This window comes from Streptomyces sp. NPDC048481 (genome assembly GCF_043200075.1).
Lineage (GTDB): Bacteria > Actinomycetota > Actinomycetes > Streptomycetales > Streptomycetaceae > Streptomyces.
Map to the genome: position 1 here is coordinate 282,580 of NZ_JBICXC010000006.1, position 57,162 is coordinate 339,741.

Sequence of the window (57,162 nt, forward strand, 5' to 3'; positions counted from 1 at the left end):
GGGACCTCCGGTCGCTCGGTGTACGAGGAGCCTAGGAAGCGAGCCGGTCCGCTTTGAGTTGCACGCTGTCACGCCTGAGGGCGTCCGGCGTGCCACCGTGTCACGTCTTCGACGCCCCATGCATCACCACCGTTTTCCCAGGTCGTTCCATGTTTCCGGGTCGTTTCCCCGGGCGAGGGTCAGCTGTGCTGCGCGTCGTGCGCGAGGAGCGCGATGTGCACCGAGGCTGCCTGTTCGAAGTCGTCGAGGTCCACGCCGAGCCGGCCCTCTATGGCCTCCAGCCGGCGGTACAGGGCGGGCCGCGACACATGGTGGAGCTGTGCGGTGCGGGACTTGTTGCGGCCGGTGGCCAGATAGGTCCGCAGGACGGCGAGCAGGTCGTCGCCGGCCGCGCACAGCAGCCCGTCCAGCTCGCGCTCGGCGAACGACTGCACATGCGGGTCGTCCCGCAACAGCCGCACCAGGCCCCGCAGATGGACGTCCCTGAGCCGGACGACGGCCGGGAGGTCGAGCGCGGCCGAGGAGTCGGCCACGGCGTCGGCGACGTGCTGGGCCTCGCGCAGCCCGGCCGGCACCTCGTCCCACGCGGTGCGCGGGCCGGCCGCGGCGACGACGGTGCGGGGCTGCCCCGGCCCGGTGCGCAGCCGGGCCGCGAAGCGGACGGCCAGCGCCTCGGCGTCCTGGTCGCGGGCGAGGCTGAGCAGGACGGCGGTGGCTCCGTCGGCGAGTTCGGCGACCAGCCCGGGCAGGCCCAGCAGCCGCAGCGTGCGTTCGATGCGGGCCGGGCCGCGGTCGCGCACGACGAGCGGCACGAAGGTCCGCCGGTTGACGGGCAGGCCGGCCGCCCGGGCCCGGGGCAGCAGATGGCGGGCCGGCACGACGCCGGAGACCAGGTCGGTGAGCAGGCTCTGCGCGGACTGCTCCTCCCACGAGTGGGCGGCGGCCCCGCCGAGCATGCGGTGCAGGACGAGGGCCTCGGCCGCCCGGTCCGCGAGCAGCCGTCCGCCCGCGGTGTCGCCGCGGTGGCCGCAGAGCATGATCTGCCCCCACCGCTCGCCGCGTCCGCCCAGTTCGGCGCGGATCCAGCCGTCGCCCTCGCTGCCTCCGGCCTGGCGGGCGATGCGCTCCCAGTCGCGCAGCACGTCGTCGACCGCCGAGCGCTCCCCCGCCGTGGCCAGCACCCGGTGGGCGAGGTTGGTGACGACGACGGGGCAGGCGGCGTGCTGGGCGATCTCGTCGAGCAGCCGTTGCAGCGGGGCGCCCGCGGTGATCAGTGCCGTCAGCGCGGTCCGCACGGCCTCCGACAGGCTGACGGCGGCGAACTTGCGCCGCACCAGCCGGGACTGGACCTCCTCGGTCAGCTCGGCGAAGGGGGACGGGCGGTGCAGGACCACCATCGGCAGTCCGCACCGCTCGGCGGCGCGCCGCATCACGTCCGGCACGGTGGGGAAGGCCCGGCCGAGGCCCAGCACGACGGCCGCGGCCTCCGCGCGGTGCAGGGAGCGGACGTACTCGGTCTGCGCGGTCTCGTCGCCGGCGAGCAGCACCCCGGTGGTCAGGACCATCTCCCCGCCGCTGAGCATCACGCCGACGTCGGCCGCCTCGGCGACGTGCACCCAGCGCACGGGCCGGTCGAGCTGGGACGCGCCGGCCACCACCTCGGGCTCCCCCGCCAGCACCCTTTCCAGGGCCAGGACCTGACGGACCGACAGTGCGGGCTCCAGCGGCTCCACGGGACCCCAGGGATCCAGGGCGATGGTCATGGCGTGTGTTCCCTCGGCTCAGGCCTTGCGTTACTGCGTGCTCCTCAGCGCGCCTTCGAGGACGGCGGCGCCCTCCTCGGCCTCCGCCACGGTCAGGGACAGCGGCGGGGCGATGCGCAGCGCGCTCGTGTCGTGGCCGCCGCCCTTGCCGATCAGCAGGCCCCCGGCGCGTGCGGCCTCCAGCACGGCGGACGCGCGGTCGGGGTCGGCCAGGCCGGTGCCGGGACGGGTCAGCTCGACGCCGATCATCAGCCCGCGCCCGCGCACCTCCCGCACGCCCGGGTCCTGGGCGGCGACGGCCCTCAGCCGCTCGATGAGCAGGCCGCCGACCCGGCGCGCGTTGCCCTGGAGGTCGTGTTCCAGCAGGTAGGAGAGGTTGGCTAGGGCGGCGGCCATGGTGACCTGGGTGCCGCCGAAGGTGGAGATGCTGTTGGCGTCCAGGCAGTTCATGATCTCGGAGCGGGCGACGACCCCGCCGACGGACATGCCGTTGCCGATGCCCTTGGCGAAGGTGACGATGTCCGGCGGACCGTTGCGGGCGTGCGCCTGCCAGCCCCAGAAGTGGTCGCCGGTGCGGCCCCAGCCGGTCTGCACCTCGTCGGCGATCCACAGGACGCCGTGCGCGTCCAGCACCTCGCGGAAGGCCGCGTACAGGCCGTCGGGCGGCGACGTGAAGCCGCCGACCCCCTGGACGGGCTCGGCGATCAGGGCCGCGGGCGCGCGGGTGTGCCCCAGCAGGTCCTTCAGGTCCGCGACGCAGGCGTCGATGAACGCCGCGTCGTCGAGGTGCGCGAACGGGCCGCGGCCGCGCACCCCGCCGTGCACGTACAGCGTCTGGAGCGGGGAGAGCGAGGTCGGCGACCAGCCGCGGTTGCCGGTGATGCCGACCGCGCTGAAGGAACGCCCGTGGTAGCTGTTGCGCATGGCCAGGACGGTGTTGCTGCGCCGGAAGGCCGTGGCGAGCAGCAGCGCCGTGTCGTTGGCCTCGGTGCCGGAGGTGGTGAAGAAGACGCGGGCGTCGGGGATGCCGCTGACGTGCGCGATCCGCTCGGCCAGCTCGACCATGGGCCGGTTGAGGTAGAGCGTGGAGGAGTGGACGATGCGCCCGGCCTGCTCGCTGACCGCCTTGGTGACCTCGGGCAGCGCGTGCGCGGTCATCGTGGTGAGGATGCCGCCGAAGAAGTCGAGGTACTTGTTCCCCTCGGCGTCCCAGACGTGCCGGCCCTCCCCGTGGGTGATCTCCAAGGGGTCCTCGTAGTAGAGGGCCAGCCAGTCGGGCAGGACGACGCGGTGGCGGTCGTGGAGTTCGCTCACGGCTGCACCAGCCCGTCGTAGGCGTCGGGGCGGCGGTCCCGGTAGAAGGCCCACTGCCGGCGAACCTCCTCGACGAGGTCGAAGTCGAGGTCGCGGACGACGAGTTCCTCGTCCTTGTCGCTCGCGACGTCGCCGACGAACTTGCCGCGCGGGTCGACGAAGTACGAGGTCCCGTAGAAGTCGTTGTCGCCGTACTCCTCGACGCCGACGCGGTTGATCGCGGCGACGAAGTACTCGTTGGCGACGGCGGCCGCCGGCTGCTCCAGCTGCCACAGGTGGGCGGACAGACCACGGTGGGTGGCGGACGGGTTGTAGACCAACTGCGCGCCCTGGAGGCCGAGTTGCCGCCACCCCTCGGGGAAGTGGCGGTCGTAGCAGATGTAGACGCCGACCCGGCCGACAGCGGTGTCGAAGACGGGCCAGCCGGCGTTGCCCGGCCGGAAGTAGTACTTCTCCCAGAAGCCCTTCACCTGCGGGATGTGGTGCTTGCGGTACTTGCCGAGGTAGGAGCCGTCCGCGTCGATCACGGCGGCGGTGTTGTAGTAGAAACCGGACTGTTCCACCTCGAAGACCGGGACGACGACCACCATGCCCGTCTCGCGGGCCAGCTCCTGCATGCGGCGCACGGTCGGCCCGTCGGGGACCGGCTCGGCCCAGCGGTAGTGCTCCGGCTCCTGGACCTGGCAGAAGTAGGGAGCGTTGAAGACCTCCTGGAACCCGATGATCTTCGCGCCCCGGCGGGCCGCCTCGCGGGCGTGCTCCTCGTGTTTCGCCACCATGGACTCGGTGTCGCCGGTCCAGGTGGCCTGGACCAGTGCGGCACGTACGACGTTGGCCATGAGCTGCTCCTTCGACAGGACGTCAGAGCCTCTACGCCCGTAGACGAAGGTCGTAGAGGGACGAACGTAAGCCTCCTGGACGGGCTTGCCAAGACCATCGTCGTCAACCCGCGGAGACGATCGCGTTTCACACTCCTGTGGGTGAGTCGCACGGCGTCCGGCCCAGCGCGGACCACGTGGGCGGCACGGGCGGACCACGGGAGCGCGCGCGGGGCGGTCCGCACGGCCGCTCCCCGGACCCGACGTCTCCCGCGGGCGCGGCGCCCCGCCCGGGCGGTTCAGGCGGTGAATCCGGCGACCCTGAGCGCGTGCACCAGATCCCACCGGCGTTCCTCGGAGACGGCGCGGGCGGCCTCCAGCAGCAGCGGAACGAGGGCCCGCGGATCCGGGGCCGCGCTGCGGGCGGCCTCCTCCGGAGGCCGGACCCGGACGTAGGCGTCGAGCAGGGCGCGGGCCTCGCGCCGCCGCCCCTCCCCGACCAGGGCGAGGACGGCCTGCCCGATCTCGGCGGCCGGACGGGCGACGCCCTGCCGCAGGATCTGCTCGCCGTCGTCGGCGCGCCCCACCGCGGCCAGCGCGTCGGCCGCGGCGACGAGCCGGCCGGGCGGCAGGGAGGCCGCCTCCCAGAGCAGGGTGGTCCAGTCGGCCGCGAGGCCGGTGCGCTGCAACTCCGCCGCGAGCAGCGGGACACGGGCGGCCGGCCAGCCGGCCAGCTCCACCAGCAGGGCGTGCGCCTCGCCGCTGCGCCCCTCGGCGCGCAGCCGCACCAGCCGCTCCACCGCCTCGACGGTCTCCCGCCGCGCGGCCGCGTCCAGCGGCTCGCGCCGCGGCTCGGCGTCACGCTCCACGCGCTCGGCGCGCCCGGCGGCGGCTCCGGCGAAGCGGGCGCCGCGCAGCGTGCGGCGGGCGGGCGCGGGCGCCGTCGGTTCCGCGGCGGGCGGCACGGCCACAGGGGCCGCGTCGTCGTCCGCCAGACCGGCGAACCGGGCACTGCCCCGACGCCGCTTGCGCGGTTCGGGCACGGGGTCCGGCGCGGCGGCGTCACGGACGACGGGGGGCGAGCCGCCGTCGCCGGCACGCTGAGGGCCGTCGTCGAACCCCGCGTGGGCGTCATGGCCGGACGGGGCGTCGTGGGCGTCCGGGGTGGCGTGACCGGAGGGGGTCTCACGGGCGGCCGGCCGGTCGGGGTGGGGTGGTGGCGTCGGGGCGGCGGGGACGGCGGGGACGGTGGGGAGACGGTCCAGGGCCGCCATGCGGTGGCGCAGCTCGGCGCAGCGGGCGGTGGCGCGTTCGTGGTCGTCGCGGGCCCAGGCGAGGTCGAGGCGGACGGCGTCGGCCTGTTCGTGGGTGGCCGCTGATTCGAGACGGCGGCCGAGGCCGGCGAGCCGGTCGGCGGCGTAGCGCTGCTCGCGGAGCATGACGTCGAGCCGGTCCCCGAGGGCGTCGCGGCCGCCGGGACGGGCGTCGTGGGCGGCGAGCGCGCCGGCGTGCAAGGACCGCAGACGTCGTGTCTCCTGCTCGGCGACCTGGGAACCGTATGCGGCCGCGACATCCTGGAGGAGAGCCTCCACCACGTCCCAGGGCGGCACCTCACGTCCGTCCAGGCAGGCCCGCATGCCGTCCGGGTCGCGCTGCCAGAACACCGCGCACCAGCCGGCGCCCTGGTCCAGGCGTGCCAGCAATCCGTTCAGGTGGTTCACGAACTCCCGCACCCGGCCCGGGAGTTGATGCACAGTCATCGCTGGACTCCCGCCCCGACCGGAACACTCCGCTTCGTAGCGAACACCAGTTGTGTTACAGCGGGGCTACGGGGAGTTTTCGAAGCGGACGCGACCCCGTCACCGTGCGGCCCCGAGCCGGGCGAGGCCGCGGGGATCCCGGCGTCAGGCCGGGGCGAGCGCGCACAGCCCCGCCAGGTCGTCCATGGACAGACCGAGCACCCGGGCCAGGGCGGCGACCGTGAAGAACGCCGGGGTCGGCGCCCGTCCGGTCTCGATCTTGCGGAGGGTCTCGGCGGAGATGCCCGCGCTCGCCGCGATCTCGGTCATGCTCCGGCCGCCGCGCGCCTCGCGCAGCAGCCGTCCGAGCCGCTCGCCGCGCTCGCGCTCTTCGGGGGTCAAGGGGGTGCGCACCATGACACCATTCTAATACCGGTATAGTAATTGGAATGGTAGAGCTGAAGACGGACACATCGATCGACGCCATGTACGAGGCGGGCCAGGTCGTGGCGCGAGCCCTGACAGCCGTGCGCGAAGCCGCCGACGTGGGCGTGACGCTGCTGGAGCTGGACGAGGTGGCACACGACGTGCTGCGGGAGGCGGGGGCGTCGTCGCCCTTCCTCGGCTACCGCCCGTCCTTCGCTCCGACGCCCTTCCCCGCGGTGATCTGCGCGTCCGTGAACGACGCGATCGTGCACGGCGTCCCCACCCGGCACCGGCTGCGCGACGGCGACCTGGTGTCGATCGACTGCGGCGCCGAGCTGAACGGCTGGGTGGGCGACTCCGCGATCAGCTTCACCGTGGGACGGGCCCGTCCGCAGGACGTCCGGCTCGTCGAGACCGCCGAGCGCGCGCTCGCCGCCGGTATCGGGGCGGCCCTCGTCGGCAACCGCGTGGGCGACATCGCGCACGCGATCGGCACGGTCTGCCGGGGGGCCGGGTACGGGATCATGGACGACTTCGGGGGCCACGGCGTGGGCCGCCACATGCACGAGGACCCCGCGATCCCGAACGAGGGCCGGCCCGGCCGGGGCCTGGCGCTGCGCCACGGCATGGTCATCGCCATCGAGCCGATGCTGATCGCCGGCGGCGGCGACGACTACCACGTCGCTCCCGACGGCTGGACCCTGCGCACGAACGACGGCTCCAGAGCGGCCCACACGGAACACACGGTGGCCATCACGGACAACGGCCCCCGCGTACTCACCCGACGGGGCTGAGCGGCCGGGGACGCCCCGGCCACGCGGGTTCCCCTGCCACGCCGGCCACGGACGCTCGCGTCGCCCCGGCCCCGCCCGGAACCCACGGCCGCGCGGACGCCCCGGGCTGTCGCATCGCCGCGGAGCGCCGGGCGCCCGGCCGGACGCGGAGGGCCTCGGGGCTCCGTGGCGGGGCTCCCGATGGGCCTCCGGCTCGCAGGGGTTCCTGGGCGTGCCCGAGGTCGGCGGGCGTGCGAAGGTGGGTGTGTCCGCCCCAGCCGAGGGCGCCCGGCAGCGCATCGCACGTCCATGGAACGGAACGCCATGACCAACGGCTTCGACGCCCCGGAGGGCTACGGCGACTACGGAGACCCCTACGGCGAGTTCCTGGCCCGCTTCTTCGGCGGCCCGCGCCCCGGCCCCCGTCAGATCAACATAGGCCGGCTCCTCAGCCGGCCGGCGAGAGACCTCGTCCGCGGCGCGGCCCAGTACGCCGCCGAGCACGGCAGCAGGGACCTGGACACCGAGCACCTGCTGCGCGCGGCCCTCACGGCGGAGCCGACCCGCACCCTGCTCAGCCGGGCCGGCGCCGACCCCGACTCGCTGGCGACGGAGATCGACGAGCGCTCGGGCCCGGCCCGGCACTCGCCCGGCGAGGCTCCCCCGCCCACCTCGCTGGCGCTCACCCCGGCCGCCAAGCGCGCCCTGCTGGACGCGCACGACCTGGCCCGTTCCCGGGGCGCGGGGCACATCGGCCCCGAGCACGTGCTCAGCGCGCTGGCCGCGAACCCCGACTCGGCGGCCGGGCACATCCTCAACGCGGCCCGGTTCGCCTCCACGGGCATGCCGCCCGAGCCCCCGGAGGCCCCGGCGGCGGCCCGTGCCGCGGACCGGCAGCAGGCGACCGGAACGCCCACCCTGGACAAGTACGGGCGCGACCTCACCGAACTGGCCGCCCGGGGCCGGATCGACCCGGTGATCGGCCGGGACGACGAGATCGAGCAGACCATCGAGGTCCTCTCCCGGCGCGGCAAGAACAACCCGGTGCTGATCGGCGACGCGGGCGTCGGCAAGACCGCCGTCGTGGAGGGACTGGCCCAGCGGATCACGGAAGGGGACGTGCCCGACGTCCTCCTGGCCCGGCGGGTGGTCGCCCTGGACCTCACGGGCGTGGTCGCCGGCACCCGCTTCCGGGGCGACTTCGAGGAGCGGCTGAACACCATCGTCGACGAGATCCGCGCCCACTCCGACGGGCTGATCGTCTTCATCGACGAGCTGCACACGGTCGTCGGTGCGGGCGGGGGCGGCGAGAGCGGCTCGATGGACGCCGGCAACATCCTCAAGCCGGCGCTGGCCCGCGGCGAACTGCACATCGTGGGCGCGACGACGCTGGAGGAGTACCGGCGCATCGAGAAGGACGCGGCGCTCGCCCGGCGGTTCCAGCCGATCCTCGTGCCGGAGCCGTCGGCCGCGGACGCGCTGGAGATCCTGCGCGGGCTGCGCGACCGCTACGAGGCCCACCACCAGGTCCGCTACACCGACGGCGCGCTCGACGCGGCGGTGGGGCTGTCGGACCGCTATCTCACCGACCGCCGCCTGCCCGACAAGGCGATCGACCTGATCGACCAGGCGGGCGCCCGGGTCCGGCTCGGCGCCCGCACCAAGGGCACCGACGTGCGGGCCATGGAGCGCGAGGTCGAGCAGCTCGTCCGGGACAAGGACCAGGCGGTCGCGGACGAGCAGTACGAGGAGGCCACCCGGCTGCGCGACCGCGTCGCGGAGCTGAAGGAGCGCATCGCGCGCGCCGGCGACGAGGTCACGGTCGACGAGGGCCGGGATCTGGAGGTCACCGCGGAGGCGATCGCCGAGGTCGTGTCCCGGCAGACCGGCATCCCCGTCGCGAGCCTGACCCAGGAGGAGAAGGACCGGCTGCTCGGTCTGGAGGAGCACCTGCACGAGCGGGTGGTCGGCCAGGAGGAGGCCGTGCGGGTGGTCGCGGACGCGGTGCTGCGCTCGCGCGCCGGGCTCGCCAGCCCGGACCGGCCGATCGGCAGCTTCCTGTTCCTCGGCCCGACCGGCGTCGGCAAGACGGAACTGGCCCGCGCGCTCGCCGAGGCCCTGTTCGGCAGCGAGGAGCGCATGGTCCGCCTCGACATGAGCGAGTACCAGGAACGGCACACCGTCAGCCGTCTCGTGGGCGCCCCGCCCGGCTACGTGGGACACGAGGAGGCGGGGCAGCTCACCGAGGTCGTCCGCCGCCACCCGTACTCGCTGCTCCTGCTGGACGAGGTGGAGAAGGCCCACCCGGACGTGTTCAACATCCTGTTGCAGGTCCTCGACGACGGCCGGCTCACCGACTCCCAGGGTCGCACGGTGGACTTCACCAACACGGTCATCGTGATGACCAGCAACCTGGGCTCGGAGGCGATCACCCGGCGCGGCTCCGGCATCGGTTTCGGGCCCGGCGGCGCGGACGCCGACGAGGAGGCCCGCCGCGAGCGGATCCTGCGGCCGCTGCGCGAGCACTTCCGGCCGGAGTTCCTCAACCGGATCGACGAGATCGTGGTGTTCCGTCAACTGACGACCGATCAACTGCGGCGGATCACCGACCTGTTGCTGGAGAAGACGCGTCAACTGGTGCGGGTGCAGGGCCTCACGGCCGACTTCACCGCGGCGGCCGTCGACTGGCTCGCCGAGCGCGGATACCAACCCGAGTACGGGGCAAGGCCGTTGCGCCGAACGATCCAGCGTGAGGTCGACAACCGGCTCTCCCGGCTGCTGCTGGACGGCCGTGTCGCGCAGGGCGACCGCATCACGGTGGACGTCGAGGACGGGCGGCTCGCGTTCCGCACGCGGCCACCCGTCCCCACCGCCGAACTCTGAGCGCTACCGCGCCGGGCGGACGACCTGGGCCGAACCGCCGCCGCGCCGCACGGTCTCGGCCGCGGCGAGCCACTTGCCGTTCGGCAGCCGCTGCACGCCCGTCGCCGCGCCGATCTCGGGATTGAGCTTGAAGGAGTGCCCGAGGGCCTCCAGGCGCGCCCGCGGACCGGTGGGGCTGGTGTCGTCGTAGAGGGCCGGCTCCAGTTCCGTCTGGGCCGCGTTGCGCTGGCTCGCGCGCGGGGCGGCGATCGCGTCGACCAGCGGCAGACCGCGGTCGAGGAACTCGGTGAGGGTCTGGAGCACGGTGGTGATGATGGTCGCGCCGCCGGGCGAGCCGAGCGCCACGACGGGCCTGTCGTGCCGGTCGAGCACGATGGTCGGCGAGATCGACGAGCGCGGCCGCTTGCCCGGGCCGGGCAGGTTCGGGTCGTGGACGGCCGGATCGGCCGGGGCGAAGGAGAAGTCCGTCAGCTCGTTGTTGAGCAGGAAGCCGCGGCCGGGCACGGTGATGCCGCTGCCGCCGGTCTGCTCGATGGTCAGGGTGTAGGAGACGACGTCGCCCCACTTGTCGGCGACGGTGAGGTGCGTGGTGTTCTCGCCCTCGTAGGTCGTGGGCGCCGCGGGGCCGCCGGCGCCGCAGGCGGCCGGGTGGCGCGGATCGCCGGGCGCGAGCGGGCTGGTGAGCACGGCGTCGTCCTTGATGAGGCAGGCGCGCGAGTCGGCGTACCGTTGCGACAGCAGCTGCCGGGTGGGGACGTCCTCGAAGGCGGGGTCGCCGACCCAGCGCCCGCGGTCGGCGAACGCGATGCGGCTGGCCTCGATGTAGCGGTGCAGGTACCGCGTCTCGCTCGCCTTCGCCAGGTTCGTGCGCTCCAGGATGTTCAGCGCCTCGCCGACCGTGGTGCCGCCCGAGGACGAAGGCGCGATGGAGTAGACGCCGAGGCCGCGGTACGAGGTCTTCGTGGGCGCCTGGAGCTTGGCGCGGTAGGCGGCGAGGTCCTTGGCGGACAGGTCGCCGGGCCGGGCGTTCCAGCCCGAGGCCGGGTCCACGGGCGGGTGGTTCACCGTGGCGACGATGTCCTTGCCGAGGTCCCCGCGGTAGATCGCGTCGACGCCCCTGGCGCCCAGCTCCTTGTAGGTGCGGGCGAGGTCGGGGTTCTTGAAGGTGGAGCCGACGACGGGCAGCCGGCCGCCGGGCAGGAACAGCTTCGCCGTGTCCGGGAAGGCGCGGAAACGGGCCTCGTTGGCGGCGGTCTGGGAGCGGAAGGTGGCGTCGACGGTGAAGCCGTCGCGGGCGAGGCGCTCGGCGGGCCGCAGGACGGCGCCGAGCGGCCGGCTGCCCCACTTGCCGAGTGCCGTCGCCCAGGTGGCGGGCGTCCCCGGGGTGCCGACGCCGAGACCGCTGGTGACGGCGTCCGCGAAGGCGAGCGGTTTGCCGTTCTCCAGGAAGAGTCCGGAGTCCGCGGTCAGCGGGGCGGTCTCGCGGCCGTCGATGGTGTGCACGGTACGGGACTCGGCGTCGTAGTAGACGAAGTAGCCGCCTCCGCCGACGCCGGAGGAGTAGGGCTCGGTGACGCCGAGGGCCGCGGCGGTGGCGACGGCCGCGTCGACGGCGTTGCCGCCCTTCCTCAGCACCTCGATGCCGGCGGCCGTGGCGTCGGCGTCGACGCTGGCCACGGCGCCGCCGTAGCCGACGGCGACCGGCGTCTTTCCGACCGCCGCCGCCGCGGGGGCGGGTGGCGCGGCGCTCGGCGGCGCCGCGGCCCCCACGGCGACGACGGCGGCCGAGACCGCCAGGACCGACAGTTTCCGCGGGACAGGGCGACGCATCCGTACCTCCAGTCCGAACCGTCCGCGCAGCGTAACCACATTCGAGGGGCCTCGACAGACTCCTTCAAGGCACTGTCATACGACTGCCACACCTCGAACACGGGTACGCCTGGGGTCCGTCGGCCCGCTAGCATGCGCGCCCATGAACGACGACGTGCGCAACATCGTCCTGGGTGTCATCGCGGCGGGCCTCAGCGCCGCGCTCGGCTGGGTGGCGCGGACTTATCTGTGGAGGCGCGGACTCCGGCGCAAGCAGGCGTTCTTCGGGCTGCCGGACAACTCCGAGTCGCTGCTCGTGGTGAACCGGGAGGCGGGCGGCGCCGAGCTGTCGGTGATGCGCAACGACGTGTTCGCCCTGCTGGAGCTCTCCGCGCTCATCAAGGACTGCCACGCCCATGCCCAGGTCGTCGGCCACGACACGGCCCGTCAGGGCTTCGGTGACCGAACGGAGTTCTGTGTCGGGGGGCCGTCCTCGAACCGCCGTATGGCGGCGCACCTCTCCTCCCTGCTGCCGGGCGTCCGGGTGAACGCCGACGCCGAGCCCGGCCCGGACCGCGGCGCGTTCCGGATCGGCGGCGAGGACTACCGGGTCGATCCGGGCGTCACCGAGTACGTGCTGCTGGCCCGGCTGACGGTAGGTCAGCGCCGCGGGGAGCGGCCGGTGTTCCTGTTCTGCGGGCAGCGCGCGATCACCAACCAGGCGGCCACCCGCTATCTCGCCCGCCATCACGAGCGGCTGGCGCGCAAGTACGGCGACAGCTCCTTCGTCCTGCTGCTGAAGGTCGTCAACTCCCAGGCGTACGGCCCCGATGTCGTCGAGCTGGTCGACGACGTGACGCGTGCGGCCAGGGCCCCGCTGCCTGCGACGACAATCGTTACTCCCACGTAACTTACCGACGGGTTACCCGCGGTCGCCCTTGCGGTTACCGTCGGGTCACTTTGTGACGTGGGAAGTTGAGGAGTGAAATCGTGGGACAGCACCGCAGGGCTCTTCGCACGACCGCCGCGGGCGCCGTCTCCGCCTCCCTGATCGCCGGCGGGGTCCTGGGACTGGCGCCCGCGGCCCACGCCGCCGGGAACGGCGTGCGCTACGTCGACATCGCCGGGGACGGCGGGACCGTCCTGAAGGCGAACGTCGTCACCCCGGCCGGGGCCGACGGCACCCGCCGCTACCCGCTCGTCGTGCTGCCGACGAGCTGGGGCTTCCCGCAGGTCGAGTATCTCGCCCAGGCCCAGCGGCTCGCCGACTCGGGCTATGTGGTGCTCGGTTACAACGTGCGGGGCTTCTGGCAGTCCGGCGGAGAGATCGACGTGGCGGGCCCGCACGACGTGGCCGACGCCTCCAAGGTCCTCGACTGGGCCCTCGCCCACACCCCCGCCGACGCCCGGCACATCGGCATGGCGGGCGTCTCCTACGGCGCCGGTATCAGCCTCCTGGCGGCCGCCCACGACCCGCGCGTGCGGGCCGTCGCCTCGCTCAGCGGCTGGGGCGACCTCATCGACTCGATCTACTCGGGCAGCACCCAGCACCTCCAGGCCGCCGCCGTCCTCGACACGGCCGGCACGGCCACCGGGCGGGAGAGCGCCGAGTCGCGGGCCGTCCTCTCCGCCTTCCGCTCCGGCGACCTGACGAAGGAGAAGGACCTCATCGCCTGGGGGAAGAAACGTTCCCCCGCGACCTATGCGGACCGGCTCAACCGCAGCGGCGCGGCGGTGCTGCTCGCCGGCGCCTGGGGCGACACCGTCTTCCCGCCCCGGCAGTCCGCCGCCTTCTACGAGCAGCTGACCGGCCCGAAGCGGCTGGAGTTCCGCCCTGGCGACCACGCGACCGCCGAGATCACCGGACTGTTCGGGCTGCCCAACGACGTGTGGACGGACACCGAGCGCTGGTTCGGCCACTACCTCAAGGGCGAGGACAACGGCGTCGACCGTGAGGCGCCCGTGCGCCTCAAGTCCCGTACGGGCGGCGGGTACGAGGGGTACCCGGACTGGAAGTCGGTGAGCGCCGCACGCGGCAGGATCGCCCTCGCCGGCACCACCACGCTCCACACGAACGTGGACTCCGGCGCGGACGGCGGGACGGTGTTCCTCTCCGGCATCCTCGACCAGTTCGCCAAGCTGCCGCCGGTCGCCGCGATCCCGCTGCTCCCCCGCCGCTGGGCGGCGGTGTGGCAGTCGCCGAAATACGCCACGGTCCAACGGGTGCGGGGAGCGGCGACGTTGCACACCACCGTCACCCCGACCGAGGAGAGCGGCACCCTCGTCGCCTATCTGTACGACGTGGGGCCGCTCGGCCTCGGCAAGCTGGTCGACCACGCGCCGTACACCTTCCACGGACGGACGCCCGGCACGCCGTTCGGTCTCGACCTGGAGATGCTCTCCACGGCCTACGACGTCCCGGCGGGGCACCGGCTCGCCCTGGTCGTCGACACGGTCGACCCGCTCTACATGGAGCACAACCCCTCCGGCGCGCGGCTGACCTTCTCCTCGCCGGCGAGCGACCCGTCGTACGTGTCGGTCCCGCTGCGCGAGCAGTGATCTCCGGCCGCTGCCGGGGCGGGCGCGCCCCGTGGCTGCCGCCGTCCGGGTTCAGTGCTTGAGGATCTTGGACAGGAAGTCCTTGGCGCGGTCGCTGCGCGGGTCGGTGAAGAACTCTTCGGGCGTGCGGTCCTCGACGATGCGGCCGTCGGCCATGAAGAGCACCCGGTTGGCGGCTGAGCGCGCGAAGCCCATCTCGTGGGTGACGACGACCATGGTCATGCCGTCGCGGGCCAGTTGCCGCATCACCTCCAGCACCTCGTTGATCATCTCGGGGTCGAGGGCCGAGGTGGGCTCGTCGAAGAGGAGCGCCTTGGGGTCCATGGCGAGGGCGCGGGCGATGGCCACGCGCTGCTGCTGGCCACCGGAGAGCTGCGCGGGGTACTTGTCGGCCTGGTCGGCGAGGCCCACCCGGTCGAGCAGTTCGCGCGAGCGCCGGTCGGCGTCGTCCTTCTTGCGCCGACGGACCTTCACCTGCCCGAGCGAGACGTTCTGAAGGACCGTCTTGTGGGCGAAGAGGTTGAACGACTGGAAGACCATGCCGACCTCGGAACGCAGCTTCGCCAGGTTCCTGCCCTCCTCGGGCAGCGGTTGCCCGTCGAGGGTGATCGTGCCGGACGCGATCGGCTCCAGCCGGTTGATCGCACGGCACAGCGTCGACTTGCCCGACCCCGACGGGCCGATCACCACGACCACCTCCCCCCTGCCGACGGTGAGGGAGACGTCCTGCAGAACATGCAGCTCCCCGAAGTACTTGTTGACGTCACGCAGCTCGATCAGCGGATCGACGGCCATGCGCAGCCCTACTCACTCTCAGCTGTGTCGTGGTCGCCGCAAACTATCCACATAAGGACAGGGTGAAGAAGCGACACGCATTTTGCGGCGATTAGCCGTATTTACGGCAGTGACGGAAGCCGGCCCGCACCCGCTTCAGTGTTCGGCCACCTCGGCGTACAGCTGGGACAGTTCCGGGGTCCCGGTCGCCGCCCACTCGAACCCGGCCGCGACGACGTCGATCTCCCGCCCGGACGTCAGCCGGACGACCGCCTCCCCGCCGGGCCTGATCACCCATGCGGCGCCGGGCACCGTGCGCACCACGACGGTCCCCAGATAGAGCCCCGCGTCATGGCCGAACCACGGCAGGTTCTCCTCGTCCTCCCGCCAGCGCGGCGGGAGCTGGTCCAGCGCCTCCAGCGAGTCGGCGCTGTCGTCGAGCCCGATCCCCTCCCGGGCCGCGTGGGAGCGCAACACCTCGCATTCGGAGAGGAGTTCGGCGATCCCCTCGGGGTCCTCGGCCAGCACCGCCGCCCGGCGCTCCTTGCTCTTGTTGCCCAGGAAAGGGATGTTCATAAGCCCAGAGTGACACCGGCCCGGGCAGCCGCACCACAGGCGCGCGGGCGCGGGCCGGCTCGCTCCACGCGGCCCGGCACGAGGGCGGCCGGGCCACCGGAGGGCCGGCGTCGTCCAGGACCTGTCGTTCGGATCAGCGCGCAGGGTATCGGCGGGGCTTGTCGATGCCGGTGAGCGGGGGCCCTAGACGTCCAGGTCGACCACGACCGGGGCGTGGTCCGAGGCGCCCTTGCCCTTGCGCTCCTCACGGTCCACATAGGCGTCCTCGACCGCCTTGGCGAACGGCTCGTTGCCGTACACCAGGTCGATGCGCATACCGCGGTTCTTGGGGAAGCACAGCTGGCGGTAGTCCCAGTAGGTGAACGGGCGGTCGTACTTCAGGGGGCGCGGGACGACGTCGGACAGGCCGGCCTCCCGCAGGGACGCCAGCGCCGCCCGCTCGGCCGGCGTGACATGGGTGGCGCCCTCGAAGGCCGCCACGTCGTAGACGTCGTCGTCGGTCGGGGCCACGTTGTAGTCGCCCAGGACCGCGAACGGGCGGCTGCCCGCCGCGTCCCCCGCGACCGCGGCCCTGAGCGCCTCGAACCACTCCAGCTTGTAGGCGTAGTGCGGGTGCCCGACCTCGCGGCCGTTGGGCACGTACACCGACCAGACGCGCACCGGACCGCATGTCGCCGAGATCGCGCGGGGCTCCGGCGCCCCGTCGAAACCCGGATCGCCGGGCAGGCCCTTGACGACGTCCTCGACGCCCACCCGGGAGATCACCGCCACGCCGTTCCACCGGCCCGTGGCGTGCACCGCGGCCTCGTAGCCCAGTTCACGCAGCTGTTCGAGCGGGAACTGCGCCTCGGCGACCTTGGCCTCCTGGAGGCACAGCACATCGGTGCCGCTGCTCTCCAGCCAGGCCAGGAGCCTCGGCAGGCGGGCGGTGATCGAGTTCACGTTCCAGGTCGCGATGCGCATGTCCCACAACCTACCGGGCGCCACCGACACTCACAGGGCCGTGCTCTCCCCCGGCGCCAGCCGCAGGTGCTCCGCGCCGCCGAGGGCTCCGATCTGGTTGTCGTAGATCGGGCGGGCGAGGTCGGTGAGGAGGGCGTCGTGGATGTCGTAGGCGCGCTGCGGCTTCACCTCGCGCACGTAGTCGATGACCTCGGAGATCTTGCTCCAGGGGGCCATCACCGGCAGCATCAGCGTCTCCACGGGCCGGTCGGGGACCGTCAGCGCGTCACCCGGGTGGAAGACGCGGCCGCCGTCGACGAGGTAGCCGACGTTGGTCAGGCGCGGGATGTCCGGGTGGATCACGGCGTGCAGTTCGCCGTGGACCTGCACGTCGAACCCCGCCGCGGTGAACGTGTCGCCGTGGCCGACGGTGTGCACGCGGCCGGGGAAGGCGGCGGAGAGCTTCTCCGCGACGGACTTCAGCGTCCAGACCTCGACGGCCGGGTCGGCCTCCAGGACCGTCCGCAGCCGCTTCTCGTCGAAGTGGTCGAGGTGCTCGTGCGTGACCAGGATCGCCTCGGCGCCGAGGGTCGCGTCCTGCTCGCTGAAGGCGCCCGGATCGAGGACGAGGGTGCGGCCGTCCTTCTCGAGACGGACGCAGGCGTGCGACATCTTGGTGAGCTTCATGCGTCCATCCTGCACCCGGGCCGCGCCGCCCCTCACTCGGTGGGCGTCGTCTCCTCCCGGACGACCTGCTGCGCCACCCGGAACGCGCTGTTCGCCGCGGGCACCCCGCAGTACACGGCCGCCTGGAGCAGGATCTCCTTGATCTCGTCCGGGGTGAGGCCGTTGCGCAGCGCGGCCCGCGTGTGGGAGGCGAGGTCTTCCAGATGACCGCCGGCGACCAGCGCGGTGAGCGTGACGCAGGAACGCGAGCGCCGGTCGAGGCCGGGCCGGTCCCAGATCTCGCCCCAGGCGTAGCGGGTGACGAACTCCTGGAAGTCGCCCGAGAAGTCGTCGGCCCCGGCCAGCGCGCGCTCGACGTGGGCGTCGCCGAGGACCTCGCGGCGCACCTTCAGACCCGCGTCGTAGGGGTCCGGGCGGCCCGGGGCGCGCGAGGGCTGCGGGTCCGGGGCCGGAGCGATCTCGGCGACGGCGAACGGCTGCGGGGGCTGCTGCACCTGCTGGGACTGCTGGGGCGGGTTCGGCAGCATCCGGACGGGGATGCCGGGGATCGCGGTCTGCCCGGTGCCGGAGTCGTAGGCGGGCTGCCAGGCGGTGGAGAAGTGCCGGACCAGCAGGTCGGTGACGGCCGCGGGCTGCTCCACCGGGACCAGGTGCGAGGCCCCGGGCACGACGGCGAGGCGGGAGTCCGGGATGCCGGCCACCAGGGTGCGCGCCTCGGCGGGCCCGGTGACCTGGTCGTCGGAGCCGACCAGGACCAGGGTCGGGGCCCCGACGCGACCGATCTCCGCCCGCACGTCGAACGCGGCCAGCGCCTCGCAGGCCGCGATGTAGCAGCCGGGGTCGGTGGTGCGCACCATCTGCACGGCCCACTCGGTGATCGCGGGCTGCGCGGCCGCGAAGCCGCTGGTGAACCAGCGGTCGGGCGAGGTGCGGGCGATGGGGTCGAGGCCGTTGGTGCGCACGATCACGCCGCGCTGACGGAACTCGTCGGCCGTGCCGAACCGCGGCGAGGCGGCGATCAGCGCGAGGGATGCGACGCGTTCGGGATGGCGCAGGGCCAGCTCCACGCCGACCGCGCCGCCGAACGCGCAGCCCGCGTAGCCGAAGCGCTGCACCCCGAGCCCGTCGAGCGTGGCGAGCAGCCGCGCGGCGAGGTCGGCGACGGAACCCGCCGGATAGGCCGGCGCGCCGCCGTGCCCCGGCAGGTCGAACCGGAACACCCGCCACTGCTGGGCCAGTTCGGGAACCTGGCGGTCCCACATGTGCCAGGTGGTGCCCAGCGAGGGACCCAGGATCAGGACGGGAGCCTCTTCTGGCCCGTCAAAGCGGTATTGCAGGGTGTTCGACGGTGTCTCACTCACGCCCCAGACCCTCTCACGTATGACGGACGCGGTCACAGGGGGGTGTCGACGGGCACCCCTCTGACCAGGTCGAAGACCTCGCGGACGGCAGTATGCCGCGCCGGACGGCGGACGGCCGCACGGCGGCGGTCACCCGCACACCGCGTTCACGGAACGCGTGAGCGGACGCCGTCCGGCACCCCCTCCGGATCCCGCCCGGGACCGCACCGGACAACCGTCCCACGGGTCCTGCCCGTTCGGCACGACTCGATCAATCCCCGACGGGTTCGTCCCGACCGGTGTTCGATCCGGGTCACGCGGGCTGCCAAGCGGGCGACTTCGGGCCCACTCGTGACCGGCGTGCGCGCGGATCCCCCGCCGGTCGCCGACCGGGGATCACCCGACCGCCCCGACGGCGTACAGCGCGCCCGGTGCCGCCATGGCCGCGCCGATCGCACGGAACGCCAGGGTGTTGCCGCGCTCGAGCCGCTGTCCGGCCCGGCTGCCCACCCGGGCCGCGAAGGCGGGCCCGAAGACGGCCATGACCGCACCGCTCACGGCGATGAGCAGACCTGCGACGGTGTGCACCGTCTCCTCCTCCGTGTCGGGGGCAGGCGCGTCCGACGCCACGCCTCCCCTTGTCCTGCCGTCCTGCGCCGTCCCTACCTATCCCTTCAGGCCGAGGTCGGTGCCTGGTCGGTGCCGTGCCGGTCGATCGCCTGTCGACCGCGCGCCGTTGCCGGGACGCACTCCGCCGGCCGGGAGGCGTCGAGGCGGGAGCGCGTCGGGTTCGTCGTGCCGACCGGCCCTGCGGGTGCGGTCGTTGACGGATCGGCACCGCAGGCCGGCCGTTTCCGAACCGTGATGATCTCGGTCGCCGGGTCCCTCACCTGCGCTGCCGCACGCGGTGCCACGGTCTGCACACTCGATGTATACACCCCATGTATACACGGTGTGTAGAGTACGGTCGTGGCCAGCTGCCGAGGGGTCGACTCCTCCTCGGCCGGGCCCTGTTCGCCGGAAACCGACCACCGCCCGACTCGACAGACTCCGTGAGGCCGTGACCCGATGACCCCTTCTCCCCCCGGCTCCCTGCTCGTCGCCGAGGACCTGCGCAAGGCCTACGGCCCGACCATGGCGCTCGACGGCGCCGGCTTCTCCATCCGCCCCGGCGAGGTCGTCGCCGTCATGGGCCCCTCGGGATCCGGCAAGTCCACGCTGCTGCACTGCCTCGCCGGAATCGTCCAGCCCGACTCCGGAACGATCTCCTACGACGGGCGTGACCTGACGTCGATGAACGACGCCCGGCGCAGCGAACTGCGCCGCTCAGAGCTCGGGTTCGTGTTCCAGTTCGGCCAGCTGGTGCCCGAACTGACCTGCGTGGAGAACGTCGCCCTGCCGCTGCGGCTGAACGGCGCCTCACGCAAGGAAGCCGAGCGGACCGCGCTCGGCTGCATGCAGCGCCTGAAGGTCGACGACCTCAGGGCCAAGCGTCCCGGCGAGGTCTCCGGCGGCCAGGGGCAGCGGGTCGCCGTGGCCCGTGCGCTGGTCACCGGTCCGCGCCTGCTGTTCGCGGACGAACCCACCGGTGCGCTCGACTCCGCCAACGGCGAGCGCGTGATGGAGCTGCTCACCGAGGCGGCCCGCTCGGCCGACGCCGCCGTCGTCCTCGTCACCCACGAGACGCACGTGGCCGCCTTCGCCGACCGCGAGGTCGTCGTCCGCGACGGGAAGTCCCAGGACATGGAGCGCGCCGTATGAGCACGAGCGGCGAGCAGCTCCCGCCCCGGCGCGGACGAGCGTGGGAGAGGGCGGCCGCGGACCTGGCCCTGGGGGCCCGCTTCGCGGTCAGCGGCGGGCGTGAGGGCTGGGTGCGGATGACCCTCACCGGCGTCGGCGTGGGCCTCGGCGTGGCACTGCTCCTGCTGTGCACCGCCCTGCCCAACGTGTTCGCCGCCCGCGACCGGGTGGAGGAGGCCCGCTTCGACGACACGTTCCTGTCGTCCGAGAAGGCCCCGCCGAAGGCCGACGACACCTTCCTGATCGCCGGCACCGACACCACGTGGCACGACGACGACATCCGCGGCCGCCTCGTCGAACCCGAAGGCCGCCGGGCGCCGCTGCCGCCGGGCGTCGACGGCTACCCGGCCAAGGGCGAGATGGTGGTCTCCCCCGCGCTCAAGGACCTGCTCGACTCGGACGGCGCCGCGCTGCTGCGGGCACGTCTGCCCTACCGAATCACCGGCACGATCGGCGAGAGCGGCCTCATCGGCTCGCACGAACTGGCCTACTACGCGGGCGCCTCGGGGCTGAAACCCGCGGACGGCTCCCCCGTGCACCGGCTGAACCGGTACGGCCGGCCCGACACCCCGGACCCCTCGGACGCGGCCGAGAAGACCGACCCGGTGCTGCTGCTCATGATCCTCGTCGTGTTCGTGGTGCTGCTGGCCCCGGTCGCCGTGTTCATCGCCGCGGCCGTCCGCTTCGGCGGCGAGCGCCGCGACCGCCGGCTGGCCGCGCTGCGCCTGGTCGGCGCGGACAGCCGCATGACCCGGCGGATCGCGGCGGGCGAGGCACTCGCCGGAGCCCTGCTCGGCCTGGTCGTCGGCACCGGCTTCTTCCTCCTCGGCCGTCAGACCCTGGGCTCCACCGAGGTGCTGGGCGTGAGCGTCTGGCCCAGCTACCTCGACCCCTCCCCCGCGCTCGCCGCGCTGGTCGCGGTGGCGATCCCGGTCGCCGCGGTCCTCGTCACGCTGCTCGCGATGCGCGGGGTCGTGGTGGAACCGCTCGGCGTCGTGCGCGCGGCCAGGCAGCGCCGCCGCCGGCTGTGGTGGCGACTGCTGCCGCCGCTCGCCGGCCTCGCGATGCTCTACCCGTCGATCGGCAAGGGCCGCGAGAACGGCGACTACAACAAGTACCTCGTCACCGGTGGCGTCCTGCTGCTGCTGACCGGCATCACCGCGCTGCTCCCCTGGGTCGTGGAGGCGGTCGTCGACCGTCTCGGCAAGGGTCCGCTGTCCTGGCAGCTCGCCGTACGGCGGCTGCAACTGAGCAGCGGGACCGCCGCCCGCATGGTCAACGGCATCGCCGTCGCCGTGGCCGGAGCCATCGCCTTGCAGATGCTGTTCACCGGAACGCAGAGCCAGTACGTCAAGGCCACCGGCCAGGACCCCGGCCGGGTCCAGATGCAGGTCGACTTCAGCGACCGCAAGCCGTTGTCCGGTGTCGAGCGCGCGTTCACCGGCACCAAGGGGGTCCGGGCCGCGGTGGCTCTGGCCATGTCCCAGTACGGGGACGCGCGTCGCGACCCGGAGAACACCAACGGCCTGACGGTGGGCGGCTGCACGGCCCTGCGCGAACTCGCCACGCTGCCCTCCTGCAAGGACGGCGACGTGTTCGTGACGCGCACCAGGACCGGCTACACCGACAACCGCAACGACGCCGAGATCGCCGTGGTGAAGCCCGGACGCCGTCTCTACATCGACCCCTCGTACGGCGACTCCACCGAGCGCGGCATCGAGGCGCCCTGGACCGTGCCGGCCAACGTGCGGGTGGTGGACGCGCGCAAGGACTCGCTGGGGGACTTCAACAGCCTGCTGGTCACCCCCGCCGCGCTGCCCGCCGAGGCCTCGCCCGCGCTGTACTCGGCCGGGGTCTACCTGCGACTGGACCCGGCGGTCTCCGAGTCACGCGAGTACGTGCGCAACGTCGTCGCCCGGATCGACCCCCTGGCGCACGACTACAGCTGGTCCGCGACTCAGGAGAACGCCAGGTACGCGTCCATCCGCACCGGCCTGTTCGTCGGCTCCGCCTTCGTGCTGGCGCTGATCGGCGCGAGCCTGCTGGTCTCCCAGCTGGAGCAGCTGCGCGAGCGCCGCAAGCTGCTCTCCGCGCTGCTCGCCTTCGGCACCCGGCGCCGCACGCTGAGCCTGTCGGTGCTGTGGCAGACGGCCCTCCCGGTGGGGCTCGGCCTCGTCCTGGCCGCGACGGTGGGCGTCACCCTCGGCACGGTGCTGCTGAAGATGACCCGTACACCGGTGGCCATGGACTGGCCGAGCGTCCTGACCATGACGGGCGTGGGCGCGGCCGTGGTCGCCGTGGTGACCCTGCTCAGCCTGCCGCCGCTGCTGCGGATGATGCGCCCGGACGGCCTGCGCACCGAATGACCCGCCGCCGCACAACCCGGGGTGGGCTCCCCCTGGGGGCCCACCCGGGGCTCGGGCTGCGGGGCCGGGGTTTTCGGGGCCGGGGTTTTCGGGGGCGGGGCGTGCGGGTCAGAGGTCGTCCGAGGCGCCGAGGCCCGTGAGCGCGCCCACCGGGTCGGAGTCGGGGGTGCCTCTGGGCCACCAGTCGTCCTCGCCCGGTTCCGACTCGTACGCGTACCACAGCCCGTCCTGTCCGTAGCGGAGCTGGACGTGACCGCGCGGGTGGGTGAGGTGGTTGCGACGCGGGCGGAAGGCGGGCAGGTCGGCGGCGAGCAGCAGCGGGCGGGCCCGGTCGAAGCGGCCCGCCGGCGGATCCCAGGCCTCCTCCAGGACCGTCAGCCCGTCCGGGCCGCCCTGCCGCCAGGCGGCCACCGCGCGCGCCAGCTCGGAGGGAGTGCGGCCCGCGGCGGAGGCGAGGGAGGCGTAGAGGGACCGGGTGGCGGCGGTGAGCCCCGAACCGGGACGGGACGCGGCGAGCCGTACCGCGTCCTGCCAGAGCGTCAGTGCGCCGATCCGGTCGCGGCCGGTGGTCAGCAGGGTGTGCGCGCGGGCCGCCGCGTCCGTCGCGAGGTGGTCCAGCGCGAAGGCGTCGGGCCCGTTCGGGGCGGACGGGTAGGCCGGGGGCTGCTCGGGGTGCGCCGGCGGGGGCAGCGGGGCCGGCAGGGGCGGGAGCCGCCGTTCGGCGAGGACTTCCGCCGCTCGCACGCCCGCCAGGGGCTCCGGTTGCCCGTCCTGCTCCTGCGCGGCGCGCGCCGCGCGGACGGCGTTGCGGCGCGACAGCGCGTCGAGCACCTCGCGTTCCCCGCGGCCGCGCAGCAGAAGCAGCACGAAGGGGTCCGCGTCGAGGAGACGCGCCGTCTGGTAGCAGAGGGCGGCCGCGTGCTTGCAGGGGTGACCGCGGTCGGGGCAACTGCACTGCGGTTCCAGGTCGCCGGGACCGGGCAGCAGCGGCACACCGCAGTCGGCGAGGGACTCGGGCATCTCCTTGTCGAGCAGCGCCGCGATGTGTCCGGGGCGCTCGACGGCGGCGTCCAGGAAACGCTCCCAGGCGTCGCCTCCCAGGGTGCGCAGCCGGACCTGCACCCGGTAGGGGCGCGGACGGCTGCCCTGCACATACGCCAGGACCAGCCCGGGGGTGACCGTGATCGCGTCCACGTTTCCCTGCTCGGCGTAACCGCGTCCGCGCGCCAGCCGCTTGACGTCCAGGGCGCCCTCCTCCAGCGCGGCCACCCAGGCGTTGCCCCACCAGGTCCCGGCGAAGGCACCGCCGACGCGGGGCGGGAACGCGGGGAACGTACGGCGGTGATCGCCGTCCCGCGAGGGGGCGGCCATGGAACGCGGCGCCCGGGCCGCCTCGACGGGCGGGGCGGGGACATCGCCCTCGGTGTCCGAAGGGGTCGCGGGCGGCGGGGCTGCCGCCGCCGGGGCCGTGCCCGGCTGGGGCGAAGGCGTGGTCTCCGAAGGCACGGTCTTCGACGCCTCGGTCGCCCCGGACGCGGCCGGCGGACGTCCTGGGCGTGCAGACGCGAGCGGATCGGTGACGTGAGGAGGGGGCGGGCCCGCCGGGACGCCCGGCACCGCCGCCCTCGTTCCGGCGGTCGGAGAGCCGTCGGCCGGCTCCGCGACCGTGGACGGCACGCCGGTGCCGGGGCCGGGGTCGGCCGGCTCGTCGGCCGGCATCCGGAAGGCGCCCGCGAGCACGTCCCTCACCGCACGCGCGCGTTCACGGGCCACGGGATCGGGGGCGTGACCCTGGATCCGGTCTCCCGCAAGGCGGCGCTCGGGGCGCGGGCGGGGGCGGGGGCGGATGCGGGCACCGGTGCGCGCGCTCTCGCGCTCACGCCCGGCTCGTTCCCCCGCCCGGCCCGTTTCCCGTGATTCGGTCGTCGTTTCCGTCGGTTCCGTCGTCTCCCCCGCCTCCGCCTCCTTCGCATCCTGCCGGGCCTGTGCGCGGGCCGCGCGCAGCGCCTCGCGGGCGACGTCCCCGGGGCGCGGCCCGGCCGGGAGACGTGAGGACGGCGAGGTGGGCGCGGCGGGCAGGTCGTTCCCCTCCGGCGCCGGGTGCCCGTCGGCGGTGTGGTCACGTGCGGTGGGCCCCGGGGCGTCGAGGGGCGAGGAGTCGGCGGTTGACGGCGCCTGCGGGGCGGAGGCGGCGGCCGGGGCGGGAGCCGCGGGCGGTGTCGCGGGGTTGCCCGCGGTGCGGCGCAGGGCCGCGCGCACCGCGTCGGCCGGGCTCGGCGCCGAGTCCTCGTACGAGCGGTCGGTGCGCCGCCCCCCGGTCGCGGGCAGGGGTCCTCCGTCCGCCCGGCTCCCCTGAGGCTGCGCCGACGTGCCTTCCCTCGCGGAGAGTGTCTCCGGCGACTGCCCCTGCGTCCGCTTCACGCTCCGGCTCGGCTGCGGTTCCCCTCGGCGTTCCTTGGCCGCCCTCAGCGCACGGCGCACCTCGTCGGCCGGGCTGCCGGACCCCTGCCCCTGACGCGACCGTTGCGTGCCGGTCCCGTTTCCGTCCGTCTCGTCCGCGCCGGTCTCGTCCACGTCGATCCCGTCCGCGTCCGGCTCGCCCGCTGTCCCGAACGGGCCGCTCAGGTCGGTGGGCGCGACGGGGTGCCCCCCGTGCCTCCGGAGCCGCTCGCCCCCGCTCTCGTTCTTCTTCTGGTTTTCGTTCTTCTTCTGGTTTTCGTTCTTCTTCTCGTTCTCGGTCTCGTTCTCCGGCATCACGCCTCCCTCCGGAGCCTGACCAGGTCGGACAGTTCACGGTCGGTGAGTTCGGTGAGGGCCGACTCGCCGGTGCCGAGGATCGCGTCGGCCAGGGCGCGCTTGGCCTGCAGCATCTCGGCGATGCGGTCCTCGACCGTGCCCTCGGTGATCAGGCGGTGGACCTGGACGGGCTGGGTCTGGCCGATGCGGTAGGCGCGGTCCGTGGCCTGTTCCTCCACCGCCGGGTTCCACCAGCGGTCGAAGTGGACGACATGGCCCGCGCGGGTCAGGTTGAGGCCGGTGCCGGCGGCTTTCAGGGAGAGGACCAGGACCGGGGTCGCGCCGTCCTGGAAGCGGTCCACCATCCGCTCCCGTTCCGGCACCGGCGTGCCGCCGTGGAGCATTTCGACCGGGACCGCGCGGGCGGCGAGGTGGGCGGTGATCAGACGGCCCATCGTGACGTACTGGGTGAAGACGAGGGCCGAGCCGTCCTCCGCGAGGAGGGTGTCCAGCAGTTCGTCCAGCAGGGCGAGCTTGCCGGAGCGGGCGGCCAGGGCGTCGCCGGTCGAGGCGGCGGTCTCCTTGAGGTAGAGCGCGGGATGGTCGCAGATCTGCTTGAGCGCGCCGAGGAGCTTCAGCACCAGGCCACGCCGCGCGATGCCGTCCGCCGTCTCGATCGCCAGCAGGGACTCGCGCACGACGGCCTCGTACAGCGCCGCCTGTTCGCGGGTGAGCGGCACCGGGTGGTCCGTCTCGGTCTTGGGCGGCAGCTCGGGCACGATGCCCGGGTCGGACTTCCTGCGGCGCAGCAGGAACGGGCGCACCAGGCGGGCGAGGCGCTCCACCGCCTGGTCGTCCTCGCCGTTCTCGACGGCGCGCGCGTGCCGGGCGCGGAAGGACTTCAGGGGGCCGAGGAGGCCCGGGGTCGTCCAGTCGAGCAGGGCCCACAGTTCGGAGAGGTTGTTCTCCACGGGCGTGCCCGTCAGGGCCACGCGCGCGGGGGTGCCGATCGTGCGCAGCGCCTTCGCGGTCGCCGAGTAGGGGTTCTTGACGTGCTGGGCCTCGTCCGCGACGACCATGCCCCAGGCGCGGCCGGCGAGGGCCGGGGCCGCCGAGCGCATCGTGCCGTAGGTGGTGAGGACGAAGCCGCCCGGCAGGTCGGCCAGGCTGCGGTCGGGGCCGTGGAATCGGCGCACGGGCACGCCGGGCGCGAAACGGTTGATCTCGCGCTGCCAGTTGCCCATCAGGGAGGCCGGGCAGACCACCAGGGTCGGTTCGGTGCGGTCCCGCTTGAGGTGCAGGGCGATGACGGTGATCGTCTTGCCGAGGCCCATGTCGTCGGCGAGACAGCCGCCGAGGCCGAGGGACGTCATCAGGTCCAGCCAGGCCAGTCCGCGCAGTTGGTAGTCGCGGAGCGTGGCGTCCAGACCGGCGGGCGGCTCGGCGGGCGGCACCCCGGCGGTGAGGCGGTCGCGCAGGACGGCCAGGGCGCCGACGGGCACGGCCTCGACGCTCTCGCCGTCGACCTCGGCGGTGCCGGTGAGGGCGGCGGACAGGGCGTCCACCGGGTCCAGCAGGCCCAGTTCGCGCTTGCGGGCCTTGCGCACGAGCGCCGGGTCCACCAGGACCCACTGGTCGCGGAGCCGGACGACCGGGCGGTGCGCCTCCGCCAGCATGTCCATCTCGGCCTCGCTCAGCGGATCGCCGCCGAGCGCGAGCTGCCAGCGGAACTGCAGGAGGTCCTCGCTCTCGAAGAACCCGGTGCCGTCGGTCGCCGAACCGGGGGCGGGCCGCACCACGGCGGCGGCGCTGAGATCCTGCGCCAGGTCCCTCGGCCAGTGCACGGCGACCCCGGCCGCCGCGAGCCGGGTGGCCGCCACCCCGAGCAGGTCGTTCAGCTCGTCCTCGGACAGGGCCAGGACGTCCGGCGTGTCCTGTTCGGCGAGGCGGGCGAGGGGCGGCCAGACGCGGGCGGCACGGCGGACCGCGAGAGCCGCGTCCACACGGGCGCGTGCCCCGAAGGCGGCGTCGGCCTCGCCCGCCCACAGCGCCGCCGCGTCCGTCACCAGGGTGGGGTCGGCGAGGCTGTGCACCTGCACGATCGCCGCGCCCGCGCCGCGCGAGCGGCCGTCGTCACCGGCGTCGAACATGTCGTACGCGGACAGGTCGAGGCGCAGCGAGACGCGCACGCCCGCGTCCATGCCGGCGGCGACCTCGGCGGCCCAGTCGTGCGCGCCCGGCAGACGGTGGGGCCGGCGGTCGGCGAAGGGTTTCCCGCAGGCGTGCGGCGCGGCGGGGGTGCGGGGCAGGGTGTCCGCGACCGCGTCCAGGAAGGACCGCATGAGCGCCTCCGGCTGCGGCAGCCGGAGCGCGCCCGCGCCGGGGAGCGGCACGGCGTGGCCCTCCGCGGGGAGCGCGGCGGCGATCGCGCGCAGGTGGGCGATGTCCTCCGGGTCGAGCGGGCCGGCCCGCCAGGCGTCGTGTCCTGCGGGCGTCAGGCCGGGCAGCAGCCGGCCCCGGGCGGTGAGCCGCAGGGCGTGCAGCGCGGCCGCGCCCCAGCAGGCGGTCGCGGGGTGGGAGGCGGGGTCGTGGCGGGCGCGCACGAGCAGCGGGAGCGCCTCGTCGAGCGGCAGTGACAGGGCGGGGACCTGCCCGCGGCGGATCGAGGAGCCGTGCCGGCGGACCACGGTGAGTTCCGTGTGCTCCGCGTCCGCCGCCGGGGGCAGCGGGGCGTCGGCCGGGTCCCACAACGCGATGCGGCCCTCGCGCGGAAGGGAGCCGGGCAGGAAGACGGCGGCGAGCCGTACGCGGACGGAGCCGGGCTCCGCCCGCGCGGTGCCGTCGAGCAGCGCGCTCATGCCTTGTGTCCACCTCCCGCCCGTGTGTCGGATCAGTCGTCTTCGACTCTACGGGCGGCCTCTGACAATCGGCCCCGGCAGCCGGCGGTCCCCGCTCCGGACGCCTGCGCGGTTCTCCCGGGCGCCCGCGCGGTCCCCATCGCGGCCGCGTAGGTGAGGCAGGAGGGCGCACGGGCGGACGGGCCCGCACGTCCGCGGGCCGCTCACGCCGGGCCGAACGTCGCGTCACGGAATGTGTGTGACGGGACGTCTGTCACGGGACGGTGCGTGAGACCACGTAGACGAAGGGGTACGTCGCGTTGCCCGTGTTCACCACCACGTCCAGCGTCGGGTCGGGGTTCTTCCGGCCGCGGACGAGGCCGAAGAAGTCGCCGGGGCGGGAGCCGGGGCCGGAGAACTTCCAGCCGGTGATCTCCTGGTCGCGGGCGCTGATGGCGATGTCGCCCTTCTTCAGGTCCGCGCGGCTGACGCCGATGTTCGCGAGGAACTCGTCGAGGCCCACGTGGGTCGTCTGGAACTGGACGTAGAGGCGGCTGGTCTTCCAGTTGTTCGTCTCGTAGTAGGCGACCTGGTTCGACGGATGCGGGATCGGCACCTGGTACAGCCGGCGCTGGATCTTCGAGGGCCAGCCCTCGGTCAGGCCGGTCGCCGAGTACTTCTCCTCCTTGTCCTTGCCGCTGTCACGGCTCTGGTTGGCGGAGATCACCAGATAGCCGGCGGGCACGCCGATGAGCAGCACGATGATCAGCAGGGTGATCGCTCTGCGGCGGATCACGTGACGGCGGTCCTCCGGAGGGCGGGAGGGCTCGGCCGGGGACGCGCCCTGGTGGGGCAGCGAGGGTGTCATGCGAGGTCCGAGGTGGTACGGGGCGGTGCGGCCGGTCAGGCCGTCGCCGGGGCGGGACGACAGGGCCGTCAGGCCGTGTCCTGGGTGCGGCGGGCCGCCTCGGTGAACCGTTCGAAGCGCTCGAAGCGCTCCACGCGCCGCCGCTTGGCCCGCCGGAAGCGGCGGGCGACCAGACGGGCCAGGTCGGCGGCCCCGACCATGCCGGCCTCGGGGCCGAGCTGGGCGCGCACGATCCGCGCCTCGGGACGGTAGCCGCGGCCGGTGAGCTGGCGCTTGAAGGCGTCGCGCGCGGGGCTGATCAGCAAGTCGTCGGCGGCCGATACGCCGCCGCCGATCACGAAGCAGGACGGGTCGAGCGCGGCGGCCAGGTTGGCGATGCCGACGCCGAGCCACTGACCGATGTCCTGGAGCAGCTCGATGCACATGGCGTCGCCCTCGCGGGCCAGCTCGGTGATCATCGGGCCGGTGATGTCGCCGATGTTGCCCTTGACGTGCTCGATGATCCCGTAGGCCACCGGGGAGTCGGCCGCGGCCAGCTCGCGCGCCTCCCTGACCAGCGCGTTGCCGGAGCTGTACTGCTCCCAGCAGCCGCGGTTGCCGCACGGGCAGCGGTGGCCGCCGGGGACGACCTGCATATGGCCGAACTCGCCGGCGACGCCGTACTTTCCGCGCTTGACCTGGCCGTCCTCCAGGATGGCGCCCCCGATGCCGGTGCCGAGCGTGATCATGACGAGGTGGTCCTCGCCGCGGCCCGCGCCGAAGCGCCATTCCGCCCAGGCCGCGGTGTTGGCGTCGTTGTCGACCAGGACGGGCACCGACAGGCGGCCGGAGAGCCGGTCGCGCAGCGGCTCGTTGCGCCAGGACAGGTGGGGGGCGAACAGGACGCGGTTGCGGTCGGCGTCGACCCAGCCGGCCGCGCCGATGCCGACGGCGTGCACGTCGTGCCGGTCGGACAGGTCCAGGACGAGTTCGGCGATCGTGTCCTCGACGACCTTCGGGCTCTTGGACTTGTCCGGGGTCTCCGTGCGGAGCTTCTCCAGGATGTTGCCGTCGGCGTCGACGACCCCCGCCATCACCTTGGTGCCGCCGATGTCGATGCCGACGGTCGGCACGCGGGGCGCGGTGAGGTGCGAGCGGCGCTCCCTCGTACCCACCGTGCGAAGTGCGGGGGCGCGGCGGGAGCCGATGGGGGCGCTGAAGTTGCCGTAGGTGCTCATCGCCGCCGATTCTGCCTCACCGCCGTGCCGGGTGCCGAGCGGGGCGACGCGCACGCGACGAAGCCCACGCCGGCGCCGCACACGTCGCCCGTGCGGTCCGTTCCGGCTCCCACCGCGCCCGCCTGCGCTTTCGGACGGAGCCCTTCACGCGCCGGGGCGACGCCGTGCCGCTCGCCGGCGTCGCCCCGGCCCGAGAGACGTCGCCGGCGGGCCCCCGGCAGCGCGGCGATCGTCACGGGCGGCCCGGCGGGTGTGGTCGTCGGCAGGCCTGCGGCCCGGCGGACGTCGTCCGGCCGGACCGCCCGCGGCCGGCCGAGGGTCGTCTGATTTGTCAGGACAAGGTGACCGCCGCAGCCGTCGGCGGGGACGGAGTCCGGGCGGCCTCAGGGGCGCACGAGCAGCTGGAACTCGAAGGAGTAGCGGGTCGGCCGGTAGATGTGGTCGCCGAACTCGACCGCGCGGCCCGTGTCGTCGAAGGTCGTGCGCTGCATGGTCAGCAGCGGTGCGCCCTCGGCCTCGGCGAGCCGTTCGGCCTCGGCGGGGGTGGCGGCGCGCGCGCCGATCGACTGGCGGGCGCTGTGCAGGGTGATGCCCGCGGTCCGCATCAGGCGGTACAGCCCGGTGGCCTGCAACTGGTCGGTGTCCAGGTCGAGCAGGCCGGACGGCAGGTGGTTGCACAGGTAGGCCATCGGCTCGCCGTGCGCCAGCCGCAGCCGCTCCACCCGGTGGACGTCGCTGCCCTCGGCGACCGCGAGCGCGGCCGCGACCTCGGCGGACGCCTGGACCACGGTGTTGACCAGGACCGTCGTCGCGGGCCGCTGGCCGGCCGCCTCCAGATCGTCGTAGAGGCTGCTCAGTTCCAGGGGGCGCTTGACCTGGCTGTGCACCACCTGCGTGCCGACTCCCCGGCGGCGCACCAGCAGGCCCTTGTCGACCAGCGACTGGATCGCCTGGCGGACGGTCGGCCGGGACAGGCCGAGCCGTGCCGCCAGCTCGATCTCGTTGCCCAGGAGGCTGCCGGGGGTGAGCGATCCGTGCTCGATCGCGGCCTCCAGCTGCTGCGCCAGCTGGAAGTACAACGGCACCGGAGAGGTTCGGTCCACACGTAGTTCCAGCTGCACGGTCGGGTCCACTTCTGGTTTCGGCACGGCCCGAGCGTAGCTCCGGTACCGGTTGACGGGAAGTCGTGTAGTTCGGTTGTCCGGACATACGCATTGACAGGTGCGGCCGGTGCCGCCACTTTGGTCTCATGCGCATCGGGGTCATCGGGACGGGCCGCATCGGCACCATTCATGCGAACACACTCAGCCGTCACCGCGAGGTCGGATCCCTCATCCTGACGGACGCGAACCACGCGCGGGCGCAGGAGCTGGCGCTGCGCCTGGGCGAGACGGCCGCGCCCGGGGTCGACGAGATCTTCCGGTGGGGCGTGGACGCCGTGGTGATCACGACGGCGACCTCGGCCCACGCCGAACTGATCGGTCGGGCAGCACGCTCGGGCCTGCCGGTGTTCTGCGAGAAGCCCATCGCCCTCGACCTGGCGGGGACCTTGCAGGCGATCGCCGAGGTCGAGACCGCCGGAACGATCCTTCAGATGGGCTTCCAGCGCCGCTTCGACGCCGGGTACACGGGCGCCCGGGAGGCGGTGCGCTCGGGCCGGCTGGGCCGGCTGCACACGATCCGGGCGCTGACGTCCGACGAGTCGGCGCCGCCGGCGGCCTGGCTGCCGGTGTCCGGCGGGATCTACCGGGACGCGCTGATCCACGACTTCGACTGTCTGCGCTGGGTGACCGGGCGGGAGGTGGCCGACGTCTACGCCGCCGGGTCCGACGCCGGGCCCGCGATGTTCCGCGAGGCGGGCGACGTCGACACGGCGGCGGTGCTGCTCACCCTCGACGACGGCGCGCTCGCCACGGCTACGGCGACACGGCTGAACGGCGCGGGCTACGACGTCCGGATGGAACTGGCCGGCGAGCTGGACCAGATCGTCGTGGGTCTGGACGACCGCACGCCGATCGCGTCCACCGAGCCCACCGGCCCGCCGGCCGCGGACAAGCCGTGGTCCGGTTTCCTGGAACGCTTCGGGCCCGCGTACGAGGCGGAGCTGAACGCCTTCGTGGAGGTGGTCAGGGGTTCGCGCCCCAATCCGTGCGACGGTCGCGAGGCCCTTCAGGCCCTGCGGATCGCGGAGGCGTGCGAGGTGTCCCGGCACGAGCGCAGGGCCGTCGCCCTCGCGGAGGTTCCGGCGGCGACGTCGACGGCGGGGTGAGCGCGAGGGCGTGGCGGCGATGCTCGTCGGGCCCGGCGTCGCGCGGTCGCACGGTGGGCCGCTCGCCGGACCTGCCCGGCCGGATGCGCGGCCCCGTGCGGTGCGGGTCTCACCCCGGGGGCGGCGTGTGCGGCCGGTGTCCGCCGGGCCCGCGTCACCCGCCCCCGGCGTCGTCCGCCCCCTCGTCGAGGAGACCGGCGTCGTAGGCCAGCAGCGCGATCTGCACCCGGTTGTCGAGGCCGAGCTTGGCCAGCGCCCTGGAGACGTGCGCCTTGACGGTGGCGACGCTCATGAACAGCTCGGCGGCGATGTCCGCGTTGGACAGGCCCCGGCCGACCGCGACGGCCACCTCGCGTTCGCGCTCGCCCAGGGCCGCGAGCCGCACGCGCGCGTGGGCGCGCCGCGTGTGGGCGGTCGAGCCGGCCGCGTGCGCCATCAGCTGCCGGGTGACCGTGGGCGAAAGGACCGGATCGCCGGCGGCCACCCGGCGGACCGCGTCGACGATCTCGGCGGGCGGGGTGTCCTTGAGGACGAATCCGGCCGCGCCCGCGCGCAGCGCCCGCAGCACCTGTTCGTCGGCGTGGAAGGTGGTGAGCACCACGACCTGCGGGGCGTCCGCGCGGGCCCGCAGTCGTTCCGTGGCGGTGATGCCGTCCACGGCGGGCATCCGGAGGTCCATCAGGACGACGTCGGGGCGGGTGCGCTCCACGAGCTCCTCCGCCTCGCGGCCGTCGGCGGCCTCGCCGACGATCTCGATGTCGTCGGCGCCTCCCATCATGAGGGCCAGACCGGCCCGCACCAGGGGATCGTCGTCGACGAGGAGCAGTCTGATCGCAGTCATGGGGTCACGTAATCACGGTTGCGGCCCGCGGGTCGCCGTCCCGGGGACGAGCCGCTCCCGTCGCGCCCGCCGGCCGCAAGTTCCTTTCCTTTCCGGTGAGTTCAGGCCCAGGGCAGCCAGGCGCGGACTTCGAACCCCCCGTCCGGGGACGGGCCGTGCTCCAGGTGCCCGCCGGCCAGGGTCGCCCGCTCGGTCAGGCCGATCAGCCCCTGGCCGGAGCCCGGGACGGGCGGCACGTCGCCCTCGGGAGCCGGGTTGCGCACGGTCACCACGAGGCCTGCGCCGGGCCCGCCCTCGACGCCGACGGCCGCCTCCGCACCGGGGGCGTGCTTGCGGGCGTTGGTGAGCCCCTCCTGGGCGATGCGGTAGGCCGTGCGGCCGACGGAGGCGGGGACGGCCCCCGCGTCGGCGACCCGCAGGTCGAGGGTGACCTTCATGCCGGCCTCGCGGGACTCGGCGACCAGCGCGTCGAGGGCGGCGAGCGTCGGCTGCGGACGCCCCGTGTCGTCGGGTTCGCCGGCCCGCAGGACGCCGATGATCTCCCGCAGGTCCTGGAGCGCCTCGTGGGCGCTCTCCCGGATCACGCCGGCCGCTCGCGCGATCTCCTCTCGGGGCGCGTCGGGACGGAACTCCAGTGCGCCGGCGTGCACGCTGAGCAGGGTCAGCCGGTGGGCGAGCACGTCGTGCATCTCCCGGGCGATGGCCTCGCGGGCCAGCCGCTGGGCCTGCTCCGCACGCAGCCGCGCCTCCGTCTCGGCGCGCCGGGCCCGGTCGCGCAGGCTGAGCATCAACTGCCGCTTGGAGCGGACGAACATGCCCCAGCCGATGGCGGTGACGGTGAACAGCACGGTCCACGCCACCGCCGGCCCGTAGGCGAGGGTGGGGTCGGGGCGCGCCCACGCGAGGAGCGGGATCAGGGCGATCTCGGCGCCGCCGACCCAGGCGATGTACCGGAACGGCCGGTGCACGGCGAGAGTGAAGAGCGCGACCGTGCACGCGCCGGCCGACGTCGTCGACAGGAAGCCGAGCGGGACCAGCGTGGCCGCCAGGGCGAACGGCCACCGGCGGCGCAGCCACACGGCCGCGCAGGCGAGCAGGCCCAGACCCTCGTCCACCGCGGCGAACGCGCCCGGGAGGTCGCGCTCGTCAGGGAACGAGTCCGCCACCACCAGCCCGACGGCCACCGCCAGCAGGAAGCAGCAGGTGTCCACCGCCCAGTCCCGTGCGGTGCGCCGGTGCGGCCGCCCGGGATGCCCGGCGTCCCGGTCCAGTCCGGCGACCAGGGCGGACGGCAGCAGCCACCGGCGTCCCGTGAACCCCGGTGCCGCCCGCGCCGCCTCGTCGTCTGCCCTCATGGCCGACAAATCTACGCAGCGCGCGAGGGCGTCACCTCCCCGTGGACGCGATCGCCTACCTAAGCGACGCAAGCACCGACCGAAGTCGCGCCGACGGCCTGCTTCCGGCCCGATGGGTCACCCGCGCTCGCGGAGGTACGCCTCCAGTTCGGCCGATCCGGAAAGCATCGCCCGGCCCCGCGCGGACACCCGGGTCCGCCAGTCGAAGAGGGCGGCCTCCAGCGGCTCCGTGCCGTCGGCCTCCCGTACGCGGGCGATCAGCGGGGCGATCTGCTCCAGCAGGTATCCGCCCCGACGGAGCTGGTGGGCCAGCCGGGCCTCCCGCGCGTCGGCCTCCTCGTAGACCCGGTAGCCGGTGCGCGGGTCGCGGCGCGGGCGCACCAGGCCGGCCCGTTCCCAGGCGCGCAGCGTCGCGGGCCTGACGCCCAGCTCCGCCGCCAGTCGCCCGATGAACCCGGCCGCCTGATCGCGGCGCCCGTCGGCCTCGGGTGCGGGCCGCCGCTCCGGAGCGCGCAGGGCCCGCTCCACCGCTTCCAGGGTCCGCCGGTCGTCGCGGAGGCGGACATGGCTCTCGTCGACGAGCCGCAACGCCTCGTCCACGGCGCCCTCGCCGATCGCCCGCATGATCGCCGCCGCCGCAGCACGGCCGTGGCCGGGGACCAGCGCCAGGAAGGCGCGCAGCGCCGCCGCGTGCAGCGAGGTGTACGTGCGGTAGCCGTGCGGGGTGCGCTCTGCGGCCGGGAGGATGCCCGCCTCTTCGTAGTTCCTGACGGCCTGCGTCGACAGGCCGTGCGGGCGGGCCAGGTCGACCGGCCGAAGCCGCTGCCCTTTTTGAAGCTTTGACCCCATCGTCCTGCCGAAATCGTGCGAAAGTTTCCACCGGAACTTCAACGATAGCGTTTTCGGCATGGCCCACGATTCCTCCGGTTTCACCGCTCCGACCGATCCGCCCGCCCCGCACGGCCCGGCCGCCTCGGCCGCCTCGGCCGGTCCCCTCGGCTCCACTCACTCCGCCGACCCCGCCGACCCCACCGGCCCCACTGCCGTCGAAGCTCTGGCGCGGCCCGTGGCGGCCGCCGGCGTCATGGAGCTGCTTCCGGCTCGGCCGCGGGTGCTCGCGCTGGGCGAGCCGACCCACGGCGAGGAGACGCTGCTCGGCGTGCGCAACGACGTCTTCCGCGGACTCGTCGAAGAGGAGGGCTACCGGACGATCGCGATCGAGAGCGACTGCCTGAAAGGCCTGGTCGTGGACGACTGGGTCGCCTCGGGCACGGGTTCGCTGGACGAGGTCATGGAACGCGGCTTCAGCCACCCCGACCTGGGGCTGGGCGCTTCCGCGGCCAACCGCGAGCTGGTGCGCTGGATGCGCGGGTTCAACGCCGGGCGGCCCGCGTCCGACCGGGTGCGCTTCGCCGGGTTCGACGGGCCGCTGGAGATCACCCACGCCGCGAGCCCCCGCGAGGCCCTGACCGCCCTGCACGCGTATCTCGCGGCGTGGGTGGACGCGGACCTGCTGCCCTGCGCGGCGGACGAGCTTGACGTCCTGCTGGGCGCCGACGACCGGTGGACCGAACCGGCCGCGATGACGGATCCGTCCCGCTCGACGGGGCGGTCGGCCGAGGCGGGCCGGCTGCGGCTGCTCGCCGACGATCTGACGAGCGTGCTCGACGCGCAGTCGCCGCACCTGATCGCGGCGACCTCGCGGGACGCCTGGGAGCGGGCGCGCCTGTACGCGCGCACCGCGACCGGCCTGCTCCGCTACCACCACGCGATGGCCGACGCCTCACCCGCCCGGATGGCGCGGTTGTGCGCACTGCGTGACGCCATGATGGCCGACGGCCTCCTCGCGCTCGCCGCCCGGGGCCCGGTCCTCGTCCACGCCCACCACGCCCATCTCCAGCGGGAGAAGAGCTCGATGCGGATGTGGCAGGGGCCGGTGGAGTGGTGGAGCGCGGGCGCGCTGGTCGGCGCGCGGCTCGGCGGGGAGTACGCCGTCCTGGCGACCGCTGTGGGCACCCTCCGGCGCCGGGGAGTGGGCGCGCCGCCCCCGGACACCGTCGAAGGGCGCCTGTACGCGCTGGGCCGGGAGCGCTGTCTGGTCGACGCGGCCGGGTTCGCCGCCTCGCTCGGCGGGCCGCCGCCCGTCGCCCGCGTCTCGCCCTGGTTCGGTTACGCGCCGCTCGACCCCGCCCGGCTCGGGACGTACGACGGGATCGTGTTCGTCAGGGACGTGCCGCACGGGCGGGCCGGGTCCGAGAGCGCGTAGGAGCCGCGGGGAGCGGGGAGGGGGCGGCCGTCGGGGCACGGGGCTGCGCGAGCCCGTGCGTGGGCGGGGCCGCCGTTCAGCCCGCGTCGGTGGAGAACAGGCCGCCCGTCGGGCCCTGCTTGTCGCCGCCCTGGGCCTTCCTCAGCGCGTTGGCGAGGCTCTCGATGGTGAGGGACTGGAGGATGACGCGGCCGCTGCCCTCCAGGGTGGCCAGCGACAGGCCCTCCCCGCCGAACACCGCGTTCATGATCCCCTGCCGGTCGAGACCGCCGACCCGCTGGACGCCGTACCGGATGCCCTCCTCGAAGGCGACCACGCAGCCGGTGTCGACCTCGATGCGGCCGCCGAAGTCGGACGGGTCCAGGTCGATGAAGTTCCCGGCGCCGGCGATGATCACCGTGCCGCGGCCGGTGAACTTCTCCAGGACGAAGCCCTCGCCGCCCTTCCTGCCGGTGCGGCCGCCCTGGAAGGCGATGCCGAAGTCGACGGTGGACTCGGCGGCCACGAAGGCGTCCTTCTCGGCGAACCACGCGCGCGTGCCGTCCAGCTCCAGTGCGCGCATCTCGCCGGGCAGCACGCCCGCGAAGCCGACCGTGCCCTCGCCGCCCCGGGCGGTGAAGTACTGGAAGGCCAGGGACTCGCCGGCCAGGGCGCGCTGACCGGCCTGCATGGCGGTGCCCATCGCCTGACGCAGCATGCCGCCCATGCCCCCGCTCCCGGCGCCGCCCTGCGGTGGCCGGCCGCCCCCGCCCGACGGGCCGCCCAGGCGGGTCTCCATGGTCACGTCGACCGTCTTGAACAGGAACTTCCCGGCCTCGCAGTACACGGTCTGGCCGGGCTGGAGGCTGACGACCGCCATCTGCATGGCGTTGCCGACGATCTCTTGCTGAAGGCTCACACAGGAAGAACGCCGGAAGCGGAGGAAAGAGTTCCGCACCGGCGGAACTCGACGTCCGTTCGCCGCCGGTGCCGCGGGTCCGCGGAAGCTGGGATGGGCCCATGACGAACCACGAATCCTGGACGACCACCACCCCCTCCGCGCCGGTCCACGGCGCGCTGCACGGCAGGGCCGCCCTGGTGACCGGCGGCAGCCGCGGCATCGGAGCGGCGACGGCGCTGCGGCTCGCCCGGGAGGGCGCGGACGTGGCGGTGACGTACGTGAACGGCGCGGAGGCGGCCGAGGAGGTCGTACGGGCCGTGCGGGCCCTGGGGCGGCGGGCGCGGGCGCTGCGCGCGGACGCCGCGGACCCCGCCGAGGCGGCCGGGGCCGTGGAGCGCGCGGCGCAGGCGCTCGGCGGCCTCGACGTGCTGGTGAACAACGCGGGCATCGGCGTCCTCGGCCCACTGGAGGAGCTGTCCCCGGCCGACGTCGACAGGGTGCTCGCGGTGAACGTGCGCGGGGTGTTCCTGGCCTCGCAGGCGGCCGCCCGGCGGATGGGCGGGGGCGGCCGGATCATCACCGTGGGCACCTGTATGACCCGGCGGGTGCCGGGCCCCGGCGGCACCCTGTACGCGATGAGCAAGGCGGCCCTGATCGGGTTGAACAGGGCCCTCGCCAGGGAGCTGGGACCGCGCGGCATCACCGCGAACCTGGTCCATCCCGGTCCGATCGACACGGACATGAACCCGGCGGCCGGGCCCCTCGCCGCCGGTCAGGCGTCGTCGACGGCGCTGGGCCGCTTCGGCACGGCCGAGGAGGTCGCGGCGACGATCGCGCACCTCGCGTCCGCCGCCTACGTCACCGGGGCCGAGTTCGCCGTGGACGGCGGCTTCACGGCGTGACACCGGGAGGGCCCGCCGCGCGACCGTCCGGCCGGGCACGGCACGGGCGGGGCCGGTTCAGCCGCTCAGTTCCTGGTGGCGGGCGGTCAGGGCCGCCGTGCCCGCCTCGGTGAGGGAGCCGAACAGGCGCAGCCGGGAGATGCCGCCGTCGGGGTAGATGTCCAGGCGCGCGTGGGTGCCGACGGCGGGGGCCGGCAGGACGAAGCGGTGGTTGGTGTCGGGCTGGAGCCGGGTGCGTGGGAGGACCGGCGTCCACTCGGCGTCCTCGCCGTCCCTGACCGACACCGAGGCCCAGCCGGCGCTGTTGCCCTTGAGGTACGCCGTGTCGATCTCGATCGCGCGGATGCTCGCCTGGGCCGTCAGGCGGTAGCGGATCCAGTCGTTGCCCTGGTCGCGGCGGCGGCGGGTCTCCCAGCCGTCGTCCATCTTGTGGGAGCGGCCGGGCTGGACGGTGTTCGAGGCCGGGGAGTAGAAGAGGTTCGACGCGTCCTCCGCGCGGCCCCCGTTCTCCAGGGCGACGACGTCGAACGTGCCGAGGACGGCCAGCCACGCGGGGTCGGGGACGATCTCGCCGTGCACCCGCAGCCGGGCGATGCCGCCGTCGGGGTGCTGGTTGATCCTCAGGTGCGTGAAGCACTGCTCCACCGTCACCGGGAACCCGTTGGCCGCGTGACCGCCGACGGGTGTGCGCGGGACGAGCGTCGTCCACTTCACGTCGTCGCCGAGGAGGTCCTGCGGGGACGGCGAGCCGGGCAGCCGGGCGCCCTCGATGGACACCGCCTGCGGGTAGTTCCCGCGGAAGTGGGCCGTGTCGACGACGATGCCCCGGATCACCCCGGGCGCGCCGAGCCGGACGAGCGCCCAGTCGTGGTCGTCGGGGGCGGGCCACGGGTGTTCGGCGTCGGCGCCCCGCCTGCGGCGGGTCTCCCAGCCGTCCATGATCTTCCCCTTGTGCCCGAAGTGCTCCGGGTCGAACACGGCGGGGCCGGGCAGCAACAGGTTCTCCCGCTGGGCGAAGAACTCGTCGTTGGCGGCGACGACCGCGGCGCCGAGCCGCCGGTCGGCGAGGTCGGTGTGGCGCGTGAAGGGGAGGTCGGCGGTGCGGTAGTCCGCGTACGGGTCGCCGCCGCCGTAGGGGTTCGCGTCGCCGGTGAAGCTCTGTATCGCCGTCACGGTGATCAGGTCTGCCTTTCGGTGGTCGGCCGGTGCGGGTACCGGTGCGGGACGTCGCGGTGCGCGCGTCAGGGGGTGCGGGTGAGGAGCCGGCCCTTCGGTTCGGTGAACTCGCCGCCGGCGAAGACGCGTTCGCCGCGCAGCCAGGTGGACTTCACGACGCCGTACAGGGTCCGGCCGGCGTACGCCGTGACCGGGTTGCGGTGCTGGAGGCCGGCCGGGTCGACGGTGAACGACTCGTCAGGGGCGAGGACGGCGAAGTCGGCGTCGCGGCCCGCCTCGATCCCGCCCTTGCGGGAGAGACCGGCCAGGGCGGCGGTGCGGGCGGACATCCAGCGCACCACGTCGTCCAGGCCGTGGCCCCGTCCGCGCGCCTCGGTCCACACGGCCGCGAGGCTGAGCTGAAGGCTGGAGATGCCGCCCCAGGCGGTCGCGAAGTCGGCCGTCTTCAGGTCGGCCGTGGACGGGGAGTGGTCGGTGACCACGCAGTCGATCGTGCCGTCGGCGAGGGCCTGCCAGAGCCGGTCCTGGTTGGCGGCCTCGCGGATGGGCGGGCAGCACTTGAACTCGCTGGCGCCGTCGGGCACTTCCTCGGCGGCGAGGGTGAGGTAGTGCGGGCAGGTCTCCACGGTGACGCGGACGCCGTCGGCCTTGGCGGCGGCGATCAGCGGCAGCGCGTCCCCCGAGGACAGGTGGAGGATGTGCACGCGCGCGTCGAGCCGTCTCGCCTGGGCGATGAGCTGGGCGATCGCGGTGTCCTCGGCGTCGCTCGGGCGGCCGGCGAGGAAGTCCGCGTACCGGGGGCCGGGCCGCTGCGGCGCGGCCGCCAGGTGGTGCGGGTCCTCGGCGTGCACGATCAGCAGGCCGCCGAACCCGGCGATCTCGGCGAGGGAGCGGGCCAGGGCATCCTGGTCGAGGTGGGGGAACTCGTCCACGCCGGACGGGGAGAGGAACGCCTTGAACCCGAAGACGCCGCCGTCGTGCAGGGCCCGCAGGTCCTTGACGTTGCCGGGCAGCGCGCCGCCCCAGAAGCCGACGTCGACGTGCGCCTTGTCGGCGGCGACCTCCTGCTTGACGCGCAGGTGGTCGACGGTGGTGGTGGGCGGGAGCGAGTTGAGGGGCATGTCGACGAGGGTGGTGATCCCGCCGGCCGCCGCCGCGCGGGTGGCGGTCCAAAAGCCCTCCCAGTGGGTGCGACCGGGGTCGTTGACGTGCACGTGGGTGTCGACCAGGCCGGGCAGCAGGACGTCGTCGCCGAAGTCCTCCACGCGGGCGCCCCGCGGTACGGGGGCGTCGTGGGGCAGGACGGCGGTGATCGTGCCGCCGGCGACCGCGACCGCGGCGGGGCGCGTCCCGCCGGGGGTGACGACGCGCGCGGAGCGCAGCACCAGCTCGGCCTCGGACGCCTCCGCCGCCTCGAATGTCCGGGACACCGGGACCCCTCTCTGTCGCCGCTCGCCGCCGACTGCCGCCCGACGGAATTCAACGTTCTGTTGAAGGAGTCTTCACTCCCGCCTCCCGGCCGTCAAGAGCACACTTCTCCACAGTGCACCCGCCGTCGGCGCTCTGGACGTTTCCGTAAAGCGGAATTACTCTTCCGACAAGCAGAACGTAGTCACGTGCCAGCGGGGAGTCAACCGACCCCCCGGTAGGCTTCAGCTCTTCCCGCCGGTTTCGAAAGGAACGCGCCCGTGCCGACGTCCAGCGCCAGCACCACCGACTCCGCCAAGTCCGCAGGCGGAGGGGTCCAGTCCCTCGAGCGCGCCTTCGATCTGCTGGAGCGGATGGCGGACGCGGGCGGCGAGGTCGGCCTGAGCGAGCTGTCCGCGAGCAGCGGGCTCCCGCTGCCCACCATCCACCGCCTGATGCGCACCCTGGTCGCCTGCGGTTACGTCCGCCAGCAGGCCAACCGGCGCTACGCCCTGGGCCCGCGGCTGATCCGGCTCGGCGAGTCCGCGTCCCGGCTGCTGGGCACCTGGGCCCGCCCCTATCTGGCGCGCCTGGTCGAGGAGACCGGCGAGACGGCGAACATGGCGCTGCTCGACGGCGACGAGATCGTGTACGTGGCGCAGGTGCCGTCCAAGCACTCGATGCGGATGTTCACCGAGGTCGGCCGGCGCGTCCTGCCGCACTCCACCGGCGTGGGCAAGGCCCTCCTCGCGGGCCTGCCGGACCACGAGGTGCGCGCGCTGCTCGCCCGCACCGGCATGCCCGCCGCGACGGAGAAGACCATCACCACCCCCGACGGCTTCCTCGCCGCCCTCGCCGACGTGCGGCGGGCCGGGTACGCGGTGGACGACAACGAGCAGGAGATCGGCGTCCGCTGCCTGGCCGTCCAGGTGCCGGACTCCCCCACCGCGGCGGCCGTGTCCATCTCGGGACCGGCGGGCCGCGTCACGGAGTCGGTCACGGAGCGGATCGTGCCGGTGCTCCAGCAGGTGGCGGTGGAACTGTCCCAGGCCCTGGCCAGCCAGGGGTCGGGGGCGCCGAACCCGTAGGCCCTGCCGGGGCCCGGCGTCCGGATCTCCGCGCGGCGCGCCCGGCGGTCACCGGCCGCGGGTCAGCACCTGCGTGGTTCCCCGAACCGGTCCACGGCGGCGCGCACGTCCGCCAGGCTCCCGGCCAGTGCGCTCACCGAGCCGACGGAGCCCGCGATCAGCAGCAGGGAGCGCCGTAAGCGGCTGATCTCCGGGACGCCGTGGGCCGCCATCGCGGCGAGTGCGGCGAGTTCGTCCTCGGCGATCACCCGGTCGGGGAACTCGGCCCGGTACGCGGCGAGTTCACGGCGCAGCCGGGACACCGCGGTCCGCAGTCCCGCCACCCGATGATCCTCGTCGCCGCCGGTCACTGCCCTTTGTCCCGAGATCCGCAACACAGCTCTCCCCCCTCGCGCGCACGCGCGCGTGGACGCCCTCGTCCGCCCGCCCCGCGCCCCCGTGACGGCGGCCGGCGCCGAAGGACGCGCGGGTCAGTAAACGCCACCGGACGGCGGGCGCGCCACAGCGCGTACCGAATTTCAGCCCTGGGAGAGCGCGCGGCCGACGTCCCGTCAGGTATGCAGGACGCATGACGGACAGGGAAGCGCGGGGCGGGAACGAGGTCGTCGGGCTGCTGCTCGCCGCGGGCGGCGGACGGCGTCTCGGCGGGCAACCGAAGGCGCTGCTCGCGTATCGCGGGCGGCCGCTGGTGGAGCACGCGGTGGGGGTGCTGCGCGCGGCGGGATGCACCCGTGTGCACGTGGTGCTGGGCGCGGCCGCCGACGCCGTGCGCGAGCGGGCGCGGCTCCCCGGGTGCGTGCTCGTGACGAACCCGGAGTGGGAGTCGGGCATGGGCACGTCGCTGCGGGCCGGGCTCGGCTCGCTCGCCGGGACGGGGGCGCGGGCCGCGCTGGTCTGTCTCGTCGACCAGCCGGGCATCGGGCCGCAGGCGGTGGCGCGGGTGCTCGCCGCCGGAGGGGACGCGTCGGCGCTGGTCTCGGCGGCGTACGACGGCGTGCGCGGCCATCCGGTCCTGCTCGGAGCCGGCCACTGGGCGGGCGTGGCGGCGACCGCGACCGGCGACCGCGGGGCCCGTGCCTATCTGAAGGAGCACGCGGAGGCGATCACGCTCGTCGAGTGCGGGGACGTGGCCCGGCCGTTCGACATCGACACGCCCGGCGATCTCGTGCACCTCGAGTGAGGACCCTGGCACTGAGCGCCACGGTGTCTCGTCCCGGAGAGTCTCGACATCAACAAACCATTGAACTTCCACGATGAGGAAACTACTATCCACTGTTCAGAAGGGTCCGGTCCCGTCCGGGACCGCGCCCGCCGTACCCGCTTCGACCGGCACCCGGTGCCACCGCTGAAGGAAGTGACCGCTCATGTCCGCACCAGCGCCGTCCCCGCTGGCCATCGTCGACGCCGAGCCCCTGCCGCGGCAGGAGGAGGTCCTCACCGAGGCGGCGCTCGCCTTCGTGGCCGAGCTGCACCGGCGGTTCACCCCGCGCCGTGACCAGCTCCTCGCCCGGCGCGCGCAGCGGCGTGCGGAGATCGCCCGCACCTGCTCGCTCGACTTCCTCCCGGAGACGGCCGCGATCCGCGCGGACGACTCCTGGCGGGTCGCCCCGGCCCCCGCGGCCCTGAACGACCGGCGGGTCGAGATCACCGGCCCGACCGACCGCAAGATGACGATCAACGCCCTCAACTCCGGGGCCAGGGTCTGGCTCGCCGACTTCGAGGACGCCTCGGCGCCGACCTGGGAGAACGTCGTCACCGGTCAGCTCAACCTGTCCGACGCCTACACCCGGACCATCGACTTCACCGACCCGGCGTCCGGCAGGTCGTACGCCCTGAAGGACGAGGGCGAACTCGCCACGGTGGTCGTGCGGCCGCGCGGCTGGCACCTGAACGAACGGCACCTCGTCGACGCGGACGGAGTCCAGGTCCCCGGCGCCTTCGTCGACTTCGGCCTGTACTTCTTCCACAACGCGCGGCGGCTGATCGACCTCGGCAAGGGTCCCTACTTCTACCTCCCGAAGACCGAGTCGCACCTGGAGGCCCGCCTCTGGAACGACGTGTTCGTCTTCGCACAGGACCACCTGGGCATCCCGCAGGGCACCGTCCGCGCCACCGTCCTCATCGAGACGATCACGGCCGCGTACGAGATGGAGGAGATCCTCTATGAACTGCGCGACCACGCCTCGGGGTTGAACGCCGGCCGCTGGGACTACCTGTTCTCCATCGTGAAGAACTTCCGTGACGGCGGCCCGAAGTTCGTCCTCCCGGACCGCAACGCGGTCACCATGACCGCGCCGTTCATGCGCGCGTACACCGAACTCCTGGTGCGCACCTGCCACAAGCGCGGCGCGCACGCGATCGGCGGCATGGCGGCGTTCATCCCGTCCCGCCGCGACGCCGAGGTCAACAGGGTCGCCTTCGAGAAGGTCCGCGCCGACAAGGACCGCGAGGCGGCCGACGGGTTCGACGGCTCGTGGGTGGCCCATCCCGACCTGGTGCCGATCGCCATGGAGTCCTTCGACAAGATCCTCGGCGACCGGCCCCACCAGAAGGACCGGCTGCGCGAGGACGTCCACGTCGAGGCGGCCGACCTGATCGCCGTCGACTCCCTGGACGCCGGCCCGACCTACGCGGGACTGGTCAACGCCGTGCAGGTGGGCATCCGTTACATCGAAGCCTGGCTGCGCGGCCTGGGCGCGGTCGCCATCTTCAACCTCATGGAGGACGCGGCCACCGCCGAGATCTCCCGCTCGCAGATCTGGCAGTGGATCAACGCGGGCGTCGAGTTCACGCACGAGGGGGAGACGGTCAGGGCCACTCCGGAGCTGGCCCGTGAGGTCGCCGCCCGGGAGCTGGCCGCGATCCGCGAGGAGACCGGCGAGGAGGCCTTCGCGGCCGGCAACTGGCAGCAGGCCCACGACCTGCTGCTGACGGTGGCCCTCGACGAGGACTACGCGGACTTCCTCACCCTGCCGGCCTACGAGCGGCTCAAGGGCTGAGCCCTCCGGCCGGGGTCCCGGACCGCCTCGTCGCCCGCCCGCACGGCGGACACGCCGCCCGTGCCCGGCCGCGGGGACAGCTCGGTCATCCCAGATGAACCGACCAGTCCTGTTCCGCGGCCGGCTTGCCGTGCAGGTCGGGGACCCGCTTGAGCCAGTCCGGCCGCTCCCGCCGCGTCCTCGCCGCGCGCACGGCCTCCTCCGCGGCGAGTTCGTCGCGGCTGGGGAAGTCGGTGGGCAGCCACGCCGCCGAGGCCCGCACCCGCGCGTGCAGGTGGTCCACGTACGCCCGGCGGACGTCGTCCGGGCCCGCGAAGCCTTCCTCGCCCGCCAGCCAGTCGTCCGGGACGGCGGCCGTGATCTCCCGCAGGAGGTCGCGGGTGACCCGGCCGGCCAGCTCCGCGTCGGCGGCCCGCACGTCGGGCCCGTACGAGCCGAGAGCGTGGTGGCGGAAGTCGTAGGACTTCGCGGGCGCTGTCGTGTCCCAGCGGTGGTGGAAGACGAGCGCCGCGCCGTGGTCGATGAGCCACAGACGCGGGGTCGCCGTGCCGGACGTCGGCCAGACCATCAGGTTCGAGCTGTGGACCGTGCGGTCCACGTTGACGGTGAGGGCGTCGAGCCACACGATCCGCCCGGCCTCCAGCGGGTCCACCGGGAACACCCCGGCGACCTCAGGCGTGAAGTCTCTCGCCCCCGGCAGGAAGTCCATGCCGAGGTTGAGGCCCGCGCTCGCGCCGTGCAGGTCGCGCACCTCCTGATGGGGCTCGTCGTCGGCGATGGCGGGATCGAAGCGCACGAACACCAGCTCGGGGAACCGGAGACCGAGGGCGCGGGCCAGCTCGCCGACGATCACCTCGGCGACCAGCGCCTTGCGGCCCTGCGCGGAGCCGGTGAACTTCACGACGTAGGTGCCGAGGTCGTCGGCCTCCACGACCGCGGGCACGGAGCCGCCCGAGCGCAGGGGCTCGACATAGCGCGTTGCGGTGACCGTCCTCATCATGACGCGAGCATAGTGACCGGCCGTGACGGCCGAGGGGAACGGCCGGCCGGCCCCTCGCCGACGGGTGTCCGCGGCCGAGCAGAGCCCGCCCGTTCCATGGTGGGCTTCACCACAATTTGCCCATTTATGAACATAGACCTGTCTATAAGTGGTTCTTCATGGTGATTGCACTCCCCTGCGAAAAGCGCCGGGGATCCACGGAAAGTGACACGGGAGAAGCTTTTTATGACGCTGCGTGAACGACACACCCGGCTGACGGCTACGGCGGGCGTACTCGGCGGCGTACTCGCGGTCACGGCCCTGGGCGGCACGGGTGCCGCCGTCGCCGCCGGAGGCGGTTCCGGGAACCGTCCGGCGTCGCACGCGCGGGCGACGGCCCCTGCGGACCCCCAGGGCGCCGAGGGCACGAAGGCCACCAAGGACCCGAAGGACTCGCAGGAGGCCTCCGACGCCCGGATCCGGATCACGCCCGGCGACGGCGTCCACGGCGTGCCGACCGACGCCCCGGTCGGGGTCACCGTCAGCCACGGCAAGCTCACCAAGGTGACCATGACCGCCGTCGCGACCGGTACCGAGATCGCGGGCTCCGTGTCCGCGGACGGCGCGTCCTGGAAGCCCGACGGTCCCCTGGCCCGCGCCACCAGGTACCAGATCGCCGCCGAGGCCGACGACGCCCAGGGCCGTTCCGCCACCGGCTACGCCACGCTGACCACGGTCTCCCCGGCCAACGACTTCATCGGCCACGTCTCCCCCATGGACGGCTCGACCGTCGGCGTGGCCATGCCGGTGCGGGTCGACTTCGCCGGCGCCGTCCAGGACAAGGCCGCCGTGCGGTCGGAGATCCAGGTCGTCTCCAGCAGCGGTCAGCGGGTGGTCGGCCACTGGCTGAACGACCACCGCCTGGACTTCCGCCCCGAGCACTACTGGAAGGCCGGCTCCACCGTCACCGTCACGCTCACCCGCCAGGGCGTGAGCAAGACCGTCACGTTCACGGTGGGCCGCAGCCAGATCAGCACCGTCGACGCCAAGACGAAGCGGATGACCGTCGTCCGCGACGGCAGGACGATCCGTACCGTCCCGATCTCGTCCGGCAGCCGCGAGCACCCGACCTACAACGGCCGGATGGTGATCTCCGAGAAGTTCCGCCAGACCCACATGAACGGCGCGAGCGTGGGCCTCACGGAGAAGAACGGCAAGCCCTCGTACGACATCAAGGCCGTGCCCCACGCCATGCGGCTGACCGACTCGGGCACGTTCATCCACGGCAACTACTGGGGAACCGACGCGGTCTTCGGCAAGGTCAACACCAGCCACGGCTGCGTCGGCCTCCGGGACGTCCGGGGCGGCGGCGACGCACGGCAGCCCGCCGCCTGGTTCTTCGACCACTCGATGGCCGGCGACGTCGTGATCGTCAAGAACTCCACCGACAAGAGCCCGCTGGCCGCGGACAACGGCCTCAGCGACTGGAACATGCCGTGGAGCGAGTGGATCGCGGGCGGCCCCGCCGCCTGACCCCGCCCGCGCCGCCGATCAGGCCGGGGCGAGCGGGCTGGGCAGCGGCAGATAGCGGGCGTCGGCGCCGTCCGCGCCCGTCCACCGCAGCAGCAGGTTGGTCTTGCCGGGCAGGGTCGGCGAGGCCAGCAGCCCCGCGACCTCGGGGAGGTCGTGGCGGGCCAGTTCGCGGCGCGCCGCGGGCCACGGGTCGAAGCCGGGGCTCCGCTCGGCCAGGGCTTCGGCGACCTCCCACAGATGGTTCACGACCAGGCAGTACACCAGCCGCTCCCAGCCTGCCGCCCGCGTCACGTCGGGGAGCAGTTTGACGCCCTCGGCGTCCCGGAACAGCGCCTGCACGGGCAAGCCGTCCGCGTCCACCGCGACCAGCGTGTTCTGCAGATGGGCCTCCAGGACGACGCCGTGGTCGGCGAAGGCCGCCAGGGCGGGCGGCACGACCGCCCCCAGATAGGCCTCCCACCAGGCGGCCGGGTCCGGCGCGGCGTCCAGCGGAGAGCCGTCGAAGCCCTCCACGAGACCCGCCGCGAGCAGCGGGGTCGCGCCGGGCGCCAGACGGCCGTCGAAGCCGTCTCGGACGAGCACGGCCAGCTCCTCGAAGGCGAAGGCCGCGGTGCGGTAGCCCCGGTCGCTCAGCCAGACCGCCGGGCCGCCCGCCGACGCGAGGGCGCGGGCCGCCGCCGCGTCGGTGCGGCGCAGCCGCAGCAGGTCGTGGCGCCACAGCCGGCGGACGTCGTTGGTGATCCGCACGTCCAGGCTGAACTTCAGGCACAGGTCCCGCTCGGGCGCGTACACGGTGCGCACGGCGGCCGTCGGCCAGACGTCGAAGCCGGTCGTGCCCAGCCGGACCAGGCGGCCGTCCGCGAAGGCCGGCGCGAGCCGCGGTCCGGCCAGGCCGAGCTGCCAGGGATGGGCGGGCAGCAGCCGGTAGCCGCGCGGGGCCGTGCCGAGGGCGTCCAGCGCCGAGACGTCCCCCTCCTCGACGACCGCGTCCTCGCGCAGCCCCAGCAGGACCAGCGGGAACCGGGCGTGCGCCTCGGGCGCGTAGGGCAGCCAGCGCGCGGCCGGGCCGCCGCCGCGCGCCTTGGGCGCAGGGTGGTGGGGATGGCCGGTGAGGAGCGACTGCTCGGAGCGCAGGTAGCCGCCGTCCGGGGGACCGGCCTGCGCACGAGCGGTGAGCAGGGCGGCGACCACGTCCCGGCTGTCGGTCATCTCCGCGGGCAGTGCGGGGTTGGCCGCTCCGGTGTGCCGGCGCAGCGTCGTGGCGACCAGTTCGACCAGCTCGGCATGGCCGAGGCGGCGCCAGGAGCCGGCCTCGTACAGCTCGGGCTCGGCGGGCCGGCGCCGGCCGCGGACCCGCAGCAGGCCGCCGCCGGGCAGCCGGTACCGGAACCGGCCGTCTTCCGGGGCCGGGGACGGCAGCGGTTCGGCGACTTCCCGCAGCAGGCAGTTGAGCAGCGGCGCGGCCGCGAGCGCGTCGGCGCGCTCGGCGACGTCCGCGGCATGCGGCACGGCCCCCGCGGGCGGCACGGCCCCGGCGGGGGCTGCGGCCACGGCGGGCGGGGGGATGAGGTCCACGCGATCCACTGGTTCCCTGGTTCCCTACGGTTCTTCCGGGCGGAGAAGATCAGTATCGCTGTCGTCGCACCCCCTGTCGTGACGTGGTACCCGCACCCCCAGGAGCCCACCCGTGCATCGTCCCCCCACCGCTGAGGCCGAGCTGGCCGCGGAACTGGCCGTCGTGCGCCCCGCTCTCGGCCCGCGGTTCGCGGCCGAGCTGCCGGGAGCGCGGGCGGCCGTGCTGACCCGGCTGTGGCGCGGGCTCGCCCACGAGCCGCTGCCCTGGATCGCCGGCCGTGAGCAGGCGGGCGGGCAGCCGGGCCGGGGAGAGCTGCTGCTGCGGCTGCGCGACGGCCGCAGGCTGCGCGGCCCGCGCCCGGATCCGTACGCGAGCGCTGATCAGGTGACGCGGGTGTGGCTGGACGCGGCGGCGTACGACGACCCCGCATCTCTGATGACGGCGCTGTCCGTGCCGCACGGTACGGGCTTCGCCGCCGAAATCGGCCACAGCGTCGCCTCGTCGGCGCTGTCCCGGGCCGGGCAGGACCCCCTCGACGCCCCCTCGGCCGATCCGCGGCGGTGGCCGGCGCGGGACTGGGAGTGGGAGCAGCGGGTCGTCGACGGCCACCCGTTCCACCCCAACTGCCGTTCCCGGCCCGGTTTCTCGGTGGCCGAACAACTGGCGTACGGGCCGGAGCACCGGCCGGCGGTACGGCTCGGCCTGCTGCCGGTGCCGGCCGCCGAGTGCCTGGTGTCGGGCGACTGGCCGGAGCGGCTGCGCGACGGGACGCGCCTGCTGATCCCGGTGCATCCGTGGCAGGCGGCGCACGTGCTCAAGCGGTCCTGCGCCCAGGGGGTGACGGCGCGTCCGCTGATGTCGCTGCGCACGCTGGCGCTGCCCGAGGGCCCGCACGTCAAGACGGCGCTGAGCACCCGGCTGACGTCGTCGGTGCGGGACATCTCCGTCGGCTCCGTCGCCGCCTCGGCGGCCCTGTCCGAGTTCGCGCAGAGCCTGACGCCGTACACGGACGGCCTGCTGCACCTGACCCGTGGCCTGGGCGCGGCCACCGCCCACTCCCCCGACCTGGCGGCGGTGCTGCGCGAGTCGCCGGACGTGTACGGCGCGCCGGGCGAGCACGTGGTGCCGGTGGCGGCCCTCGCGGTGACCGGGCTGCCTCGTTCCCCGCTGTGGCTGGCGCGGTTCGCCCGGCTGGCGCTCGGCGTGGGACTGCGGCTGCTGGAGCTGGGCGTGGCGCTGGAGGCGCACGGGCAGAACCTGCTGGTCGTGCTGTCGGCGTCGGGGAGCCCGCTGCGGCTCGTCTACCGCGACCTGGCCGACATCCGGGTCAGTCCGGCCCGGCTGGCCCGGCACGGCGTCGCGCTGCCGGACGGGGTGCCGGCCCGGATCCGCACGGACGACGTGACGGCGCTGCGGCGCAAGCTGTTCGGTTCCCTGGTGGCCGGTGCGCTGGCCGGGACGGCTGGCGGCGGCCCCGCTCTGGGTGCGGCCCTGGAGGCGGCCGTACGGGATCTCCCGCGCACCCCGGACCTGGCGGCCCTGTGCGAGGAGCCGCTGCCGGCGAAGGCGCTGACGTTGATGCGCCTGTCGCCGGGGGCGCCCGGCGACCAGTGGGCGCTGCTGCCCAACCCGCTGCGCGGGGACGGAACCTGACCCCGTTTTGTGGCGGGACGCATCTGATCAATAGGATCCGCCGATGATCAGAACACAACGGCTGGCGGCGGGCGTCTGCGCCCTGCTCGCCGCACTGGCGGCCGGGACGGTCTTCCCGGCCGGGGCGGCCGCGGACGAGACCACCGCCACCGCGCCCAAGGTCGACCTGGTCCTCGACGTCAGCGGATCGATGCGGACGAAGGACATGGACGGCGGGACGCGGATGGCCGCGGCCAAGCAGGCGTTCAACGAGGTGCTGGACGCCACTCCGGAGAACGTCCTGCTCGGCATCCGGACCCTGGGCGCGAACTACCCGGGCGACGACCGCAAGACGGGCTGCAAGGACACCGCTCAGCTCTACCCGGTCGGCCCGCTGGACCGCACCGAGGCGAAGACGGCGGTGGCCACGCTGTCGCCCACCGGCTGGACGCCGATCGGCCCCGCGCTGCTGAAGGCGGCCGACGACCTCGACGGCGGCACCGGTTCCAAGCGGATCGTGCTGATCAGCGACGGCGAGGACACCTGCGCCCCGCTCGACCCCTGCGAGGTGGCCCGCGAGATCGCGGCCAAGGGCATAGGCCTGACCATCGACACCCTGGGCCTGGTGCCCAACGTGAAGATGCGCCGGCAGCTCAGCTGCATCGCCGAGGCGACCGGCGGCAGTTACACGTCGGTCGAGCACACCGATCAACTCACCGACCGGGTCAACCAGCTGGTGGACCGGGCCGCAGACCCCGTGGTCACTCCGGTGGCCGTCGAGGGCGCGGCCTCCTGCGCCGCGGCTCCCACGCTGAAGTCGGGTCTGTACACCGACCGCGAGGAGTTCGGGCGCCAGCGCTGGTACAAGGTGGACGTCGAGCCGGGCAAGGAGCTGCGCGCCTCGGTGAGCGTGGCGGCGGACCGGGCGGTGAACCCCGACCACGCGGTGCTGCTGCGGGCGGTCACGACGCACGGCCGGGAGATCGTGCGGGGCGAGGCGGCCGGCAACGGGCGCACCGACGTCGTCTCGACCGGGCTGCGCTACCCGAAGGCGGACGACGACGACGCTCCCGCCGAGACGGTGTGCGTGCAGGTGACGAACTCGTACTCGGTGGGCGCCGGCGTGAAGACCACGCCGGGTCTGCCGCTGGAGCTGACCGTGGACGTGGTCGACGGTCCTTCGCCGGCGAGCGACGTGGCCGCCTTCGGTCTCGGGCGCGGCTGGTGGCTGCTGGGCGTCCTGGTGCTGTTCGGATTCCTCGCGGGTGTCCTGTGGGGCTGGCTGTCACGCTGGCGGGTCGCGGTCTGGAGGACCAACTGATGCGGATCACACGGGTGACGACCGGCGTCCTGCCGGCGCTCGGACTGGCTCTCGGCCTGGCCCTCGGTCCGGCGGTCGCGCCGGCCGCCGCCGACGCCTCTCCCTCGGCGAGCCCTTCGGGCGACGGCTCCGCGCCCACCGAGGCGGGCACGTCGTTCCGTACGGCGACGGAGATCGACCAGGGCGAGACGGCCACCGCGAGCGGTTCCGCGGGCGACTACCTGTACTGGTCGTTCCCGGCCGACACGGGCCAGCGCCCCACGGTCGAGGCGACGGTGAAGCTGCCGAAGTCGCACACCGCGCAGACCTGGCAGGTCGACGTGTACGACGGGCTGCGGCGCCGCCAGGCCTGCCAGTACGGCGCGCAGACGCGCACCGCGGCGGCGGGCACCGCCTCGGTCGAGCTGGCCTGCGTGCTGCGCACGGTGCGCGCGTGGGCGGAGCCGTGGGCCGACGACCCGCTGCCGGGCACGTACTACGTGCGTCTGACGGCCCTCGGCCTCACGGCGGGCGACCTGGGTCTGCCGGTCGACGCCACGCTGCGGGTGGAATCCAAGGACATCGGCGGCGCGGCCGCCGTGGACGGTTCGCTGGCGCAGCCGCTGGTGCCCGGCGCCGCGGTCCGGTCGAAGGACGCGGAGAACGGGACGGACGCGAAGGGCGGCTCGTCGGGGCCGGCCGTCCTGTCGAGCATCGAGCCCGACGACGGCTGGTCGTCCGGCTGGTGGTCGGACCGCTGGGTGTGGACCGCCGTCGGCGCCGTCCTGGCCGCCCTGGCGGGCATCGGCGGATACACGCTGACGCGCGGATCGGGACGGCCGCGGCACGTGCCGCCGGGCGCCTGACGGACCGTCCGGCCTGCGCCTGACGTCATGTCACAGCCCTTTCGGGGCACGGTCGAAGGGGCCGCCACAGCACGGTGGCGGTCCCTTCGCCGTCCCCCGCGGGGTTTCCCGGCACCCGCGCCCTCGCCCTGGTGCCGGACCCGCCCCGTCCTCGCCCTGGTGCCGGACCCGCCCCGTCCTCGCCCTGGTGCCGGACCCGCCTCTCCCAGGACCTCAGGCGTCCCGCAGCTCCTTGGCCAGCGGCCCGTCGCCGCTCACCGTGATCCGCCCGGAGCGCACCGCGTCGAGCACCGTCAACTCCCCCTGGGCGACGGCCGTGCAGATGTCCGTGCCGAGGTCGAGCCGGGCGTCCGGCGCCACCGGGGCGGGCCCGTAGCCGTACACGGGACCGTCCTGTGCGCCGACGAACAGGTGGAAGTCGCCCTCGTCGAGGCGCACTTCGACGACGCCCTCGCCCGGCAGCCCGCGTACCAGCGGCAGCGCGAACCAGTGCGCCCGCAGCGCGTCGGTGGGCCGCCGCTCGCCGAGTTCACGCTCGCCCCACGCGCCGAGCGCCTGGAGCACGGGCAGCAACTCCCGTCCGCGCTCGGTGAGTTCGTACACGTAGGCCGCTCCGGGCGGGGGCAGCCGGCGCCTGGTGGCCAGCCCGTCGCGTTCCATGTCCTTCAGCCGTGAGGCGAGGACGTCCGTGCTCACGCCGGGCAGGTCGGCGTGCAGATCGGTGTAGCGGCGCGGGCCGGCGAGCAGTTCCCGGACGATCAGCAGGGTCCAGCGGTCGCCCACGACGTCGAGGGCACGGGCGGCGGAACAGTACTGGTCGTAGCTTCGGCGCGGTGACATGGCACGCAGTCTAGACATGTCGTTGGACTTTCCAAGCTGGAACTTGGTAAAACCAAGCAACACATCAACCGGAGGGGCGAGCGCGCATGGAGTTCCGGCAGTCGAACAAGCTGAGCGAGGTCTGCTACGAGATCCGCGGCCCGGTGATCGAGCACGCCGACGCGCTGGAGGCGGCCGGCCACAGCGTCCTGCGCCTGAACACCGGCAACCCCGCGCTGTTCGGCTTCGAGGCGCCGGAGGAGATCCTCCAGGACATGATCCGCATGCTGCCGCAGGCGCACGGCTACACCGACTCGCGCGGCGTCCTGTCCGCCCGCCGCGCGGTGGCGGGGCGCTACCAGACGCTGGGCCTGGAGGTCGGCGTCGACGACGTGTACCTCGGCAACGGCATCTCCGAGCTGATCTCGATGGCCGTGCAGGCGCTCGTCGAGGACGGCGACGAGATCCTCATCCCGGCCCCCGACTTCCCCCTGTGGACGGCCGTCACCACGCTCGCCGGCGGCAAGGCCGTCCACTACCTGTGCGACGAGCAGGCCGACTGGTACCCGGACCTGGACGACATGGCGTCGAAGATCACCGACCGCACCAAGGCCGTGGTGATCATCAACCCGAACAACCCCACCGGCGCGGTCTACCCGAAGCAGATCATCGAGGGCATCCTCGACCTGGCCCGCCGGCACGGCCTGATGGTCTTCGCCGACGAGATCTACGACCAGATCCTGTACGACGACGCCGTGCACCACTCGGTCGCCGCGCTCGCCCCCGACCTGGTCGTGCTGACCTTCTGCGGCCTGTCGAAGACCTACCGGGTGGCCGGCTTCCGGTCGGGCTGGCTCGTGGTCACCGGCCCGAAACAGCACGCGAAGAACTACCTGGAGGGCCTGACCATGCTGGCCTCCATGCGGCTGTGCGCCAACGCGCCCGCCCAGTACGCCATCCAGGCCGCGCTCGGCGGACGCCAGTCCATCCACGAGCTGACCGCGCCCGGCGGCCGCCTGCACGAACAGCGCACCGTGGCCTGGGAGAAGCTCAACGAGATCCCCGGCGTGTCCTGTGTGAAGCCGAAGGGCTCGCTGTACGCCTTCCCGCGCCTGGACCCCAAGGTGCACAAGATCCACGACGACGAGAAGTTCGTCCTGGACCTGCTGCTGCGGGAGAAGATCCAGGTCGTCCAGGGCACCGGGTTCAACTGGCCCGCCCCCGACCACTTCCGCATCCTGACCCTGCCGCACGCGGACGACCTGGAGGCCGCGATCGGGAGGATCGGCCGGTTCCTCAGCGGGTACCGGCAGTAGCGCCGGCCGGCTGTGCCAGCCTGTGTCCCATGGGTGATCTCTTTCTCGTCCGGCACGGCGAGACCTCCTGGTCGCGTTCCGGACGCCACACCGGCTCCACGGACGTCCCGCTGACCGACCGCGGCCGCGCACAGGCGCGCGCGCTCGCGCCGCTGATCGGCGCGCAGCGGATCGGGGCGGCGTTCGTCAGCCCGTTGCAGCGGGCGCGCGAGACCGCGGAGCTGATCGGGCTGTCCGGCTTCCGGCTCGACGCGGACCTGCGCGAGTGGGACTACGGCGGCTACGAGGGCGTGACGACCGCCGAGATCCAGCGCACCAGGCCCGACTGGTTCCTCTTCAGCGACGGGGTGACACCGGGGCCGCCCGACCACCCCGGGGAGACGGCCGAGCAGGTCGGGGAACGCGCCGACCGGGTCCTGGCCAGGGCCGACGAGGCGCTCGCCGGCACCGAGGGCTGCGTGGTGCTGGTGGCGCACGGGCACTTCCTGCGGGTGCTCACCGCCCGCCGGCTGGGACTGCCCCCGTCGGCCGGGGCGTTGTTCCAGCTCGCGACGGGGACGCTGTGCCGGCTCGGCACGGAACACGGGCGACCGGTGATCGCCGCCTGGAATGTCAGTCCCCCGACGTAGCCTCGGACCCACCGGGGCGAACGGCCCGGGACCGGGAAGGAGCACGCCGTGACACGACCGCCGACCGCCGCGCAGCGGCGCGTGATCGACGCCGCCGATCCGGTCTCCGGTCGGCTGAAGGGCACACCGGCGCAGCTCACGGCCCTGGTCCGGCACGGGCTGGCGTTCCGGCACCCCCGGCCGCCGCACGACCACTTCCTGACGCCCGCGGGCCACCGCGTGCGGGAGGCGGCGCCCGGCCCTCCGTCCGGCGGGCCCGCGGCCGGCGCCCCCGAGGCGGTCGCGGACAGCGGGGTGTTCGCGGCGCGCGTCGGCGGCGAGGAGGACGGCGCGGACGGCGGCCCCGCCCGGCTGCGCGAGGTGCGCGGCGCCTGGCAGGGGCTGCTGGAACTGCGCCGGATGACCAACCCGGACGGCGGGACGGACCGGCCCTGCGGCTGGGAGCGCGCGCATCTCGTGCGGGCCGCCGCCCTCGCCGTGGAGGCGGCCGGCCACCGCCCCGCCGGCCCCGGCGGGAGGGACGGCTACCGGGTGCGGGCCACCCCGCAGCCGGAGGCCGTCGCCGTGCACGCGCCGGACGAGGCGACGCTGCGGGCCTGCGCGGCGACCCTGGAGCAGGCGGGCTGGCAGGTCGGCGAGCACACCGAGCCCCGCACCCGGGCGCGCTATCTGCTGGCTTCCCCGCGCCGCGCCTGAAGGTCGTGCCAAGATCGATGTCCGGGGCATCGACGTCCAGGACATCGATGTCCGCGGCTTCGACGTCCGGGGCACCGATGCCCGGGACCTCGGCGCCGCCCGCGAGAAACCCACCAGCAGGCCACGAGAAGTCCCACGAGAAGGGGAGACAGTGAGCGATCCGTTCTCCGTCCGGGTCACCGTCCGCGGATACGAGACCGACGTGCAGGGACACCTCAACCAGAGCGTGTACCTCAACTACGCGGAGCACGCTCGCTGGTCGCTCCTGCACGCGGCGGGCATCACCCAGGCCGAGCTGCTCGGCAGGGGCGTGGGCCCCGTCGCCCTGGAGACCACCATCCGCTACCGCCGCGAACTCCTCGCCGGTGACGAGGTCGACGTGTCGTGCGTGTTCGAGTGGAGCGGC

General features: G+C 74.0%; 47 protein-coding genes (1 of these 47 only partly in view). 20 read left to right on the forward strand and 27 right to left on the reverse strand.

Annotation, left to right across the window (positions count from 1 at the left end; all coding sequences use genetic code 11):
* Positions 1 to 179: 179 nt before the first annotated feature.
* From ACGFSH_RS20690 to ACGFSH_RS20710, 5 genes are all read right to left on the reverse strand, one after another.
* Entirely contained in the window at positions 180 to 1,763 is a 1,584-nt protein-coding gene (locus ACGFSH_RS20690; protein WP_393350580.1) for a PucR family transcriptional regulator, read from the reverse strand.
* 30 nt (positions 1,764 to 1,793) lie between these two features.
* Positions 1,794 to 3,077, reverse strand: a complete 1,284-nt coding sequence (locus tag ACGFSH_RS20695) for an aspartate aminotransferase family protein (protein ID WP_393350582.1) — start codon at positions 3,075 to 3,077, stop codon at positions 1,794 to 1,796.
* On the reverse strand, positions 3,074 to 3,916 hold the full coding sequence (locus ACGFSH_RS20700; protein WP_393350584.1) for a nitrilase-related carbon-nitrogen hydrolase: 843 nt from the start codon (positions 3,914 to 3,916) through the stop codon (positions 3,074 to 3,076). The genes ACGFSH_RS20695 and ACGFSH_RS20700 overlap by 4 nt, the downstream gene beginning before the upstream one ends.
* Before the next feature lie 278 nt (positions 3,917 to 4,194).
* Positions 4,195 to 5,655 (reverse strand): hypothetical protein, encoded by a 1,461-nt coding sequence (locus ACGFSH_RS20705; protein ID WP_393350587.1) that lies wholly within the window; start codon positions 5,653 to 5,655, stop codon positions 4,195 to 4,197.
* Between the two features lie 144 nt (positions 5,656 to 5,799).
* Positions 5,800 to 6,051: a helix-turn-helix domain-containing protein gene (locus tag ACGFSH_RS20710; RefSeq protein ID WP_393350590.1), complete on the reverse strand. Its 252-nt coding sequence runs from the start codon at positions 6,049 to 6,051 to the stop codon at positions 5,800 to 5,802.
* A gap of 32 nt (positions 6,052 to 6,083) precedes the next feature.
* Between ACGFSH_RS20710 and map the strand changes: the two genes are divergently transcribed.
* Positions 6,084 to 6,854, forward strand: a complete 771-nt coding sequence (map, locus tag ACGFSH_RS20715; protein ID WP_393350593.1) for a type I methionyl aminopeptidase — start codon at positions 6,084 to 6,086, stop codon at positions 6,852 to 6,854.
* Between the two features lie 303 nt (positions 6,855 to 7,157).
* Positions 7,158 to 9,716, forward strand: a complete 2,559-nt coding sequence (locus ACGFSH_RS20720) for an ATP-dependent Clp protease ATP-binding subunit (RefSeq protein ID WP_393350888.1) — start codon at positions 7,158 to 7,160, stop codon at positions 9,714 to 9,716.
* Positions 9,717 to 9,719: 3 nt separating this feature from the next.
* On the opposite strand, the gene ggt is transcribed toward ACGFSH_RS20720, so the two are convergent.
* The gene (gene ggt / locus ACGFSH_RS20725) at positions 9,720 to 11,546 is read right to left on the reverse strand and encodes a gamma-glutamyltransferase (RefSeq protein ID WP_393350595.1); all 1,827 of its coding nucleotides are present in this window, start codon (positions 11,544 to 11,546) and stop codon (positions 9,720 to 9,722) included.
* Positions 11,547 to 11,688: 142 nt separating this feature from the next.
* Here ggt and ACGFSH_RS20730 point away from each other — a divergent pair, with 142 nt between their 5' ends.
* Positions 11,689 to 12,435 carry a hypothetical protein gene (locus ACGFSH_RS20730; protein WP_393350598.1) on the forward strand — a complete coding sequence of 249 codons (747 nt, stop codon included), beginning with the start codon at positions 11,689 to 11,691 and terminating at the stop codon, positions 12,433 to 12,435.
* Positions 12,436 to 12,515: 80 nt separating this feature from the next.
* Positions 12,516 to 14,084, forward strand: coding sequence for a CocE/NonD family hydrolase (locus ACGFSH_RS20735; protein ID WP_393350601.1), 1,569 nt, complete (start codon positions 12,516 to 12,518; stop codon positions 14,082 to 14,084).
* 51 nt (positions 14,085 to 14,135) lie between these two features.
* Here ACGFSH_RS20735 and ACGFSH_RS20740 read toward each other — a convergent pair whose 3' ends face one another.
* From ACGFSH_RS20740 to ACGFSH_RS20765, 6 genes are all read right to left on the reverse strand, one after another.
* Positions 14,136 to 14,879, reverse strand: coding sequence for an amino acid ABC transporter ATP-binding protein (locus ACGFSH_RS20740; RefSeq protein ID WP_393350603.1), 744 nt, complete (start codon positions 14,877 to 14,879; stop codon positions 14,136 to 14,138).
* Between the two features lie 135 nt (positions 14,880 to 15,014).
* Positions 15,015 to 15,434 carry a DUF6278 family protein gene (locus tag ACGFSH_RS20745; protein ID WP_393350605.1) on the reverse strand — a complete coding sequence of 140 codons (420 nt, stop codon included), beginning with the start codon at positions 15,432 to 15,434 and terminating at the stop codon, positions 15,015 to 15,017.
* 183 nt (positions 15,435 to 15,617) lie between these two features.
* Complete coding sequence (locus tag ACGFSH_RS20750) at positions 15,618 to 16,397, reverse strand: exodeoxyribonuclease III (protein WP_393350608.1); 780 nt, start codon at positions 16,395 to 16,397, stop codon at positions 15,618 to 15,620.
* A gap of 30 nt (positions 16,398 to 16,427) precedes the next feature.
* Positions 16,428 to 17,063: an MBL fold metallo-hydrolase gene (locus tag ACGFSH_RS20755; RefSeq protein WP_393350610.1), complete on the reverse strand. Its 636-nt coding sequence runs from the start codon at positions 17,061 to 17,063 to the stop codon at positions 16,428 to 16,430.
* Positions 17,064 to 17,095: 32 nt separating this feature from the next.
* On the reverse strand, positions 17,096 to 18,424 hold the full coding sequence (pcaC, locus tag ACGFSH_RS20760) for a 4-carboxymuconolactone decarboxylase (RefSeq protein ID WP_393350612.1): 1,329 nt from the start codon (positions 18,422 to 18,424) through the stop codon (positions 17,096 to 17,098).
* A 375-nt stretch (positions 18,425 to 18,799) separates the two neighbouring features.
* The gene (locus ACGFSH_RS20765; protein ID WP_393350615.1) at positions 18,800 to 18,991 is read right to left on the reverse strand and encodes a hypothetical protein; all 192 of its coding nucleotides are present in this window, start codon (positions 18,989 to 18,991) and stop codon (positions 18,800 to 18,802) included.
* 480 nt (positions 18,992 to 19,471) lie between these two features.
* Between ACGFSH_RS20765 and ACGFSH_RS20770 the strand changes: the two genes are divergently transcribed.
* Together ACGFSH_RS20770 and ACGFSH_RS20775 are read left to right on the forward strand one after the other, a co-directional pair.
* Positions 19,472 to 20,164, forward strand: coding sequence for an ABC transporter ATP-binding protein (locus tag ACGFSH_RS20770; protein ID WP_393350617.1), 693 nt, complete (start codon positions 19,472 to 19,474; stop codon positions 20,162 to 20,164).
* Positions 20,161 to 22,569: an ABC transporter permease gene (locus tag ACGFSH_RS20775; protein WP_393350620.1), complete on the forward strand. Its 2,409-nt coding sequence runs from the start codon at positions 20,161 to 20,163 to the stop codon at positions 22,567 to 22,569. The genes ACGFSH_RS20770 and ACGFSH_RS20775 overlap by 4 nt, the downstream gene beginning before the upstream one ends.
* Before the next feature lie 108 nt (positions 22,570 to 22,677).
* Here ACGFSH_RS20775 and ACGFSH_RS20780 read toward each other — a convergent pair whose 3' ends face one another.
* The 5 genes from ACGFSH_RS20780 to ACGFSH_RS20800 all read right to left on the reverse strand — a co-directional run bounded on the left by ACGFSH_RS20780 (position 22,678) and on the right by ACGFSH_RS20800 (position 31,348).
* Complete coding sequence (locus tag ACGFSH_RS20780) at positions 22,678 to 25,323, reverse strand: SWIM zinc finger family protein (RefSeq protein WP_393350623.1); 2,646 nt, start codon at positions 25,321 to 25,323, stop codon at positions 22,678 to 22,680.
* On the reverse strand, positions 25,323 to 28,163 hold the full coding sequence (locus ACGFSH_RS20785; protein ID WP_393350624.1) for a DEAD/DEAH box helicase: 2,841 nt from the start codon (positions 28,161 to 28,163) through the stop codon (positions 25,323 to 25,325). Before ACGFSH_RS20785 ends, ACGFSH_RS20780 begins: the two co-directional genes overlap by 1 nt.
* A 253-nt stretch (positions 28,164 to 28,416) precedes the next feature.
* Entirely contained in the window at positions 28,417 to 29,010 is a 594-nt protein-coding gene (locus ACGFSH_RS20790) for a sugar kinase (protein WP_393350627.1), read from the reverse strand.
* Positions 29,011 to 29,078: 68 nt separating this feature from the next.
* Complete coding sequence (locus ACGFSH_RS20795; protein WP_190147474.1) at positions 29,079 to 30,227, reverse strand: ROK family glucokinase; 1,149 nt, start codon at positions 30,225 to 30,227, stop codon at positions 29,079 to 29,081.
* A gap of 383 nt (positions 30,228 to 30,610) precedes the next feature.
* Complete coding sequence (locus ACGFSH_RS20800) at positions 30,611 to 31,348, reverse strand: GntR family transcriptional regulator (protein WP_393350890.1); 738 nt, start codon at positions 31,346 to 31,348, stop codon at positions 30,611 to 30,613.
* A gap of 128 nt (positions 31,349 to 31,476) precedes the next feature.
* On the opposite strand from ACGFSH_RS20800, the gene ACGFSH_RS20805 reads away from it, so the two are divergent.
* A complete protein-coding gene (locus ACGFSH_RS20805) occupies positions 31,477 to 32,496 on the forward strand; it encodes a Gfo/Idh/MocA family oxidoreductase (protein WP_393350630.1) in 1,020 nt (339 codons plus the stop codon).
* A 154-nt stretch (positions 32,497 to 32,650) separates the two neighbouring features.
* Here the strand turns inward: ACGFSH_RS20805 and ACGFSH_RS20810 are convergent, their stop codons facing one another.
* The 3 genes from ACGFSH_RS20810 to ACGFSH_RS20820 form a co-directional block, all read right to left on the reverse strand.
* A complete protein-coding gene (locus tag ACGFSH_RS20810) occupies positions 32,651 to 33,337 on the reverse strand; it encodes a response regulator (RefSeq protein WP_393350633.1) in 687 nt (228 codons plus the stop codon).
* A 101-nt stretch (positions 33,338 to 33,438) separates the two neighbouring features.
* Positions 33,439 to 34,692, reverse strand: a complete 1,254-nt coding sequence (locus tag ACGFSH_RS20815) for a sensor histidine kinase (RefSeq protein WP_393350636.1) — start codon at positions 34,690 to 34,692, stop codon at positions 33,439 to 33,441.
* 117 nt (positions 34,693 to 34,809) lie between these two features.
* The gene (locus tag ACGFSH_RS20820) at positions 34,810 to 35,541 is read right to left on the reverse strand and encodes a MerR family transcriptional regulator (RefSeq protein WP_393350637.1); all 732 of its coding nucleotides are present in this window, start codon (positions 35,539 to 35,541) and stop codon (positions 34,810 to 34,812) included.
* A gap of 235 nt (positions 35,542 to 35,776) precedes the next feature.
* On the opposite strand from ACGFSH_RS20820, the gene ACGFSH_RS20825 reads away from it, so the two are divergent.
* A complete protein-coding gene (locus ACGFSH_RS20825) occupies positions 35,777 to 36,958 on the forward strand; it encodes an erythromycin esterase family protein (RefSeq protein WP_393350892.1) in 1,182 nt (393 codons plus the stop codon).
* 76 nt (positions 36,959 to 37,034) lie between these two features.
* Here the strand turns inward: ACGFSH_RS20825 and ACGFSH_RS20830 are convergent, their stop codons facing one another.
* Positions 37,035 to 37,856: an AIM24 family protein gene (locus ACGFSH_RS20830; RefSeq protein ID WP_393350639.1), complete on the reverse strand. Its 822-nt coding sequence runs from the start codon at positions 37,854 to 37,856 to the stop codon at positions 37,035 to 37,037.
* Positions 37,857 to 37,957: 101 nt separating this feature from the next.
* Here ACGFSH_RS20830 and ACGFSH_RS20835 point away from each other — a divergent pair, with 101 nt between their 5' ends.
* Positions 37,958 to 38,740 (forward strand): SDR family oxidoreductase, encoded by a 783-nt coding sequence (locus ACGFSH_RS20835; protein ID WP_393350640.1) that lies wholly within the window; start codon positions 37,958 to 37,960, stop codon positions 38,738 to 38,740.
* Positions 38,741 to 38,797: 57 nt separating this feature from the next.
* Here the strand turns inward: ACGFSH_RS20835 and alc are convergent, their stop codons facing one another.
* Positions 38,798 to 39,913: an allantoicase gene (alc, locus tag ACGFSH_RS20840; RefSeq protein ID WP_393350642.1), complete on the reverse strand. Its 1,116-nt coding sequence runs from the start codon at positions 39,911 to 39,913 to the stop codon at positions 38,798 to 38,800.
* A gap of 68 nt (positions 39,914 to 39,981) precedes the next feature.
* Entirely contained in the window at positions 39,982 to 41,346 is a 1,365-nt protein-coding gene (gene allB, locus ACGFSH_RS20845; protein ID WP_393350644.1) for an allantoinase AllB, read from the reverse strand.
* Between the two features lie 258 nt (positions 41,347 to 41,604).
* On the opposite strand from allB, the gene ACGFSH_RS20850 reads away from it, so the two are divergent.
* Positions 41,605 to 42,411 (forward strand): IclR family transcriptional regulator, encoded by an 807-nt coding sequence (locus tag ACGFSH_RS20850; protein ID WP_393350646.1) that lies wholly within the window; start codon positions 41,605 to 41,607, stop codon positions 42,409 to 42,411.
* Between the two features lie 62 nt (positions 42,412 to 42,473).
* On the opposite strand, the gene ACGFSH_RS20855 is transcribed toward ACGFSH_RS20850, so the two are convergent.
* A complete protein-coding gene (locus ACGFSH_RS20855; protein WP_393350648.1) occupies positions 42,474 to 42,788 on the reverse strand; it encodes a DUF5955 family protein in 315 nt (104 codons plus the stop codon).
* A 191-nt stretch (positions 42,789 to 42,979) separates the two neighbouring features.
* Here ACGFSH_RS20855 and ACGFSH_RS20860 point away from each other — a divergent pair, with 191 nt between their 5' ends.
* Together ACGFSH_RS20860 and aceB are read left to right on the forward strand one after the other, a co-directional pair.
* The gene (locus ACGFSH_RS20860) at positions 42,980 to 43,591 is read left to right on the forward strand and encodes an NTP transferase domain-containing protein (RefSeq protein ID WP_393350650.1); all 612 of its coding nucleotides are present in this window, start codon (positions 42,980 to 42,982) and stop codon (positions 43,589 to 43,591) included.
* A gap of 184 nt (positions 43,592 to 43,775) precedes the next feature.
* Positions 43,776 to 45,410, forward strand: a complete 1,635-nt coding sequence (gene aceB / locus ACGFSH_RS20865) for a malate synthase A (RefSeq protein ID WP_393350651.1) — start codon at positions 43,776 to 43,778, stop codon at positions 45,408 to 45,410.
* Between the two features lie 85 nt (positions 45,411 to 45,495).
* Here aceB and ACGFSH_RS20870 read toward each other — a convergent pair whose 3' ends face one another.
* Positions 45,496 to 46,410, reverse strand: coding sequence for a HipA family kinase (locus tag ACGFSH_RS20870; RefSeq protein WP_393350653.1), 915 nt, complete (start codon positions 46,408 to 46,410; stop codon positions 45,496 to 45,498).
* Positions 46,411 to 46,635: 225 nt separating this feature from the next.
* Here ACGFSH_RS20870 and ACGFSH_RS20875 point away from each other — a divergent pair, with 225 nt between their 5' ends.
* Positions 46,636 to 47,922: an Ig-like domain-containing protein gene (locus ACGFSH_RS20875; protein WP_393350655.1), complete on the forward strand. Its 1,287-nt coding sequence runs from the start codon at positions 46,636 to 46,638 to the stop codon at positions 47,920 to 47,922.
* A gap of 18 nt (positions 47,923 to 47,940) precedes the next feature.
* On the opposite strand, the gene ACGFSH_RS20880 is transcribed toward ACGFSH_RS20875, so the two are convergent.
* Complete coding sequence (locus ACGFSH_RS20880) at positions 47,941 to 49,506, reverse strand: IucA/IucC family protein (protein ID WP_393350658.1); 1,566 nt, start codon at positions 49,504 to 49,506, stop codon at positions 47,941 to 47,943.
* 103 nt (positions 49,507 to 49,609) lie between these two features.
* Between ACGFSH_RS20880 and ACGFSH_RS20885 the strand changes: the two genes are divergently transcribed.
* Genes ACGFSH_RS20885 through ACGFSH_RS20895 form a run of 3 tightly spaced genes read left to right on the forward strand, consistent with a single transcriptional unit; the run spans position 49,610 to position 53,296 of the window.
* Positions 49,610 to 51,151: an IucA/IucC family protein gene (locus tag ACGFSH_RS20885; protein WP_393350660.1), complete on the forward strand. Its 1,542-nt coding sequence runs from the start codon at positions 49,610 to 49,612 to the stop codon at positions 51,149 to 51,151.
* 43 nt (positions 51,152 to 51,194) lie between these two features.
* Positions 51,195 to 52,451, forward strand: coding sequence for a VWA domain-containing protein (locus ACGFSH_RS20890; protein ID WP_393350662.1), 1,257 nt, complete (start codon positions 51,195 to 51,197; stop codon positions 52,449 to 52,451).
* Entirely contained in the window at positions 52,451 to 53,296 is an 846-nt protein-coding gene (locus ACGFSH_RS20895) for a hypothetical protein (RefSeq protein WP_393350664.1), read from the forward strand. Before ACGFSH_RS20890 ends, ACGFSH_RS20895 begins: the two co-directional genes overlap by 1 nt.
* Positions 53,297 to 53,509: 213 nt before the next feature.
* Here the strand turns inward: ACGFSH_RS20895 and ACGFSH_RS20900 are convergent, their stop codons facing one another.
* A complete protein-coding gene (locus ACGFSH_RS20900; protein ID WP_393350667.1) occupies positions 53,510 to 54,136 on the reverse strand; it encodes a winged helix-turn-helix transcriptional regulator in 627 nt (208 codons plus the stop codon).
* 86 nt (positions 54,137 to 54,222) lie between these two features.
* On the opposite strand from ACGFSH_RS20900, the gene ACGFSH_RS20905 reads away from it, so the two are divergent.
* The 4 genes from ACGFSH_RS20905 to ACGFSH_RS20920 all read left to right on the forward strand — a co-directional run.
* A complete protein-coding gene (locus ACGFSH_RS20905; RefSeq protein ID WP_393350669.1) occupies positions 54,223 to 55,431 on the forward strand; it encodes a pyridoxal phosphate-dependent aminotransferase in 1,209 nt (402 codons plus the stop codon).
* Between the two features lie 29 nt (positions 55,432 to 55,460).
* Positions 55,461 to 56,060 carry a histidine phosphatase family protein gene (locus tag ACGFSH_RS20910; RefSeq protein ID WP_393350671.1) on the forward strand — a complete coding sequence of 200 codons (600 nt, stop codon included), beginning with the start codon at positions 55,461 to 55,463 and terminating at the stop codon, positions 56,058 to 56,060.
* A 48-nt stretch (positions 56,061 to 56,108) separates the two neighbouring features.
* Complete coding sequence (locus tag ACGFSH_RS20915) at positions 56,109 to 56,756, forward strand: hypothetical protein (RefSeq protein WP_393350672.1); 648 nt, start codon at positions 56,109 to 56,111, stop codon at positions 56,754 to 56,756.
* A gap of 151 nt (positions 56,757 to 56,907) precedes the next feature.
* Positions 56,908 to 57,162, forward strand: partial view of an acyl-CoA thioesterase gene (locus ACGFSH_RS20920; RefSeq protein ID WP_393350674.1) — the 5' portion only. It continues 168 nt past the right edge of the window; only the first 255 of its 423 coding nucleotides appear in the window; it begins with the start codon at positions 56,908 to 56,910; the stop codon falls past the right edge of the window.

Coding starts and splice junctions, on each gene's coding strand:
- ACGFSH_RS20810 (WP_393350633.1), bottom strand. CDS start 33,337: ATGACTGCGATCAGACTGCTCCTCGTCGACGACGATCCCCTGGTGCGG.
- ACGFSH_RS20705 (WP_393350587.1), bottom strand. CDS start 5,655: ATGACTGTGCATCAACTCCCGGGCCGGGTGCGGGAGTTCGTGAACCAC.
- ACGFSH_RS20875 (WP_393350655.1), top strand. CDS start 46,636: ATGACGCTGCGTGAACGACACACCCGGCTGACGGCTACGGCGGGCGTA.
- ACGFSH_RS20780 (WP_393350623.1), bottom strand. CDS start 25,323: ATGCCGGAGAACGAGACCGAGAACGAGAAGAAGAACGAAAACCAGAAG.
- ACGFSH_RS20755 (WP_393350610.1), bottom strand. CDS start 17,063: ATGAAGCTCACCAAGATGTCGCACGCCTGCGTCCGTCTCGAGAAGGAC.
- ACGFSH_RS20790 (WP_393350627.1), bottom strand. CDS start 29,010: ATGACACCCTCGCTGCCCCACCAGGGCGCGTCCCCGGCCGAGCCCTCC.
- ACGFSH_RS20910 (WP_393350671.1), top strand. CDS start 55,461: ATGGGTGATCTCTTTCTCGTCCGGCACGGCGAGACCTCCTGGTCGCGT.
- ACGFSH_RS20895 (WP_393350664.1), top strand. CDS start 52,451: ATGCGGATCACACGGGTGACGACCGGCGTCCTGCCGGCGCTCGGACTG.
- ACGFSH_RS20795 (WP_190147474.1), bottom strand. CDS start 30,227: ATGAGCACCTACGGCAACTTCAGCGCCCCCATCGGCTCCCGCCGCGCC.
- ACGFSH_RS20860 (WP_393350650.1), top strand. CDS start 42,980: ATGACGGACAGGGAAGCGCGGGGCGGGAACGAGGTCGTCGGGCTGCTG.
- ggt (WP_393350595.1), bottom strand. CDS start 11,546: ATGCGTCGCCCTGTCCCGCGGAAACTGTCGGTCCTGGCGGTCTCGGCC.
- ACGFSH_RS20770 (WP_393350617.1), top strand. CDS start 19,472: ATGACCCCTTCTCCCCCCGGCTCCCTGCTCGTCGCCGAGGACCTGCGC.
- ACGFSH_RS20720 (WP_393350888.1), top strand. CDS start 7,158: ATGACCAACGGCTTCGACGCCCCGGAGGGCTACGGCGACTACGGAGAC.
- ACGFSH_RS20745 (WP_393350605.1), bottom strand. CDS start 15,434: ATGAACATCCCTTTCCTGGGCAACAAGAGCAAGGAGCGCCGGGCGGCG.
- ACGFSH_RS20750 (WP_393350608.1), bottom strand. CDS start 16,397: ATGCGCATCGCGACCTGGAACGTGAACTCGATCACCGCCCGCCTGCCG.
- ACGFSH_RS20825 (WP_393350892.1), top strand. CDS start 35,777: ATGGAGCTGCTTCCGGCTCGGCCGCGGGTGCTCGCGCTGGGCGAGCCG.
- map (WP_393350593.1), top strand. CDS start 6,084: ATGGTAGAGCTGAAGACGGACACATCGATCGACGCCATGTACGAGGCG.
- ACGFSH_RS20690 (WP_393350580.1), bottom strand. CDS start 1,763: ATGACCATCGCCCTGGATCCCTGGGGTCCCGTGGAGCCGCTGGAGCCC.
- ACGFSH_RS20710 (WP_393350590.1), bottom strand. CDS start 6,051: ATGGTGCGCACCCCCTTGACCCCCGAAGAGCGCGAGCGCGGCGAGCGG.
- aceB (WP_393350651.1), top strand. CDS start 43,776: ATGTCCGCACCAGCGCCGTCCCCGCTGGCCATCGTCGACGCCGAGCCC.
- ACGFSH_RS20775 (WP_393350620.1), top strand. CDS start 20,161: ATGAGCACGAGCGGCGAGCAGCTCCCGCCCCGGCGCGGACGAGCGTGG.
- ACGFSH_RS20700 (WP_393350584.1), bottom strand. CDS start 3,916: ATGGCCAACGTCGTACGTGCCGCACTGGTCCAGGCCACCTGGACCGGC.
- ACGFSH_RS20730 (WP_393350598.1), top strand. CDS start 11,689: ATGAACGACGACGTGCGCAACATCGTCCTGGGTGTCATCGCGGCGGGC.
- ACGFSH_RS20815 (WP_393350636.1), bottom strand. CDS start 34,692: ATGAGGGCAGACGACGAGGCGGCGCGGGCGGCACCGGGGTTCACGGGA.
- ACGFSH_RS20835 (WP_393350640.1), top strand. CDS start 37,958: ATGACGAACCACGAATCCTGGACGACCACCACCCCCTCCGCGCCGGTC.
- ACGFSH_RS20900 (WP_393350667.1), bottom strand. CDS start 54,136: ATGTCACCGCGCCGAAGCTACGACCAGTACTGTTCCGCCGCCCGTGCC.
- ACGFSH_RS20785 (WP_393350624.1), bottom strand. CDS start 28,163: ATGAGCGCGCTGCTCGACGGCACCGCGCGGGCGGAGCCCGGCTCCGTC.
- ACGFSH_RS20805 (WP_393350630.1), top strand. CDS start 31,477: ATGCGCATCGGGGTCATCGGGACGGGCCGCATCGGCACCATTCATGCG.
- ACGFSH_RS20890 (WP_393350662.1), top strand. CDS start 51,195: ATGATCAGAACACAACGGCTGGCGGCGGGCGTCTGCGCCCTGCTCGCC.
- ACGFSH_RS20870 (WP_393350653.1), bottom strand. CDS start 46,410: ATGATGAGGACGGTCACCGCAACGCGCTATGTCGAGCCCCTGCGCTCG.
- ACGFSH_RS20740 (WP_393350603.1), bottom strand. CDS start 14,879: ATGGCCGTCGATCCGCTGATCGAGCTGCGTGACGTCAACAAGTACTTC.
- ACGFSH_RS20820 (WP_393350637.1), bottom strand. CDS start 35,541: ATGGGGTCAAAGCTTCAAAAAGGGCAGCGGCTTCGGCCGGTCGACCTG.
- ACGFSH_RS20905 (WP_393350669.1), top strand. CDS start 54,223: ATGGAGTTCCGGCAGTCGAACAAGCTGAGCGAGGTCTGCTACGAGATC.